Raw genomic sequence first — 57,671 nt, forward strand, 5'->3', positions numbered from 1 at the left:
CCCCGGCCGAGGCTCCGGTCCCAGACCTCCGTAGGGCTACCGCCCCAGTCCCCGCCAGGGCTCCGCGCTAGATCTCCGCGGGGCTGCGCCCCAGACCTCCGCCGAGGCTGCGCCCCAGCACCCCGCCAATGCTGCACCCAGACCCTGGTCAGGGCTCCGCCCCAGACCTTGGCGGGGCTGCGCCACCAGACCTCCGCGGGCTACCGCCCCAGTCCCCGCCAGGGCTCCGCGCTAGATCTCCGCGGGGCTACCGCCCCAGCCCCCCGGCCGAGGCTCCGGTCCCAGACCTCCGTAGGGCTACCGCCCCAGTCCCCGCCAGGGCTCCGCGCTAGATCTCCGCGGGGCTGCGCCCCAGAACTCCGCCGAGGCTGCACCCAGACCCTGGTCAGGGCTCCGCACCAGACCTTGGCGGGGCTGCGCCACCAGACCTCCGCGGGCTACCGCCCCAGTCCCCGCCATGGCTCCGCCCTAGACCCCCGCGGGGCTGCGCCCCAGACCTCCGCCGAGGCTGCACCCCCAAACCCCCGCCAAGGCTCCGCCCCAGACCCCCGCGGGGCTGCGCCCCAACACCCCGCCGGGCTGCGCCGCAGGTCCCGCTTCGGGGGGATCGGGCTCGGGTGCCGGGCGGGATGAGGGGTGGTGTGCCTGCTCATCGACCGGGCCGGGGGGCTGGGGGCGGAGCCCCCAGGGGGTGTGTCAGCGGCCGGCTTCCTTTGATACCAGGGCTACCGCCTCGTCGACCTCGTCGGTGACGTGGAAGAGGAGGAGGTCCTTCTCGGCTGCCTTGCCCTGGGCGATGAGGGTGTTTCGGAGCCAGGAGATGAGGCCGCCCCAGTACTCGCTGCCGAAGAGGACGATGGGGAAGCGGGTGACCTTCTGGGTCTGGACGAGGGTGAGGGCCTCGAAGAGTTCGTCGAGGGTGCCTAGGCCGCCCGGCAGGACCACGAAACCCTGGGCGTACTTCACGAACATCATCTTGCGGACGAAGAAGTACCGGAAGTTGAGGCCGATGTCGACATAGGGGTTGAGGCCCTGCTCGAACGGCAGCTCGATGCCGAGGCCGACCGAGATGCCGCCGGCCTCGCTGGCGCCCTTGTTGGCCGCCTCCATGGCTCCGGGGCCGCCGCCCGTGATCACCGCCCAGCCGGCCTCCACCAGCCCCCGGCCGAGGCGGACGCCGGCGTCGTACTCGGGCGAGTCCACCGGCGTACGGGCCGAGCCGAAGACGCTGATGGCGGGCGGGAGTTCGGCGAGGGTGCCGAAGCCCTCGATGAACTCCGACTGGATGCGCAGCACACGCCAGGGGTCCGTGTGGACCCAGTCGCTGGGGGCGCGCTCGTCCAGCAGGCGCTGGTCCGTCGTGCTCGAGGTCACCTGGCTTCGCCGCCGGAGGACCGGTCCCAGGCGCTGCTCCTCCGGTGGCTGCTTCTTGCCCTCGGGGTTGCCGGTAGCCATGTAGCGCTCCCTCCGCTTGCCAGGTCTTTCCACCTCAGCGTAGATCGCCGGGGGTTACGGACGGGGGACTTACGCGTGTCCGGTGAGCCAGGCGCGCAGCCGTTCCTCGCCCGCCAGGATCTTCGCCGTGTCCACCCGTTCGTCCCGCTTGTGCGCCAAGTGGGGGTTGCCGGGGCCGTAGTTGACGGCGGGGATGCCGAGCGCCGCGAAGCGGGACACGTCCGTCCAGCCGTACTTGGGCTGCGGAGTGCCGCCCACCGCCTCGATGAACTCCGCCGCCGCCGGGTGGGACAGCCCCGGAAGGGCCCCGCCGCTGTGGTCGTCCACCACGAACTCCTCGACACCGCAGCCGGCGAAGACCTCGCGGACGTGCGCGATCGCCTCCTCCTCCGTACGGTCCGGCGCGTAGCGGAAGTTGACCGTGACCACGCACTCGTCGGGAATGACGTTGCCGGCCACGCCGCCCGTGATGCCCACCGCGTTCAGTCCCTCGCGGTACTCCAGGCCGTCGATGACCGGGTAGCGCGGCTCGTACGAGGCCAGGCGGGCCAGGATCGGGGCCGCCGCGTGGATCGCGTTGGAGCCCATCCAGCCGCGCGCCGAGTGGGCCCGCTCGCCCGTGGTCTTCAGCAGGACCCGCAGGGTGCCCTGGCAGCCGCCCTCGACCTGGCCGTCAGAGGGCTCCAGCAGCACCGCGAAGTCGCCCGCCAGCCAGTCCGGGTGGGCTTCGGCGACGTGCCTGAGGCCGTTGAGGTCGGCGGCGACCTCCTCGTTGTCGTAGAAGACGAAGGTGAGGTCGCGGTTGGGGGCCGGGACCGTCGCCGCGATACGCAGCTGCACCGCCACCCCGGACTTCATGTCGCAGGTGCCGCAGCCCCAGAGCACGCCCTCCTCGTCCAGCCGCGAGGGCACGTTGTCCGCGATCGGGACCGTGTCGATGTGGCCGGCCAGGATCACCCGCTCCGCCCGGCCCAGGTTCGTACGGGCGATCACGTTGTTGCCGTACCGGTCGACCGTCAGGTGCGGCAGCGCGCGCAGCGCGGTCTCGACCGCGTCCGCGAGCGGCTTCTCGGTGCCGCTCTCCGAGGGGAAGTCGACCAGTCGCGCGGTGAGCGCGGCGGCGTCCTGCGTGAGGTCAAGGGTGGTGTCGGCCATGGAGCCGACCCTAACCTGCCACCCGTACCCGGCGCGGGGCCACAGCGGGCTCCAGTACCCTCTACGCGTGTCAGAGCCGTCCCCCACTCCCAAACGTCGCGGCCGCCTCTTCCGTTTCGGGGCGGCCTTCGTGGTCCTGTTGGCCGTCGCGGGCTACCTCGTGGTGCAGTACGTGACCGGAGGCGCCGGCGCTCCGGGCTGCAAGGTCGTCGCGACCGGCGACGACGGGGCGTCGTACGAGTTCACGCCCGAGCAGGCGGTGAACGCGGCCACGATCGCCGCCGTCGGCACCGGGCGGGACATGCCCGAGCGGGCGGTGACCATCGCGCTGGCGACCGCGCTGCAGGAGTCGGGGCTGCGCAACATCGCGCACGGCGACCGGGATTCGCTGGGCCTGTTCCAGCAGCGGCCCTCGCAGGGCTGGGGCACCGAGAAGCAGATCATGGACCCGACGTACGCGGCGGGCATCTTCTACGAGCACCTGGCCAAGGTCACCGACTACGCGAAGCTGCCGCTCACCGTGGCCGCGCAGCGCGTGCAGCGCAGCGGCTACCCGGAGGCGTACGCCAAGCACGAGCCGGACGCCACGCTGCTCGCCGCGGCCCTGACGGGGCAGGCGGCGGCCACGCTGACCTGCGACGGGCGGCCGGAGACCCAGGTCGCGGCCCTCGGTCCGGCCGCGGTGCGGGCCGCGCTGGTCCGGGACTTCGGGCGCGACGCGTTCGAGGAGGCCGGCGCCGAGGTGAGCGGCGGGAAAGCGGCGACGCCGTCCCCCGGGGTGACCGCCGAGGCGCGCGGGCGGACCGTGACCGTGCCGGTGCCCACCGACGCGGGGGCGGACGGTACGAAGCCGAAGCGGACCGCGCGGGAGCGCGGCTGGCAGCTGGCGCACTGGGCGGTGGCCAACTCCTCGGCGCTGCACATCCAGCGGGTGTCGTACGCCGGGCAGGAGTGGGCCGCCGGGAGCACGGACAGCCGGTGGCGGGCCGCCGGATCGTCGGGCGCCGGGGGTGCGCAGGCGTCCGCGGGTGCCGTGCGGATCGAGACCGGGCAGTAGTGCGGACGCTCACTCGTCGGGGTTGCGCCGGGCGGGTGGGGAGTACCGGGCGCGCAGGTATTCGCGCGGTCACCCTCGCGGTCCGTCAACCCCTTGGGGCGACCGGGCCGTAAGGATTCTGCGGAAGGCCCCGACGGGCACCCTTTGCCCGCTTTTATCCACAGTAGATAATGCGATGCGTTATCAAGTCTTTACCTTCGGCCTCCGCAACCTTCGCGGGACTCGAGCGGTAGTCACTGCGTCCGAGTCCGGACGACCAGTTCATCCGTTCCCTTCCGCGAAGGAGCATCATGTCCCTCCCCCTGACCCGCCGGATCGCCCGTGCCGCGCTGCTTGTAGCAGCGGGAGCGGCCGCCGGGGTCGGTGCGGCCGGCTCTGCCGGCGCGGCCACGAACCTGCCCGCCGCCCCGGACCTCGGCGGGGTGTCCGCCCTGGACGGGGCGGGCGCCGGCAAGGCCGTGGACGGCGCCGCGCAGCACGTCAGCGGGCTCGCCGGCGACACCGGCAGCCAGGCGGTCAAGAAGACGGTTCCGGCCGCGGGCAAGACCGGCGACCAGGCCGTGAAGAAGGCGGCGCCGGCGGTGCAGAAGACCGCCGGGACCGCCGGCGGTGCGCTGGCCGACACCGCGTCGACCGCGACCAAGGGCGGCCTGCCGACGTCCTCGCTGCCCGCGCAGGGTCTGCCGCTCGGCTGAGCGCCCGGTTCCGGCCGGTGACAGGGGGCTCAGGGTTCTTACCTGGGCCCCTTCACCGTGTGCGCGCGCTACTCGGCGAGCCTCCGCACCGCGGCCGCGACCCGCTCGTCCGTCGCCGTCAGCGCGACGCGTACGAACGTGTCCCCCGCCGGGCCGTAGAAGTCACCCGGCGCCACGAGGATGCCGCGTTCGGCCAGGTGGGCGACCGTGGCCCAGCAGGACTCGTCCCTCGTGGCCCACAGATAGAGGCTGGCCTCGCTGTGTTCGATGCGGAAGCCGTGGGAGACCAGGGCGTCGCGCAGGGCGGTGCGGCGGGCCGCGTAGCGCTCGCGCTGTTCGTGGACGTGGGTGTCGTCGCCCAGGGCCGCCACGACCGCCGCCTGGGTGGGGGCGGAGGTCATCATGCCGCCGTGCTTGCGGATCTCCAGGAGCGGGCCGAGGACGGCCGGGTCGCCGGCCAGGAAGGCCGCGCGGTAGCCCGCCAGGTTGGAGCGCTTGGAGAGGGAGTGCACGGCCACGAGGCCGTCGTACGAGCCACCGTTCACGTCCGGGTGCAGGACCGAGACCGGGTCGGCCTCCCAGCCCAGCTCGATGTAGCACTCGTCGGAGACCAGCAGCACGCCGTGCTCGCGGGCCCAGGCCACGATCCGGGTCAGCTCCTCCTCGGCGAGGACCTTGCCGGTGGGGTTCGACGGCGAGTTCAGCCAGAGCAGCTTCAGGCCCTCGGGGTCCAGCGCCGTCGGATCGTCGTAGGCCTCGTAGTCGGCGCGGGCGAGGCGGGCGCCGACCTCGTAGGTCGGGTAGGCCAGCCGCGGGTAGGCGACCCTGTCGCCGGGGCCGAGGCCCAGCTGGGTGGGGAGCCAGGCGACCAGTTCCTTGGAGCCGACGATCGGCAGGACGTGGCGGTGGGTGACCTCGCGGGCGCCGAGGCGGCGCTCGACCCAGCCGGTGATCGCGTCGCGCAGCGCCGGGGTGCCCCAGACCGTCGGGTAGCCCGGGGAGTCGGCCGCGGCGATCAGGGCCTTCTGGATCAGCTCGGGGACCGGGTCGACCGGGGTGCCGACGGACAGGTCGACGATGCCGTCGGGGTGCTCGGCGGCCGTCTTCTTGTACGGCTCCAGCTTGTCCCAGGGGAAGGTCGGGAGGCGGTCGGAGACTGCGGACACGGGATCAGGCTCACTTTCTTTCACGGCGAACGCCTGTTACGGCAAACGCCTCGGTCCCGTGCGGCGGCGATCAGGGCTGATCTGGCCGTACGGGACCGAGGCGGCGCGAATGCGGGCCGCTCTTACTGGTTCTGCGGCGGGAGCGCGGCGACGAAGGGGTGGTCGCGCTCGATCAGCCCCAGCTTGCTGGCACCGCCGGGAGAGCCGAGCTCGTCGAAGAACTCGACGTTCGCCTTGTAGTAGTCCTTCCACTCCTCCGGAGTGTCGTCCTCGTAGAAGATCGCCTCGACCGGGCAGACCGGCTCACAGGCACCACAGTCGACGCATTCGTCCGGGTGGATGTACAAGGACCGCTGGCCCTCGTAGATGCAGTCGACCGGGCACTCCTCGATGCACGCCTTGTCCTTGACGTCGACACAAGGCTGCGCGATGACGTAGGTCACGCTGTCGTTCCTCCTCGATAGGGCGCTGGCGGGCCTCCTCAGGCTCCGCCGCCTGGCGCGCGGGAGCGCGGCGTCGTCGATGCCCGCCCCTAGTATCTCCGTTCTTGGGCATGATCCGAACAGGAGGGGTGAACTGACCTGTGGAAATCTCGGCCGCTGGGCGCTTCGAGGTCCGTGTCACCGCTGCTGACGTGGGCAAACGGGTCTCGGTGCGGCGCTTGAGCGACACTGAAGCACCGGGAGAGAAGTTCACCGACACGGTGGGTGTTCTCACATCATGGGACGACGGCGTGCTGCTGATCACACAGCGGGACGGCCGGAGTGTCCGGATTCCGGAGTCCTCGCTGGTGGCGGGCAAGGTCGTACCCGCCGCGCCGGCGCGGCGGCGGGGGCCCGCCGCCTCCTACGCCGAGCTGGCGCACGTCGCCTCCCGGGCGTGGCGGCCGGTGGAGAGCGAGCGGCTGGGCGAGTGGGAGCTGCGGGCCGCAGTGCAGGAGGTGCCGCGCGAAGCGCGTCCGTGGGGGGCGGTGGCCGGGCGACGGGTGGGCTTCACCCGGCGGGCGAACAGTGTGCTTCCGGCGGGGGATCCCGGTCTGCCCCTCGACGCGGCCCTGGCGGCCGTACGACGCTGGTACGGCGAGCGCGGGCTCCCCGCGTACATCCAGACCGCCACCGGCGCCGAGGGCACCCAGGAGCTGCTCTGCGCGGAGCTGGAGCGGCGGGGCTGGGTGCGTGAGGTGACCGCCGAGCTGTGGATCGGCGCGCTGGCGCCGGTCGCCGACCGGGCGGAGGGCACCGGGGTGGTGCTGGCCCGGGAGGTGGACGAGGCGTGGCTGGCGCGGTATCAGCGCAAAGGGGTGAGTGAGGTGGCCCTGACGGTGCTGGGCAGAGGGCCGTCGGTGTGGTTCGCGACGGTACCCGGGGAGGGCGGTGGCGCGCCGCTCGCCATCGGGCGGTGTGTGGTGGACGGGCGCTGGGCCGGGTTCGCGGCCGTCGAGGTGGACCCGGACGCGCGGCGGAGCGGGCTGGCCACCACGGTGATGGCCGCGCTCGCCCGGCGGGCGCTGGACGAGGGCGCCTCGGCGGCCTGGCTCCAGGTCGAGGCGGACAACGAGGCGGCCCGGGCGCTGTACGCCGGGCTGGGCTTCACCGCGCATCACACGTACCACCACTACCGCGCGCCGGACGCCCCCGCAGTGTCGTGAGTCGTGCGTCGTGAAAGGGCATGTGCCTGCTATGCGTCCCCCGTACCCTCCCCCGCCCGAACGGTCCGCCGAGCTGCGGCAGCGGTTCGCCGAGGAGGCCCGGTCCGAACGGCCCGACCTGTCGGCGCTGTGCCTGCTGCTCGCCGCGCAGGCGGACGGCTCGCTGGACGAGGCCGGCATGGACGCGGCGCAGATGGAGCTCGACCGGCTGGCGGGGCGACTGCCGTTCAGGCCGGGCGGGCCGCGCGCGTGGGCGGTGGCGCTGTGCGAGCTGCTCGGCGACCGGTGCGGGTTCCGCGGCTCGGCCGCCGACTACCAGCGCCTGGAGTCGTCCTTGCTGCACGAGGTGCTGGTGCGGCGTCGCGGGCTGCCGATCCTGCTGTCGGTGGTGTGGCTGGAGGTCGCCCGGCGGGCGGGGGCGCCGGTGTACGGGGTCGCGCTGCCGGGGCACTTCGTCGTGGGGTTCGGGGCGGCTCACGAGCAGGTGCTCGCCGATCCCTTCGACGGGGGGCGGGTGCTGACGGGGACGGACGCGGAATTGCTCGTCGCGGGGGCGACGGGGGCTCCGCTGGATCCGGGGATGCTGGTGCCCGCTGATCCGCTGGAGGTGGTGCTGCGGATCCTGAACAACATCCGGGCGTGGGCCGCGACCCGGCCCGAGCGGTCGGACGTGGCGCTGTGGGCCGTGGAGTTGTCGCTGCTGCTGCCGTCGCATCCGGCCCGCCTGCGCTACGAGCGGGCGCAACTGCTCGTGCAGCGAGGGGACTTCGTCGGGGGCGCGGCCGAACTGGACGCGTATGCCGAGGTGGTGGACGCGGTGGACGAGACGGCGGCGGCCCGCGTGCGGGAGCAGGCCCATGCCGCGCGGGCGATGCTCAACTGACCGCGGGGCGCTACAGCCAGCCCTTCTCGCGGGCCGTCCGGACCGCCTCCGCCCTGTTGCGCACCGCCAGCTTCTGGATCGCCGTCGAGAGGTAGTTGCGTACCGTCCCCTGGGACAGGTGCAGGGCGGCTGCCAGTTCCGCGTTGGTGGAGCCGTCGGCCGCCGCGCGGAGGACCTCGCGTTCGCGGTCGGTGAGGGGGTTGGCGCCCTCGGCGAGGGCCGCCGCCGCGAGGGTGGGGTCGATGACGCGCTCGCCGGCCAGGACCTTGCGCACGGCCGCGGCGAGCTGGGCGGCGGGGGCGTCCTTGACCAGGAAGGCGTCGGCGCCCGCCTCCATGGCGCTGCGCAGATAGCCCGGGCGGCCGAAGGTGGTGAGCACGACCAGTTTGACCGCGGGCAGCTCCCGGTGGACCTGGGCGGCGGCCTCGATGCCGGTGCAGCCGGGCATCTCGATGTCGAGCAGGGCGACGTCCACGCCGTGTTCGCGGGCGGCGGCCAGCACCTCGTCCCCGCGCGACACCTGGACCACGACCTCGATGTCGTCCTCGAGGCCCAGCAGGGCGGCCAGCGCCTCCCGGACCATCGACTGGTCCTCGGCGAGGAGGACCTTGATCATGCTGCTCATGCCCCGGATCCTATGGCCACCGCGGTGGCCGTGGGGACGCGGGCGACCAGCCGGAAGCCGTGCCTGACCCGGCCCGCCTCAAGCGTGCCGCCGGCCTTCTCCAGACGTTCGGTCAGACCGGTCAGACCGTTGCCGGGGCCCTTGCCGGAGCCGCCCGACCCGTCGTCCTCCACGGCGAGTTCGAGGACGGGGCCGTCCAGGGTCTGGCGCCGCAGCACCTCCACCGTGCAGCGGCCTGCGCCGCTGTGCCGTACGACGTTGGTGACCGCCTCGCGCAGCGCCCAGGCGAGGGTGGACTCGGCCTCCTCGGGGACGCCGTCGAGGTCCGGTTCGGCGGGCACCTGGGCGACGACCCCGGCGGCGGTCAGGGCGACCTGGGCGCCGGCGAGTTCGGCGGCCAGGCGGGGGCGCCGGTAGCCGGTGACGGCCTCCCGGACGTCGACCAGCGCCTGGCGGCTGACCTGTTCGATGTCGGCGACCTGCTGGGCCGCCTTGTCGGGGTGGTCGGGCAGCATCCGGCCCGCCAGCTCGCTCTTCAGCGTGATCAGGGAGAGCGAGTGGCCGAGCAGGTCGTGCAGGTCGCGGGCGAGGCGCAGCCGCTCCTCGTTGGCGGCGAGCTGGGCGACGGTGGCGCGGGCCTTGCGCAACTCGATGGTGGTGCGGACCAGTTGGCCGACGCCGGTCATGGCGAACCCGATCAGCAGCACCAGGAGGACCAGGTTCTCGGCCTCCTCCCGGTCGACCTGGCTGCCGGCCAGCAGCATCACACCCGTGGTCGCCGGGATCGCGCCGTACGCCACCCGCAGCGGGAGGGTGGACCCGCAGGCGACGGACACGTAGCAGTACAGGCCCAGCCAGTGGCCGCCGAGCGTGAGGCACAGCAGGGTGGCGAGCGCGCCGAGGACCAGGATGAGGGCGACGACGCGTCCGGTGAAGGGCTTGCCCATGTTCCGGAAGACCAGCGACAGGTACACCCCGACGAAGGCGGTGAGGCCGATCCAGCCCGCCACGGTGCCGCTGGTGGTGTGGTGCCCGGAGAGCAGGTCCTTCACCGGCGAGCTGAGGAACACCAGCCAGACGCCGATCCACAGCACCTTGCGCCGCAGCTCGGCCCGGTTGCGGGGCGGCTGCCCCATGCGCATCAGCCGCTCCGCCCGGGGTGCGTCGGATCGCGGGTCTCGCGTCATGGCACTCACGCCTTCAGCGTGTCCTTCCGGTACAGCCAGGCCGCGCCGCCCGCGAAGAGGACGAAGTAGACGGCGAGGACGGCGATGTCCTGGGCGTGCGGGGCCTGGCTCTGTTCGATCGCCCGTCCCAGAGCAGCGTACGCGTGCGTGGGCAGCCACTCGGCGATGTCCTGCAGCCACTGCGGGAAGGTCGTGGACGGCATCCACAGGCCGCCGAGGATCGACATGCCGAAGTAGATGATCATCGTGAGGGGGCGGACCGCGTCCCCGGAGGCGACGTAGCCGAGGGCGACGCCGAGCGCGGCGAAGACCAGGCTGCCCGCCCAGATGACGCCGGTGAGGGCGACCCACTGCCAGGCGTCCAGGCGTACGTCCTTCACGGCCGCCGCGACGACGAACACGACGACGATGGACGGCAGGCTGACCACGGCCGCGCTCGCGGTCTTGGCGAGCACGTAGCCGCGGCCCGGCAGCGGGGTCAGCCGCAGCTGCCGTACCCAGCCGCTCTCCCGTTCCTTGGCGATGCGCTCGCTGTTGCCCATCAGGACGGCGGTCAGGGCACCGAAGGAGGCCATGGAGACCATCAGGTAGGTCGCCACGGTCAGTCCGGTGCCGTCGACCTTCTCGGTGGTGCCGGCGCTGCCCGCGAAGATGAGGAAGATGATCGAGGGGTAGATCACCGAGAAGAACAGGAATTTGCGGTTGCGCAGCGCGCGGGCCAGTTCCAGCTTGATCAGGCTGTTCACGACTGCGTGACCTCCTTGGCCTCCTCGGCCTCCGTGATGGCGACGAAGGCCTGCTCGAGCCCGAGCCCGGCGACTTCGAGGTTGCGGGGGTAGACACCGAGCCCGTACAGGGCGTGCACGGTGGCGTCGGCGTCGGTGGACTGGATGCGGACGGTCTGGCCGGAGCCCGCGGCCGGGCCGCTCGGGGACACGGTGATGCCGCTGAGGAACGGCAGGTCGCGCAGGGCGGCCTCGTCGATCTCGCCCTCCAGGTCGAAGGAGACCCGCCGCGCCCCCGCCTTGGCCTTGATCTCGGCGGCGGTGCCGTCGGCCAGCAGCCGGCCCCGGTGCAGGACCAGGACGCGGTCGGCGATGGCGTCGGCCTCTTCGAGGTAGTGGGTGGCGAAGAGGACCGTACGGCCCTGGTCGGCCTGCTCGCGCATGGTGGCCCAGAAGGCCTGGCGGGCGGAGACGTCCATGCCGGTGGTCGGCTCGTCCAGGACGATCAGGTCGCTGTCGCCGGCGGTGGCGAGGGCGAAGCGGACCCGCTGTGCCTGGCCGCCGGAGAGCTTGTTGACCTTGCGGTCGGCGATCTGGGAGATACCGGCGCGGGCGAGCACGTCGGTGGCCTTGTACGGCCTCGGGTGCAGCGAGCAGGCGAGCCCGACCAGTTCGGCGACGGTGACCTCGTCCATCAGCCCGCCGCTCTGCAGCATGGCCCCCACCCGCCCGGCGACGATCGCCTCGCGCGGGCTGGTGCCGAAGACGCTGACCGTGCCGCCGTCGGCGTGCTTGAGGCCGAGCAGCAGGTCGAGGGTGGTGGACTTGCCGGCGCCGTTCGGGCCCAGCAGGGCCACGGTCTCCCCCGGGTACAGCCGGAGCGAGAGCCCGTCCACCGCCCGTGTGCTCCCGTACGTCTTGCTCACCTGGTCGAACCCGACCACCGGGGTGGTGGTGGCCGCAGCTGTCGTTGTCATGCGTCCATGCTGGCCGCGGGGGCCGTGGGGCCGTCAGTGTCGGCGGTCCTGAGTGCCGGATGACAGATGTCACGTGGTGGGCGTGACATGGCGGAGGGGGCTCCCGGTGATCACCGGGAGCCCCCTCCGTCCGCCGGGCAGGCCCTAGTTCGGGTCCGTGTCGATGACGGCGATCCGGTTGGTCCTGCTCATCAGCGCCTTGCGCAGGTTGAGGTAGACGTCCTCGGGCGTGACAGCCGTCTTCTTGCCGTTGCCCCGGGTGATCAGCACGCCGTCGAAGGTCTGGCCGTAGAGCTCCTTCAGGGCCGCCTTGTCGGGGGCGTCGACCAGCTTGCCGTCGACCGCCGTCACCCGGAGGAACTTCCACAGCGAGTTCTGCGGGCTGAACTTGACCGTGTGCGCGGCGTCGGTCTGCACCGTCACGATGCCCGACATCGCGGGCTCCGCGAACTTCTTCATCATCCGGTCGACCTCGGCGTTGGAGACCGTCGGCTGCTTGGTGGTGGTCGGCACCGTGACCGGGGTCGCCGTGCCCGTCTCCACCTCGGCGCGGTACGCGTCCTCCACCGACTGCGTGGCCCGGCCGGCGTCGATGGCCTTGCCCGCCTTGCCGTACACGGCGACGGCCTTGCCGGCGTCGAACTTGATCGTGCCCTCGGTGACCGAGCCGGAGCCGCCGCCGGCGTCCTCCAGGGCCGCCTGGAGCTTCTCCTCGTCGACCGGCATGGCCGGCTCGACGACCCGGTGCTGCCCGAAGAGCGAGCCGATCACGGAGACCGGGTTGTAGTCGCTCTTCGCCGCGGCGCCGACCGTGGACTGGAAGTCGAACTGCAGGCCCGCCTGATCCGGCGTGAGGGAGACCGTCCTGCCGCCCACCGACAGCTTCAGCGGCTTGTTCACCCGGTCGCCGAAGGCGTCGTCGAGCTTCTTGACCGCCTCGTCGCGGGTGCCGCCGCCGATGTCGACGCCGAGCACCGTGGTGCCCTTGGGCACGTCGGAGTGGTTCATCAGCAGTCCGGCGCCGTAGGCGACACCGGCGAGCATGACCACGCCGCCGCCGAGCAGGACCAGCTTGCTGCGGCCCTTCTTCTTCTTGGGCTTCGACTGCGGCACGTTCTGCGCGGCCGGCTCGGGCAGCTTGGGGGGCGTGTGCGGCAGCGGCCCGTCGGTGCGCTCGCCCGGTCCGAACGGGGACTTCGCGCCGGGCGGGACGATGGGGATGCCGCTGGTGACGGTGTGCCCGGAGACGTTGTCCGCCGGGGAGCCGTAACCGGGTGTGCCGGGCTCGGGGGCCGGCTTCTGCGGGGTGAGGATCGCGGTGTCGTCGCTCATCCCGCCGCCGGGGCCACGGCCCGCGCCGGGACCCATGCCGGGGGCCGTGCCGGGCGCCGGGCGGGAGCCGCCGGGAGCGCCCGGGGCGACGGGGCCGCCCGGGCCGTTGAAGTCGTGGGCGTCGAACGCGGTGCCGGGGTCCATGCCGATGTCGCCCAGGCCGCCGGGTCCACCCGGTCCGCCCGGTCCGCCGCCGACAGGGGGCACCAGCGGGCCGTCCCCGGTGACCGGGCCGCCGGTCGGGCCCGCGGGGCCCTGCGGTCCGCCGGGGCCGCCGCGGCCGTGGGATCCGTTGCGGTTGCTGGGGCCGCCGGGTCCGGCCGGGCCGCCCTGACCGTTCGTACCGCCGAGGCCGCTTTGGCCGCCGCGGCCGTTCTCCGAGAAGTACGGCAGCTCGTCGCGGCGCGGCTCGCCGCTGCCGCCGGAGCCGGGGCGGGAGCCGTTGCCCAGCGGGCCCGCGGCCAGCGCCTCGGTCACGTCGAAGGAGCCGGTGCCGCCACCGTGCCCGGGCGCCACCGGGCCGCCGGTGGCCCCACCGGGGAGCCCCGCGCCGTTCGTCCCCCCGGGCCGCGAACCGCCCGGCACGCTCATGGAGCCGACCACGCCACCGGGACGGCCGCTGCCCGGACGCGCGCCACCAGAGGCACCAGGCCCACCCGGACGCGTGCCACCGGAGGCAGCCGCGGGACCCGGGCCCGCGCCCGTCGCACCGCCGGCGGCGGAACCGCCCGGCAGACCGGCCCCGTTCGTACCGCCGCCGCTCTGACCGCCCTTGCCCGGGCCGGACTTGCGGGGCGCGAACCAGTCGCTCGGCTTCTCGTCGGCGGGTGCCGCGGGCTCGGCGGACGGCTCGACGGTGCCGGTGGACGGCGCGGCGGCGGCCGGCTTCGGGGCCGGGTCCGCCTCACCGGCCGCGGCCTCGGGGTCCGCGACGGGCGTGCGCATCACGACCGGCGGAATCGGCCGCGATCCGGGGATGTTGATCCGGATGCGCGTCGTCAGCGTGGTCTCGGTCTTGCGTTCCTCCGGCTGCGCGGCCGAACGGGCCGCGTCCGTACCGTCGTCGGAAACCATGGGGGTCCCGTACGGCGGCGTGCCCGAGGGGTATGCGGCTCCGCCGCGCCCGTTGGGCCCGGAGGACGGAGTGTCAGTTTCACGACTCAAGGCAGGTTCTCCCGGTTGGCTCCGCCGCCCGTCTCGACCTCACGCGGGCAGCTCGGCGGCGCGCACCACCATACTGGCCACTTCTGGCGCTTATCCCACGACCGCTGGGGAAACCCACACCGGATACGCACGCGCGCCGCATGGCGAAGTGGTACGTCACTTGCCAAGTCGGGCGGCATCGGCCCGGGGTTGCCGCCCGGGGCCAAGGGTGGCGCAGATCACAGCCAGGGCCATCCCGCCCAGCAGGAACAGGTAGGAGCCGCCACCCGCCCCGAACAGGAAGTCCCCTTCGGGACGGCCAGCGGTGAGCAGGATGACGGCGATGACCCAGCCGGCCGCCGGCGCGACCGCCCCGGCGCGGCTGCCCAGGACGCGCGCCCCACCGAGGAACGATCCGGCCGCGCCCGCCAGGGCGAGCAGCAGCCCGCCCGGGAACCAGCCGGCCTGCACCAGCGTCCCGGCCAGGCCGGCCACCGCGCCGAGCAGGAACAGCCCCAGGCCGGCGGCGATCCGTCCGCCGGAAGGGCGCTGCAACGGCTGGGCGAGCATCGAGCCCCGGCCTGCCCCGCTCATGACGCCTCCTCGGTCCCGGCGAACAGATCGGTCTCCCGCGCCGCCGGGCGCTCGCCGCTCACCAACTCGTAGTACTCCGTGGTGAACAGGGGCTGCGCGAGCTCGTTGGAGAGCGCGAAGTACGGCGCGTCGGGGGCGACCTCGATCTGGGTGGCGTGCGCGCGCATGGCGGCGGCCTTGGCGGCGGCCTGGGCGGCGCCGTCGAGCGCGGTGGTGATCCGGTCGTCGTCGACCACGCCCGGTACGTCCTCCACGGCGGCGGACTTGGCGAAGGGCAGGCCGGGCAGGGCGTCCTTCAGCCGGGCGAAGGCGGCCTCGGCGACCGGGCGCGGGACCCGGTTCCAGTAGACCTTGGGGATCCGCCAGCCCGCCTCGGCGGCCAGCTCCACGGCTCTCATGGCGACGCGGTGAGCCTGGATGTGGTCCGGGTGGCCGTACCCCCCGTTCTCGTCGTAGGTGACGAGGACCTGGGGGCGGACCTCCAGGATCACCTCGACGAGGTGTCCCGCGGCCTCGTCGACGTCGGCTTGCCAGAAGCAGCCGGGGTCGTCGTTGTCCGGGAGGCCCATCATCCCGGAGTCCCCGTACCGGCCCGCACCGCCGAGCAGGCGGAAGTCCGCGACGCCCAGCTCGCCCATCGCGGCGCTGAGCTCGCGCAGGCGGTACTCACCCAGGGCGGCACCGGTCAGGTGCCGCAGCTCCGGCGGAATGACCTCGCCACGCTCCCCGAGGGTGCAGGTGACCAGGGTCACCCGGGCACCCCGGGCCGCGTACTCGGCCATGGTCGCGCCGTTGTTGATCGACTCGTCGTCCGGGTGCGCGTGCACCAGCAGCAGACGCCGGGCGGGTGGTTCCGTCATGCGTCCCACCCTACGAGGCGCCTCTGACAGCGCGGCGCAGGCCCGGGCCGCTCCCGGGTCAGAACTTGATGCTGCCGATCATGCTGGCGACGTTGGTCGTCAGCTCGTTGATCGTGGGGGCGACGGTCGAGGAGGCGAGGTAGAAGCCGAGGAGGACGCAGACGACCGCGTGGCCGCCCTTCAAGCCTGATTTCTTGACCAGCAGGAAGACGATGATCGCCAGCAGCACCACCGCCGAAATCGAGAGTGCCACGGCGGCTCACCTCCAAAGATCCCAGGGACGCGGGGGGTCGGACTATGGGGGTTGTAGATCGATCCAGCAATTCCATACAGAAGCCAGCAGGTTCATACCCACCCAGCGGTAGTGATCATAACTATCCGTACTCGCGCATCGCTCGGCGCACGGCCGCACAAGGGGGCGCATGGCCAATATGGTCAGGGCATGACGACCGAGCCTGACTCCTTCCCCCGACGACACGCCCGCACCCAGCGGTTCTCCCTCGGCGCGCCGCGCTCGTTCACCGTGGCGCCCGACGGTTCGCGGGTCGTGTTCCTGCGCTCGCCCTCCGGCACGGACCGGGCGAACTCCCTGTGGGTACTCGATGTGTCGGACGGCAAAGAGCGCGTGGCGGCCGACCCGCGCGCCCTGCTCCAAGGTGCCTCGGAACAGCTGTCGGCCGAGGAACGGGCGCGCCGTGAGCGCAGCCGCGAGGGCGGGGCCGGCATCGTCGGCTACGCCACCGACGCGGCCGTGGAGTTGGCGTCTTTCGCCTTGTCAGGGCGGCTGTTCACGGCCGAGCTGCGGGCCGGGACGGCGCGTGAACTCCCTGTCCCCGGGCCGGTGATCGACCCGCGCCCGGCGCCCGACGGACGGCACGTGGCGTACGTCGCCGGGGGCGCCCTGCGGGTGGTGGGCGCCGAGGGCGAGGGCGACCGGGCGCTGGCGGAGCCGGAGTCGGAGGGCGTCACCTATGGATTGGCCGAGTTCGTCGCGGCCGAGGAGATGGGGCGTTCGCGGGGTTTCTGGTGGGCCCCGGAGTCGGACCGGCTGCTCGTGGCGCGCGCGGACGACACGCCGGTGCAGCGGTGGTGGATCGCCGACCCGGCGCACCCGGGGCGTGAGCCAAACCACGTCGCGTACCCGGCGGCCGGGACCCCAAACGCGGAGGTCCGCCTGTTCGTGATCCGCCTGGACGGCACGCGCACGGAGGTCGTATGGGACCGGGCGCGCTACCCGTACCTGGCGCGTGTGCACTGGTCAGACGCGGGGGCTCTGCTCCTGGTACAGGCGCGGGACCAGCGCAGCCAGCTGATCCTGGCCGTGGACCCGGACGCGGGGACGACCCGGATGGTGCACGCCGATGAAGATCCAACTTGGCTGGAACTTTTCCCCGGAGTGCCCTGCTGGAGCCCCTCCGGACAGCTCGTCCGGGTCGCCGACGAGGGCGGCGCGCGGGTGCTGGCGGTGGGTGAACGCCCGCTGACCGGAGCGCAGCTGCACATCCGCGCGGTGCTGGACGTCACCGCCGACGACGTGCTGGTCACGGCGTCGGCCGGTGAGGAGGCGGAGTCCGCCGAAACCGGCGAGGTCCATGTCTACCGGGTCAACGAACTCGGTGTGGAGCGCGTGTCGCAGGAGCCCGGTGTGCACTCGGCCGTGCGCGCCGGGGGCGTAACCGTGCTGGCCTCCGCCACGCTTGACCGTCCGGGCACCCATGTACAGGTGCTGCGTGACGGAAAACGAACGGCGACTGTCACGTCGTACGCCGAAGATCCCGGTTTGTCCCCGCGCGTGACACTTACCCAGGGGGGCGCACGCCGAATTCCGTGCGCCGTGCTTATGCCACGGGACTACCACTCCGACACTCCCCTCCCGGTCCTCCTGGACCCCTACGGCGGTCCGCACGGCCAGCGCGTGGTCGCCGCGCACAACGCGCACCTGACCTCGCAGTGGTTCGCCGACCAGGGCTTCGCGGTGGTCGTCGCCGACGGCCGGGGCACCCCTGGCCGCTCCCCCGCCTGGGAGAAGGCCGTCCGGGACGACCTCGCGGAGGTCGTGCTGCAGGACCAGGTGGACGCGCTCCAGGCGCTCGCCGCCGACTTCCCGCTCGACCTGAACCGGGTCGGCATCCGCGGCTGGTCCTTCGGCGGCTATCTGGCGGCGCTCGCGGTGCTGCGCCGCCCGGACGTCTTCCACGCGGCGGTGGTGGGCGCCCCGGTCACCGACCTGCGCCTGTACGACACCCACTACCAGGAGCGGTATCTCGGGCACCCGGACGAGCGGCCGGAGGTCTACCGCCGCAACTCGCTGATCGACGACGCGGGACTGGTCGACCCGGCCGAGCCGCGCCGACCGATGATGATCATTCACGGGCTGGCGGACGACAACGTGGTGGTCGCCCACTCCCTGCGCCTGTCCTCGGCCCTGCTGGCCGCCGGACGCCCGCACGAGGTGCTGCCCCTGTCCGGCGTCACGCACATGACGCCGCAGGAGTCGGTCGCCGAGAACCTGCTGCGGCTCCAGCTGGACTTCCTCCAGCGTTCACTGGCATAGCGGGGCAAACACCCGCGAACTGCGTTAACACGCAGGCAACTTCACGGAAGCGGTACCGATATACGGACGCGCCAGGCTGAACAGCGTACGGCCGTGCGGGTGCCGTAAACGGGCCGGGGTGCGCCATGTCATCCCGGCCCGTTGCCGTGCTCCTCCACGGGCATCACACCCGGCGCGGAGCGCCTGACCGATACGGCCTCCTCCGCGAAGTGGCACGCCGAGTCGTGCGCCGCCGGACCGGCCGTGAGGCGGAACTCGTCGGGGACCGCGAGGGCCGGCACCTCCAGGGCGCAGCGCTCTTGTGCCTTCCAGCAGCGGGTGCGGAAGCGGCAGCCGGAGGGGATGTTCGTCGGGGACGGGACGTCACCCGAGAGGATGATCCGCTCGCGGTGTGCCCGGGCGTCGGGGTCGGGAACGGGCACGGCGGACAGCAGCGCCTGGGTGTAGGGGTGCGTGGCGTGCTCGTAGATCTCCTCGTCACTGCCGGTCTCCACGATCCGGCCGAGGTACATCACCGCGACCCGGTCGGAGATGTGCCGCACGATCGACAGGTCGTGGGCGATGAAGACGTAACTGAGCTCGAACTCCGCCTGGAGCCGGTCCAGCAGGTTGATGACCTGCGCCTGCACCGACACGTCCAGGGCCGACACCGGCTCGTCGGCGACGATGATCTCCGGGCGCAGCGCCAGCCCGCGGGCGATGCCGATGCGCTGGCGCTGGCCGCCGGAGAACTGGTGCGGGTAGCGGTTGATGTACTCGGGGTTGAGGCCGACCACGTCCAGCAGTTCCCGCACCCTTCTGCGCCGGTCGCCCTTCGGGGCCGCCTCGGGGTGGATCTCGTACGGCTCCCCGATGATGTCGCCCACCGTCATCCGGGGGTTGAGGGAGGTGTAGGGGTCCTGGAAGACCATCTGGATGTTGCGCCGTACGGCCTTCAGCGCCCGGCCGGACAGCCGGGTGATGTCCTCGCCCTTGAACCGGATCGAACCCGCCGTCGGCCGCTCCAGGTTGCACAGCAGCCTGGCGACCGTGGACTTGCCGCAGCCGGACTCGCCGACGATGCCCAGGGTCTCGCCCCGGTCCAGGCGGAAGTCGACGCCGTCGACGGCCTTCACCGCGCCGATCTGCTTCTTGAACAGGATCCCCCGGGTCAGCGGGTAGTGCTTGACGAGCCCGCTGACCTCCAGGATCGGCTCAGTCGTCGAGACGGCCATGCAGGCACTCCCTCCAGAAGTGGCAGGCGCTCCCCCGGTCTTCGGCGACCTCGTACAGCGGTGGCTCGTCGGTCCGGCACACGTCCCTGGCCATCGGGCAGCGCGGGTGGAAGGCGCAGCCCGGTGGGATGTGCGCGAGGTTCGGCGGCAGGCCCTTGATGGCGTAGAGCTCCTGGCCCTTCTGGTCCAACCTCGGGATGGAGTCCAGCAGGCCCCGGGTGTACGGGTGCGCGGGCGCCTTGTAGATGTCGTGGACGGGGGCCGACTCCACGATCCGCCCCGCGTACATCACGGCGATCCGGTCGGCCACGTCCGCGACCACCCCCAGGTCGTGGGTGATCAGGATCAGCCCCATGCGGTACTCGCGCTGCAACTCGGCCAGCAGGTCCATCACCTGGGCCTGGACGGTGACGTCGAGGGCGGTGGTGGGCTCGTCGGCGATGATGAGCGCCGGCTGCAGTGCCATCGCCATGGCGATCATGATGCGCTGGCGCATGCCGCCGGAGAACTGGTGCGGATAGTCCCGCACCCGCTGCGCCGCGCCCGGGATCCGTACCCGGTCCATCAGCTCGACCGCCCTGGCCCGGGCGTCCTTCTTCGACATCCCCCGGTGCACGACGAACATCTCGCCGAGTTGGTCGCCCACCGAGAGCACGGGGTTCAGCGACGACAGCGCGTCCTGGAAGATCATGGCCATCTCGGCGCCGCGGACCTTCCTGCGCTCCTCCTCCTTCAGTGTCAGCAGGTCCCGGCCCCGGAAGAGGATCTCGCCCCCGGTGATCCTCCCGGGCGGCATGTCGAGGATCCCCATGACCGCCTGCGCGGTCACCGACTTCCCCGACCCCGACTCGCCGAGCACCGCCAGTGTCTCCCCCGCGTCCACCCCGTAGTTCACCCCGTTGACGGCCCTGGCGACCCCGTCCCGCGTCCGGAACTCCACATACAGATCACGCACGTCCAGCAACACGACCGCTCACCTCAGCCTCGGATCGAGGGCGTCGCACACCGCGTCGCCGAGCATGACGAGGACCGGCACGGCGATCGCCGCCGCCCTTGAAGGCCACGGCAGGGCGGACACCAGCACAAGCCCTCCCCCGGCCCGGCCCGCAAAGCGCCGCCGCCGGCTCCGCGCCCGCCCCGAGCCCGACGCCGTCGACCACCCCGGCGCCATCGCCCGGAACCCCCCGCACAGCCCACGCACTCCCACCAGCACGCCCCCTCACCTCAGCCTCGGGTCGAGGGCGTCGCGTACCGCGTCGCCGAGCATGATGAAGGCGAGGACGGTGATCGCGAGGGCGCCGGAGGGCCAGAGGAGGGCGTGGGGGGCGTTGCGGATGTAGGGGGAGGCGGCGGAGATGTCGATGCCCCAGGAGACGCTGGGGGGTTTCAGGCCGACGCCCAGGTACGACAGGGTCGCCTCCAGGGCGATGTAGGTGCCGAGCGCGATGGTGGCGACGACGATCACCGGCGCTACGGCGTTGGGCGCGATGTGCCGCAGGAGGATGCGCGGGCTGGAGGCGCCGAGGGCGCGGGCGGCCTGGACGTAGTCGTTGTGCTGGGCGGTGATGACCGAGCCGCGGGCGATGCGGGAGATCTGCGGCCAGCCGAGCAGCACCATGAACCCGATGACCGGCCAGACCGTATTGCTGGTCACCACGGAGAGGAGGACGAGGCCGCCGAGCACGACCGGGATCGCGAAGAAGATGTCGGTGACGCGGGACAGGACCGAGTCCCACGCCCCGCCGAAGAACCCCGCGAGCCCGCCCAGCACGGACCCGAGCAGCGCGACCCCGAGCGTGGCGCAGACGCCGACCGTGACGGACGTACGGGCACCGTAGACGGTCCGTGTGTAGACGTTGCACCCCTGTCCGTCGTACCCGAACGGGGCGCCCGGCTGGGAGCCTTCCTGGGCCTTGGCGAGGTCGCACTGGAGGGGGCTGCCGGAGGCGATGAGCGAGGGCCACAGGGAGATGACGACGAGGAAGAGGATGACGAGCCCGGAGACGAGGAAGACGGGGTTGCGGCGCAGGTCCCGCCAGGCGTCGGACCAGAGGCTGCGCGGCTTGGCCTGCGGGCCCGTCCCTTCGGGCCCCCCGGGCTCCCCGGCCGATGGACGCTGTTCCAGCGTCACCGCCTCGCTCGCCGCCAGGTCCATCGCCCCGCCCATGCCGGTGCCCGCGACGGCGCGCTCGGGCTCGTACGGCTGCTCAGGCATAGCGGATCCTCGGGTCGAGTACGGCGTAGAGGAGGTCGACGAGCAGGTTGGCGGCCAGGAACACCAGCACGAGCACGGTCACGAAGCCGACGACCGTCTGGGTGTTCTGGCGCAGGATGCCCTGGTAGAGCTGGTAGCCGACGCCGTGGATGTTGAAGATCCGCTCGGTGACGATCGCGCCGCCCATCAGGGCGCCGATGTCGGTGCCGATGAAGGTGACCACGGGGATGAGCGAGTTGCGCAGCAGGTGCCGGGTGGTCACGCGATGCCTGGGCAGGCCCTTGGCGACGGCCGTGCGGACGTAGTCGGACCGCTTGTTCTCGGCGATGGAGGTCCGGGTCAGCCGGGTGACGTAGGCGAGCGAGACGGAGGCCAGGACCAGACCGGGCACGATCAGCTCGCCGAAGCCGGCCTCCGGGGAGACCGAGGGCTTGATCCAGCCCCACTCGACGCCGAGCAGCAGCTGGAGCAGCAGGCCGGTGACGAAGGTCGGCACGGAGATGACGACGAGCGTGGTCAGCAGCACACCGGTGTCGACGGGCCGCCCGCGCCGCAGCCCGGTGACCACGCCCAGGGTGATGCCGATGACGATCTCGAAGAGGATCGCCACGATCGTCAGCCGGATGGTCACGGGGAACGCGGTCGCCATCAGCTCGGTGACCGGCTGGCCGTTGAACGCGGTGCCGAAGTCGCCGGTGAAGATGTGCCCCATGTAGGTCAGGTATTGCTGCCACACCGGCTTGTCGAGCCCGTACTCCTTCTTCAGCTGGGCGGCCGTCGCCGGGTCGCACTGCCGCTCCCCGCACAGGCCCGCGACGGGGTCGCCCATCACGTTCACCATCAGGAAGATCAGCAGTGTGGCCCCGACGAACACCGGGATCATCTGGAGCAGACGCCTGACGACGTAGCGCCCCATGGCGGCTCAGCCGACCTTGATCTCGTTGTAGACGGGGACGCTGAACGGGTTGAGGGCCACGTTCGAGAGCCGTTCGGAGTAGCCCGCGCTGCCGTTCTGGTACCAGAGCGGGATGGCGGCCATGTTGTCCCGGACGACCTCCTCGGCCCGCTGGAAGGTCCGCACCGACGTGTCCGTGTCGGTCTCGGCGTTGGCCTGGTCGACGAGCCGGTCGAACTCCTTGTTGGACCATTTGCCGTCGTTGGAGGAGGCGCCCGTGTAGTAGAGCGGCTGCAGGAAGTTCTGGATGAGCGGGTAGTCCATCTGCCAGCCGGCGCGGAACGGCCCCGGCATCCTGTGCCGGCTGATCTGGTTGCGGAAGTCGGCGAAGGTGCCGACCGGGTTGCCGACGCAGGCCTTGTCGTCGCCGAGCGCGTTGTTGATGGAGTTGCACACGGCGTCCACCCATTGCCGGTGCGAGCCGGTGTCCGCGTTGTAGGTGATCCTGACCTGCCCGCCGGGCAGACCGCCGCCTTCCTTGACGAGCTTCTTGGCCTCGGCGGGGTCGTAGTCGCAGGCGTGTCCGCACAGGCCTTCCTTGTAGCCGCCGTCCACGCCGAGGACGGGCGAGGTCCAGTCGGTGGCCGGGGTGCGGGTCCGCTGGAAGATCGTGTCGGTGATCTGCTTGCGGTTGATCGCCATGGACAGGCCCGTGCGGACCTTCTCCGAACCGCTCTTGTCCCACTCCTTGTCGTAGTAGGGGAAGGCGAGGGTCTGGAGGATGCCGGCCGGGGTGTTGATGTAGCGGTCGCCGAGGTCGCTCTTGACGTTCTTCAGCTGTGCGGCGGGCACGTCGTCGACGAGGTCGAGGTTGCCGGCCATCAGGTCGGTGTAGGCGGTGTTGCTGTCGGTGTAGACCTTGAGGGTCACGCCGCCGTTCTGCGCCTTGTCCGCGCCCGGGTAGCCGTCCCACTTCGTCAGGGACATCTGCGAGCCCCTGATGTACGACTCGACGGCGTACGGCCCGTTGCCCACCGGCTTGCTCACCCAGGCCGCGTGGTCGGTGAAGAACGCCCGGGGCAGCGGTGCGAAGGCCGCGTAGCCCAGGGTGTCGGGGAAGCCCGAGAACTTCTGGTTGAGCTTGACGGTGAAGGTCCGCTCGTCGACGACCTTCAGACCGGACAGGGTGTCGGCGCTCTGTGAGCCGCTGTCCGGGTGGACCTTGTCGTAGCCCTCGATGTAGCCGAAGAAGTAGGCGTTCTTCTGGTTGTTCCTCAGACCGGCGCCGTAGTTCCAGGCGTCGACGAAGGACTTGGCGGTGACCTTCTCGCCGTTGGAGAAGGTCCAGCCGCCCTTGACGGTGATGGTGAAGTTCCGCGAGTCCGTGGTGTCGATCTTCTCGGCGAGCATGTTCTGGGCCGCGCCGGTCTTCGGGTCGTACTTCTTCAGACCCCGGAAGATCATGTCGAGGACCTTGCCGCCCTGCACCTCGTTGGTGTTCGCCGGCTCCAGCGGGTTCTGCGGATCGCCCCAGGAGGAGCTGAGCACCGCGCCGCCGCTCCCGCTGGCGCTGCCCCCGCAGGCCGTCGCGGCGAGCCCCACCGCCACCGCGCAGACGGCCCGTCGGGCGTGCGTGGCTCCGCGCATGGCGTGCCTCCTCCGTACCTGTCGATCACCAACCGATCACCTATCGGTCAATATCGACCGAAAAGACACATAGCGCATACGCGGCCCTCCGTTATGGAGCCTTTAGAGGGACAGATCATCCGGATGCGCGCAGCCCCGCCGGGGGCCGGTCGGCGATCACGCGTGAAGGGCGCAATGGATCTCCGCGTAACGATGCCGAAACGTTGGATTGCGACCGGTCGATGTACGCATGTCGACACACAGGCGTCCGCATATCGAACTTATTGACCGATTAGTCCTGTTGGTCCGACGTAAAGCACGGATTGATCACAGGGCGCTACCCGCGTAGCTACGGAACAGTCAAGCACGAGTAAAGAAGGTAAATAGACAACCAAGGCGACCGAGAATTTATTGACCTTGAATGAATTGCGTTGAAAAAGTCCGGCGTAGCCCGTAGGGGAGTGCCCTGCGGAGTCATCAGACCCTCCCTGGGCCAGGAGCACCATGACCCCCCCCAACTCCATCTGCGGCTGCCCCGCTCGAGGTGACCGACGAGAGCGTCGAGAAGTCGACCACTTCTCCCTCCTCGAAGGGCAACGAGAGCCGTTCTCCGGGACGGCTGGCCTGGAAGCGCTTCAAGCGCGACCGTACGGGCGTCATATCGGCCTATGTCGTGATCTTCTTCTTCGTGATCGCGATAGCGGCGCCACTCATAGCGAAGCTGTACGGCAAGGACCCGTACACCACCTACGCGAGCGATCGCCCCGAACTGCTCGACGCCTTCTCCTACCCTGCCGGTCCCAACGGCGGCATGAGTTCGGAGTTCTGGTTCGGCATCGAACCGCAGCTCGGCCGGGACGTCTTCACGTTCCTGCTGTACGGCATCCGGACCTCGCTGGGCATCGCCACGGCGGCCACGCTCCTCACGACGGTCTTCGGTGTCGTGGTCGGTGTCACGGCGGGCTACCTGGGCGGCAAGACCGACTACTTCGTCGGCCGGGTCATCGACATCCTGCTGTCGTTCCCGTCCACGCTGTTCTTCATCGCGTTCATGCCGGTCGTCTACGGCCTCTTCGTCGCGAGCACCGACAACATCCCGACCTCGCTGATCGCCTTCTCCTTGATCATCGTGCTGTCCGCCTTCGGCTGGGCGTCCATCGCGCGACTGCTGCGAGGTCAGGTACTCGGCCTGCGTGAGCGGGAGTTCGTCGAGGCGGCCAAGGTCACGGGCGCGTCTCCGATGCGCATCGTGTTCAAGGAGCTGCTGCCGAACCTGTGGACTCCGATCATCATCCAGTCCACGCTGATGCTGCCCGCCTACGTGACCGCCGAAGCGGGCCTGGCCTTCCTCGGTGTCGGTATCACCGACCCGACCCCGGACTGGGGTGTCATGATCGGCCGAGGAGCCCAGTTCTACTCCCAGGACATCACCTTCATGCTCTTCCCGGGCGTCTCCATGGTGATCTTCGTCCTCGCCTTCAACCTGCTCGGCGACTCCGTGCGCGACGCGCTCGACCCGAAGTCCAAGCGGTAGCAAGCCCCGCTCCATCCGGCCCGGTGCAAAGACGTCCGGCTGGTTCCGACCGTCCGAATTGACCTCAATAGGCAGGCTCAGCATGTCTTTTTCTCGCAGAAACTTCCTGATCGCCACCGGTGTGGCTGCGGCCTCCTCCTCCGTGCTGAGCGCCTGCAGCAGCGGTGACAGCGGCTCCAAGAACAACAAGGTGCCGTCGGTCAGCAAGGCCAAGACCATGAACATCCCGGTCGGCACCAAGGCCGACTCGACCGGTCCGGCCCCCGAGGTCAAGGGCGCGGTCAAGGGCGGGACGATCTACTCGCTCGACCAGTTCGACATGGACCACCTGGACCCGGCCCAGATCTACGTCTCGACCGAGGGCGCCATCACCGTCCCGATCATGCGTGGCCTCACCGGCTACAAGATCGACGAGAAGGGCGGCTGCACGCTGGTCGGCGACGTCGCCACCGACGCCGGCACCATGAAGGACGGCGGCAAGACCTGGACGTTCACCATCAAGGACGGCATCAAGTGGGAGGACGGCTCCGACGTCTCCATGGATGACGTCCGCCACACCTTCGAGCGCCTCTTCGCCTCCTTCATCACCGAGGGCCCGCGCTACGTCCAGCAGTGGCTGGTCGGCGGCGACAAGTACAAGGGCCCCTACGACGGCAAGAAGCTCGCCTCGATCGAGGTCTCCGGCAAGAGCATCACCTTCCACCTCACCGAGCCCCGCACCGACTTCAACTACACGCTCGCCATGCGTGGTTACTCCCTGGTGTCCAAGAAGAAGGACACCAAGGAGAAGTACGACAAGCACCCGTTCTCCTGCGGCCCGTACAAGATCGAGAGCCGCAGCATCGGCAAGTCGATGACGTACTCGCGCAACGAGCACTGGGACCCGAAGACGGACGCGATCCGCAACAACTACCCGGACAAGTACGTCTTCCAGTTCGGCTTCCAGCTCGTCGCCTCCACCGACCGCTACATCGCGGACCGGGGCAACGACCAGTACGCGATGTCGATCTTCAACGAGGTCGCCCCCGAGCGCATCGCCCAGGTCCTCACCAACGCCAAGCTCAAGCAGCGCGTCCTCACCCAGGTCGACACGGTCACCTACTACTGGCCGATCAACACCACCCGGATCAAGGACGTCAAGGTCCGCCAGGCCATCAACTGGGCGTGGCCGCACCAGCAGCTGCAGACCATCCGCGGCGGCAAGGCCACCAGCGAGCTGGCCACCACCATCCTCAGCCCGGTCACCCCCGGCTACGAGAAGTTCGACCTCTACGGCACGGACAAGAAGCCCGGTGGCGACCCGGCGAAGGCCAAGGCCCTGCTGAAGGAGGCCGGCAAGCTCGGCCAGAAGCTGGTCATCGCCTACCAGCAGTCGGACAACGCCGTGAAGCAGGCCGTCGCGCTCAAGAACGCCCTGGAGGCGGCGGGCTTCAAGGTCGTCAACAAGCAGGTCGACAAGACGACCTTCTACACCCAGATCGGCAAGGTCGACAACGAGTACGACCTGTTCGCCGCCGGCTGGAGCCCGGACTGGCCGAACGGCTACTCCGTCTTCTACCCCTGCTGGAGCGGCAAGAACATCGGCGACGGCCGCAGCAACTACGCCCAGCTGAACGACGCGAGCGTGAACAAGGCGATCGACGCGGCCGCCAAGATCACCGACGTCGAAGCCGCCAACAAGGCCTGGGGCGCCGTCGACCGTCAGATCATGGAGCTGGCGCCGGTCGTCCCGGACTACCACTCCATCCGTAACTGGATGTACGGGTCCAAGGTCGGCAACGTCATCTACGACGCCGGCAACACCTGCGTCGCGCTGTGCAAGCTGTACGCCAAGAAGTAAGCGCGCACGACCCCTCGGGGGCGGCCATGACCTGGCCGCCCCCTCCGGCCCACCCCCCGTACCCGCGGCGACGGCGCCCCGTCCGGAAAGTCACGCCCCATGTTCCGCTTCCTTGTCCGCCGAGTCTTCGGCGCGCTGGTCATCCTGTTGATCATCAGCGCCGTCACCTTCTGGCTCTTCTACGCCATCCCGCGTGACCCCGCCACGATGTCCTGCGGCAAGAACTGCACGCCCGACATGCTCAAGCAGGTCCGGCACAACCTGGGCATCGACCACCCGGTGCCGGTCCAGTACTGGTACTGGCTCAAGGGCGTCTTCGTCGGGCGCAGCTACGGTGACTTCGGCGACTGCAGCGCGCCCTGCCTCGGGTACTCCTTCGCCAACCGCGAGCCCGTCCTCGGTACGATCCTGGACCGGCTCCCGCTGACCCTCTCCCTCGCCTTCGGCTCCGCCGTCGTCTTCCTCGTCTTCGGCGTCGGCGCCGGCATGATCGCCGCCGTCAAGCAGGGCAAGTGGCAGGACAAGCTGGCCAGCTCGGCCTCGCTGGTCGCCTCCTCGCTGCAGATCTACTTCGTCGGCTACATCGCGATGTACTTCCTCGTCTCGAAGTTCGACATCCTCAGCAACCCGTCCTACACGCCGATCACCGAGAACCCGGCCGAATGGGCCTCGGGCCTGCTGCTGCCCTGGCTGGTACTGGCCCTGATCTGGACGGCCAACTACACGCGTATGACGCGCTCCCAGCTGGCCGAGACGCTCACCGAGGACTACGTCCGCACGGCCCGGGCCAAGGGACTGTCCCGCCGCAACGTCTTCTTCCGGTTCGCCTGGCGCGGCGCGATGGGTCCGATCGTCACCATCTTCGGCATCGACCTGGGCATGCTCATCGGCGGCGCGATGATCACCGAGACCGTCTTCAGCCTCCAGGGCGTCGGCCGGCTCGCGGTGGACGCGGTGGACAAGAGCGACCTGCCGATGGTGCTGGGTGTCACCCTGCTGTCCGCCGGTGCGATCGTGATCTTCAACATCGTCGTCGACGCCGTCTACGCCCTCATCGACCCGCGGATCCGGCTCGCCTGACCTCCGCCCATCCCCGACCCCCCGCATCACCCCCAGGAGCGTCACCGTGACGAGCACCGATCAGCAGCCGTTCCTCTCCATCAAGGACCTGAAGGTCCACTTCTCCACCGAGGACGGCGTCGTCAAGGCCGTCGACGGACTCAGCTTCGACCTGGCCAAGGGCCAGACGCTCGGCATCGTGGGCGAGTCGGGCTCCGGCAAGTCGGTGACCAACCTGACGATCCTGGGCCTGCACGACCGTGCCCGGACCTCGATCGAGGGCGAGATCCTGCTCGACGGCAAGGACCTGCTCACCTCGACCGAGAGGGAGCTCGAGCGGCTCCGCGGCAACAAGATGGCGATGATCTTCCAGGACGCCCTGGCCTCGCTGTCGCCGTACCACACGATCGGCACGCAGATCGGTGAGACCTACCGCAAGCACACGGGAGCCTCCAAGGCCGAGTCCCGCAAGCGCGCGATCGAGATGCTGCGGCGCGTCGGCATCCCCCAGCCGGACATGCGGGTCGACGACTACCCGCACCAGTTCTCCGGCGGTATGCGCCAGCGCGCCATGATCGCCATGGCGCTGGTCTGCGACCCCGAGCTGCTGATCGCCGACGAGCCGACCACGGCCCTCGACGTGACGGTCCAGGCCCAGATCATGGACCTGCTCAAGGACCTCCAGCAGGAGTTCGGCACCGCCATCATCTTCATCACCCACGACCTCGGCGTCATCGCCGACATCGCGGACGACGTGCTGGTGATGTACGGCGGCCGGTGCGTGGAGCGCGGTACCAAGGAGGAGGTGCTGCGCAGCCCGCAGCACCCCTACACCCTGGGCCTGCTCAACTCGATGCCGAGCCTGAACGGCCCGGTGGACGTGCCGCTGTCGCCGATCCCCGGTTCGCCGCCCTCGCTGCTGAACCCGCCCACCGGCTGCCGTTTCCACCCGCGCTGCGCCTTCGCCGAGAAGGTCCCGGGCGGGCGGTGCTCCAGCGAGCGCCCGCTGCTCGAGGTGGTCGAGGGACGCGGCTCCGCCTGCCACCTCACTGGGGAGCAGAAGAAGGAACTCTTCGCCGACTTCGCCGGAACCCGGCACAACTGACGGACACGAGACGGGACTTCACGACCATGAGCAACACCAGCCCCCTCCTGGACGTCTCCGGGCTGACCAAGCACTTCCCGATCAAGGGCGGTTTCCCGATCCGGCGCACCGTCGGCGCGGTGCAGGCCGTGGACGGCCTGGACTTCCAGGTGGCCGAGGGCGAGAGCCTGGGCCTCGTCGGTGAGTCGGGATGCGGCAAGTCGACGACGGGCCGGCTGATCACCCGGCTCCTGGAGCCGACCGGCGGCAAGGTCGTCTACCGCGGCCAGGACATCACCCACGCCAACCGCAAGCAGCTGGCACCGATCCGGTCCGAGATCCAGATGATCTTCCAGGACCCCTACGCGTCGCTGAACCCGCGCCAGACGGTCGGCAAGATCATCTCCGGCCCGATGGAGATCAACGACGTCAACCCGGCCGGCGGCCGTGAGAAGCGCGTCCGCGAACTGCTGGAGATCGTGGGCCTCAACCCCGAGCACTACAACCGCTTCCCGCACGAGTTCTCCGGCGGCCAGCGCCAGCGCATCGGCGTCGCCCGCGCGCTGGCCCTGGAGCCGAAGCTGATCGTGGCGGACGAGCCGGTCTCCGCCCTGGACGTCTCCATCCAGGCCCAGGTCGTGAACCTGCTCCAGAAGGTACAGCGGGAACTCGGCATCGCGTTCGTCTTCATCGCCCACGACCTGGCGGTCGTGCGGCACTTCTCCCAGCGCGTCGCGGTCATGTACCTCGGTAAGATCGTGGAGATCGCCGACCGCGAGGACCTGTACGACAACCCGCGCCACCCGTACACGCGGGCCCTGCTGTCCGCCGTGCCCGAGGCCACGGTCGACGAGGAGCCGCGTGAGCGCATCCGGCTCACCGGCGACGTACCGTCCCCGATCAACCCGCCCTCCGGCTGCCGCTTCCGCACCCGTTGCTGGAAGGCGACGGAGAAGTGCGCTACGGAGGCCCCGCCGCTGGTCCAGGTCGAGGGCAACAAGCCCGGTCACCTGACCGCCTGCCACTACCCGGAGACGCAGGAGACGGTTCCCGCTCCGCGCCTCACCAAAGACCCCGAGGCGGCGGCCTGACAACACCCCTTTTCCGTCAGCCGCCCCTTTCGGAACGGACATTCACGGCCCATTGACCCGAGCCCAGAACGTCCGGTCCCGGGGAACGAGGGCCCGCGCATCCACGGATGTGCGGGCCCTCTTCTGCGCCTACTCCTTCCCCGTCTCCCCCGTCTCCTCCAGCGCCGCCAACGCCGGGTCGAGCACGATGTCCTCGGCCCGCCCCTCGACCGTCGGCTCCTCCGGGAAGTGGCAGGCCGTGAGGTGGCCGGGCCCGTTTCCCGAGATCCGGACCAGCGGCGGTTCCTCGGACGCGCACATGTCCTGGGCCTTCCAGCAACGGGTCCGGAAGCGGCAGCCGGAGGGTGGCGAGATCGGGGAGGGGACGTCACCGGCGAGCCGGATGCGCTCACGGCGGCCCGACCGCGCGGAGTCCGCCGAGTCCGTCAGGTTCACCTCGGGAACGGCGGACAGCAGCGCGTGGGTGTAGGGGTGCCGGGGCCGGGTGTAGATGGAGTCCCGGTCGCCCACCTCGATGATCTTGCCGAGGTACATCACCGCCACGCGCTGCGAGAAGTGCCGCACGACCGCCAGGTCGTGGGCGATGAAGAGGAACGCGATGCCCAGTTCCCGCTGTACCTTCTGGAGCAGGTTCACGACCTGGGCCTGGATGGAGACGTCCAGGGCGGAGACCGGCTCGTCGGCGACGATCAGCTTCGGTTCCAGCGCCAGCGCCCTGGCCACACCGATGCGCTGGCGCTGGCCGCCGGAGAACTCGTGCGGGAAGCGGTTGTAGTGCTCGGGGTTCAGCCCCACGATCTCCAGCAGTTGGCGGACGCGCTTCTCCCTGCCGCCCTCCGGTTCGATCCCGTTGATCTCCATCGGGTTGGAGATGATCTTGCCCACGGTCTGCCGGGGGTTCAGTGACGAATAGGGGTCCTGGAAGATCATCTGGATCTCGGAGCGGATGGGCGCCAGCTGCTTCCGCGAGGCGTGGCTGATGTCCTGACCCCGGTAGGAGATCTTCCCGCGCGTCGGCTCCATCAGCCGTGTGATCAGGCGGCCCGTCGTGGACTTGCCGCAGCCCGACTCACCGACCAGGCCGAAGCTCTCGCCCACGTGGACGGTCAGGTCGATGCCGTCCACGGCCTGGACGTGGCCGACCGTACGGCGGATCGGGAAGCCGCCCTTGACCGGGAAGTACTTGGTCAGGCCGGAGACTTCCAGCAGCGGTTCGCCCTCCGCCCCGGTGGCCTGCTCGCGCGGGGCGGGGAGGACCAGGTCCTCTTTCATGTGTGTCTCCTAGCCCTACCCCAGTCGGGGCTTGATCTCGTCGATGAAGATGGTCCGCTTCTGCTCCGCCGTGAGATGGCACGCGGAGGCCCGGTCGGGGGCGAGAAGCGGGCGTTCCGTCACGCACCGGCCCGTACCCGCGACACGGTCCTGGAATGTGCAGCGGGGGTGGAAACGGCAGCCGGAGGGCGGGGTCAGCAGGGAGGGCGGCGAGCCGGGGATGGGGGCCAGCGGGGCCTCGATGTCCGAGTCCAGACGCGGCATCGAGTTCAGCAGACCCCAGGTGTACGGGTGTTGCGGCGAGCGCAGCACCTCGTTCACCGTGCCCCGCTCCACCGCGCCGCCCGCGTACATCACCATGATGTCGTCGGCCATGTCGGCGATCACACCGAGGTCGTGGGTGATGAAGATGATGCCCGAGCCGAACTCCTGCTGGAGGTCCTTGAGCAGGTCCAGGATCTGCGCCTGGACCGTCACGTCCAGCGCCGTCGTCGGCTCGTCCGCGATCAGCAGGTCCGGGTCGCAGACCAGCGCCATGGCGATCATCGCGCGCTGGCGCATACCGCCGGAGAACTGGTGCGGGTAGTCCTTCGCCCGCTCCTTCGGGTGGGGGATGCCGACCTTGCCGAGCATCTCCACCGCACGGTCCCACCCGGCCCGCTTGGAGGCGCCGGTGTGCTTCATGAAGGGCTCGGCGATCTGGCGGCCCACCGTGTAGTACGGGGACAGCGCGGTCAGCGGGTCCTGGAAGATCATGGCGACCTTGTTGCCGCGCAGCTTCTCCAGCTCCGATTCGCGGGCCGTGGTCAACTCCTGCCCGTCCAGCAGGATCTCGCCCTCGACCGTGGTGAACATCGGGTTGTGCAGGCCCAGGACGGTCAGGTTCGTCACCGACTTCCCCGAGCCCGACTCCCCCACGATCCCCAGCGTCCGCCCTCGTTCGAGGTCGAAGGAGAGCCCGTCCACGGCCCGTACGATGCCGTCCTCGGTCTTGAAACTGACGTGCAGGTCCCGCACCGAGAGCAGGGTTCCCGCACCCGCCGGGGAGGGGGCGCCGGCTTCCTTGGTCAGAGTGGTCACGACAGTGCTCCTCACACCCGGCCTAGGCCAGCCGCACGCGCGGGTCGATGAAGGCGTAGGCGGCGTCGACGATGATGTTGAACAGCAGGATCATGGTGGCGGAGAACAGCATCACGCCGAGCAGCAGCGGCAGGTCGCTGAAGAACACCGACTGCACGGCCAGGTTGCCGAGACCCGGCAGGCTGAAGGTGTACTCGGTGATGATCGCGCCGCCGAGCAGCGAGCCGAGGTCGATGCCGAAGATGGTGACGATCGGGATCAGCGAGCCGCGCCAGGCGTAGCGGAAGAAGACGTACCGGCGGGACATGCCCTTGGCCCGGGCGGTCCGTACGTGTTCCTCCTGCAGCTGTTCGATCATCGAGGAGCGGGACATACGGGTGTACTGCGCGGCGAAGATCGTGGAGAGGACCACCCAGGGGATGATCAGGCCCGTGAACCAGGTGACCGGGTTCCCGGTGAAGTCGTTGTAGGCGGGTTTGTCGAACCAGTGGGTCTGGTAGACGAAGATCGCCAGGGCGAGCGGGCCGAGGAAGTAGATCTGCATCGAACTGAGCACCATCGCGCCCGCGGTGGCCGTCTTGTCGATCAGCGTGCCGCGCCGCCAGGCGGCCAGCAGGCCGGTGCCGAGGCCGACGATGAGGAAGCAGACCGCACCGCCGAGGGTCAGCGAGATGGTGGTGGGAAGCCGGTCCAGCAGCGTCGCCCAGACCTGCTCGTTGGTGTGGTACGAGTACCCGAAGCAGGGGGCGGGGCACGGTCCTTGGGCGAATTCGTCGCTGCCCATGACCAGGTTGTGCAGGAAGATCCAGTACTGCTCGGGCACGGACTTGTCGAGGCCGAGCACATGGTGGATGTTGGCCAGGCTGTCCGGGTTGCAGGTCTTGCCGCACATCAGCAGCGCCGGGTCGCGCGGCATCCCGAAGAACAGCAGGAACGTGACGATGCTCAGCAGGAAGAGAATGACGACGGCACCGAGGAACCGGCGGACGAGGAAGCGCAGCATGACAAGGGCAGCTCTCTGACGTCGGCGGGCCGGACGGTACCCGGTGCGCGCCCATCGGGGCTGCGCACCGGGTACCGGGCGGGGACGGTTACTTGATGAAGAGGCGACGCGGGTCGATGCCGCCGATCACGTCGTCGTAGACGAGGCCGCCGACCTTGGAGCCGGCGATCTGGGTCTGCTTGTAGTACGCGGTCGGGACGACGTTGACGACGTCCTTCACGATGTACTGGTCGAGCTTCTCCCACGCGGCCGCGGACTTGACCGGGTCGGTGACCTTGTTGATCCGGTCGATCTCGCTGTTGATCTTCGGGTCGTTGACCTGCGAGTAGTTCTGCGCGCCGTCGGCGATCACGCGGCCGTCGTACAGCGGCGGGATCACGGTCGAGGCGGACGGCCAGTCGGCACCCCACGCGGTGTGGAAGATGTCGTAGTTGTTGTCCAGCTTGGAGACCTGGTCGTAGTAGGTCTCGGCCGGGATCTCCTGGCGCTGGACGTTGAAGCCGGCCTTCTTCAGGCCCGCCGCCATGGCGGTGGAGTACTGCTGGCCCTCGGGGGTGTTGATGTAGCCGAAGGTCAGCTTCATGTTGAGCTTGCCGGCCTTCTTCAGCAGTTCCCTGGCCTTGGCCGGGTCACCGGCGGGCTTCTTCTTTTTGCCCCACGGGTCGAAGGCGGGGTCGTAGCCGGAGACGGTCGGGGAGATCAGGCCGCCGGCGACCTCCATCGCGTCGGTGCCGCCGAAGGCGCGGACGAACGGCGTGATGGGCAGGGCGTAGGCGATGGCCTCGCGGACCGTCTTGTCCTTCAGCGCCGGGTGGCTCATGTTGATGTTCATCTGGCCCACGTACGGCTGGTAGCCGGAGACCGTGCGGGACTTGAGCTTCGGGTCACGCAGGACCTTGGACAGGTTGCCCGCGTCGACCTGGTTGTTGAAGCTGAGGCCGGCCTGGTCGGCGCCGCTGTCCGCGAGCAGGGCCTTGGTGGAGTTCTCGAACTGCTGGTTGAAGGTGAAGTTGAACTGGTTGACGTACTGGTGGCGGATCGGGTCCGTCTTCGCGTCCCAGTTGGTGTTCTTCACCAGCACCATCGACTTGCCGGACTTGAAGGACTGGACCTTGTACGGTCCGGTCGCCAGCGGCGCCTTGTCGTACTTCTCCTTGGTGTCGCCCTTCTCGGAGACCACCGCGTAGCCCGCCATGGCCAGCGCGTACGGCAGGTCGGGGTGCGGGGTCTTGAAGTGGAAGACGATCGTCTTCTCGTCGGGCGTCTCCAGGACGCTGCCCGGCAGGTGCTTGCCCTTGTACGGGCCGTCCTTGAGGAGCTTGCGGTAGGCGGTGCCCGGGGAGTCGGCCAGCCACTGCTGGACGTAGGTCGGGCCCTGGTTGATGAAGGGCGCGAAGAGCCGCTCGAAGGTGTGCCGGACGTCCTTGGCGGTGATCGCGGTGCCGTCCTGGAACTTGATGCCGTCCTTGAGCGTGTACTTCCAGGTCTTGCCGCCGTCCGTGGTGGTGCCGGAGTCGGTGGCGAGGTCGCCGACCACCTCGTGGCCGCTGCCGTCGTTGTTGGTGGCCTTGTAGCCGGTCAGCCCTCTGTGGAGCAGTTGCGCGAGCGAGCCCTCGTCGGAGACGTAGATCTGGGCCGGGTCGAGGTGGGCGTAGCTGTCGCGCTGCAGCACTTCCATCGTGCCGCCGCTCTTGGCGCCGGGGACCTCGGCCGCGGGACCGTTGGAATCCGCCGCGCTGCCGAACTTGATGGACGCCTGCTGGCGTTTGGCGTTCTGCTGGTCCTTCTTGTCGTCGCCGCCGCTGTCGCTGCCGCCCTTGCTGCAACCGCTGAGCACAAGAGCTCCGGCCGCGAGCACGGAGAGCGCGCCGTAGAGATGGCGTCCGCCCCTACTCATCACTGAAGTTTCCCACCCATCTGTATGTCACCAGTGCGGAAGAAGTACTTGCGAAGAGAACTGCGAGTGCCTGGTCAGCGCGCGGTCTTGGGGTCGAAGGCGTCTCTGACCGAGTCCCCGAGCAGGTTGAACGCGACGATGAAGACGATCATCGAGACGCCGGGGAAGAACATGTAGGTGATGTCGTTCTGCATCACGAGTTCGGTGGACGCCTTGGAGAACATCTGTCCCCAGTCCGGCGTCGGTTCGACGATGCCCACGCCCAGGTAGGACAGACCGGCCTCGGCGGTCACGAAGGAGGGCAACAGGTATGTCGACTGCACCAGGAGCGGTGTGACGACGTTGGGCAGGATCTCCTTGCGGATGATCCGCCACGGGGAGGCGCCGCTGACCTTGGCCGCCTCGATGAACTCCCGTTCGCGCAGGGCCAGCGAGGTACCGCGCAGGATACGGGCGAGGCTCATCCAGCCCAGGAACCACTGGACGAGGATCAGGGCGACCACCCGGACGTAAGTCGGCGTCTCGTCCCGGGGACTGACGAACAGTGAGACGACGACCGGCATGCTGGCGATGAAGAACAGCTGGGCCGGGAAGGCGAGCAGGAAGTCGATGACCCGCCCGATGGCGAAGTCGGTCCGGCCGCCGAGATAGCCGGCCGCGACACCGAGCAGGATCCCGGTCACGACGACCGCCAGGGTGACCGCGACCGAGATCATCAGCGAGGTGCGGATGCCGTAGAGGAGCTTGGTGAAGACGTCGTAGCCGTTGCCCGGTTCGAGACCGAACCAGAACTCGCCGCTGATGCCGCCGTTGGGCTGCACCGGTACACCCGCGCTGTCGAAGAGTTCGGGGCGTTCGTCCGCGTACACCGTGTACGGATCCTTGCCGTACAGCTTGGAGATGAGCGGGGCGAGCAGCCCGATCAGGAAGAAGAAGCCCACGACGTAGGCCGAGATCACGCCCGTCCGGTCGCGCTTGAAGCGGATCCACATCAGTTGGCCGGGGGACCGGCCCTCGAGGGTGACGGCCTCGGATTTCGTCGCCGGCCCTGGTTCACCGTCGACGACGACCGATGTCCCGCCGCCCTCGGTGTCGATAGGACTTGTCACGGTTCGTCCGTTTCACAGGTATGGGTGTGTGAGGTTCCGGGTACTCCGAACACGCGCGAAACCGCAGTCGGACGCGCGTAGTTGTACGGCCGCATCAATCGGCCGGCCGGATCCTCAGAGCTGCGTGACCCACCTGGCGTTGGCGACACGGCACATAGGGGTTCCTCCTCATGACTTCACGCGTTCACCGACAAGAGGGGGGTTTCCGTCTTCCCTCCGACACCCCTGACGGAGGGTCAGACACCCCCTGGTGCTCGTGAGTCGGCGCTGTCCCCACAGCGCGAGACCCATTGACCCGAGCGCTACGCGGCTAACTATCTGGCATGAGCCAGGTGCCGACCACCGTCTTTAAATCTCAATTCAGTCACAGCTGACGCGTAGATCTTCCAAAAACTGGACAAACCGTTCGGTGGGAGAAGGCCGCGAAACGGACGTGTTACATGGGTATCGGGCGAAGGTCTCCGCATTGCGGACACCGGTCACCCGAAAACAAGTTGCAAAAAACCCGGGCGCCCCCATGATGGGGGCGCCCGGGCTCTGGCTGGGTGCGCGCTGTGCGTCAGCCGTGCTTGGCGCGGCTGGCGGCGCGGGCGCGCTCGCGGGCGTCCAGGTTCACCTTGCGGATGCGGACCGCCTCCGGGGTCACCTCGACGCACTCGTCGTCGCGGCAGAACTCCAGGGACTGCTCCAGGGAGAGCTTGCGCGGCGGCACGATCGACTCGGCCACATCGGCGGTCGAGGACCGCATGTTGGTGAGCTTCTTCTCCTTGGTGATGTTGACGTCCATGTCGTCGGCGCGGGAGTTCTCACCGACGATCATGCCCTCGTACACCTCGGTGCCCGGCTCCACGAACAGCACGCCGCGCTCCTGGAGGTTCGTCATCGCGAACGCGGTGACGGCACCGGAGCGGTCGGCGACCAGCGAGCCGTTGTTACGGGTCTGCAGCGTGCCGAACCAGGGCTCGAAGCCCTCGTGGATGGAGTGGCCGATGCCCGTGCCGCGGGTCTGGGTCAGGAACTCGGTCCGGAAACCGATCAGACCGCGGGAGGGGACGACGAACTCCATGCGGACCCAGCCGGAGCCGTGGTTCGACATGTTGTCCATCCGGCCCTTGCGCACGCCCATGAGCTGCGTGACCGCGCCCATGTGCTCCTCGGGCACGTCGATCGTCATGCGCTCGACCGGCTCGTAGACCTTGCCGTCGACGTCCTTGGTGACGACCTGCGGCTTGCCGACCGTGAGCTCGTAGCCCTCCCGGCGCATGGTCTCGACCAGGATGGCGAGCGCCAGCTCACCACGGCCCTGGACCTCCCAGGCGTCCGGACGCTCGGTCTCCAGCACCCGGAGCGAGACGTTACCGATCAGCTCGCGGTCGAGGCGGTCCTTGACCTGGCGGGCGGTGACCTTGCGGTCCTTCACGGCCGCCTTCGCGTCGGCGCCCTTGCCGGTGCCGCCGCGGCCGACCAGCGGCGAGGTGTTGGTGCCGATGGTCATGGAGATCGCGGGCTCGTCGACCGTGATCAGCGGAAGCGGAATCGGGTTCTCGGTGTCCGCGAGGGTCTCGCCGATCATGATGTCCGGGATACCGGCGACGGCGCAGATGTCACCGGGGCCGGCCTTCTCGGCGGGCTTGCGGGTGAGCGCCTCGGTCATCATCAGTTCGCTGATGCGGACGTTGCTGATGGAGCCGTCACGCTTGATCCACGCGACCGTCTGGCCCTTGCGCAGCTCGCCCTGCTCGACGCGGAGCAGCGCGATACGGCCGAGGAAGTTGTCGGCGTCCAGGTTGGTGACGTGCGCCTGGAGCGGGGCCTCCGCGTCGTAGGTCGGGGCCGGGATGTGCTCCAGGATCGTGGAGAAGAACGGCTCCAGGCTGGTGGAGTCGGCCGGGACCGTGCCGTTGTCCGGCTTGGTCAGCGAGGCGATGCCGTCGCGTCCGCAGGCGTAGACGATCGGGAACTCGATCTGCTCCTCGTCCGCGTCCAGGTCGAGGAAGAGGTCGTACGTCTCGTTGACGACCTCGTCGATCCGGGCGTCCGGACGGTCCGTCTTGTTGATGCACAGGATGACGGGGAGACGGGCCTGGAGGGCCTTGCGCAGCACGAAGCGGGTCTGCGGGAGGGGGCCCTCGGAGGCGTCGACGAGCAGGACGACACCGTCGACCATCGACAGACCGCGCTCGACCTCGCCACCGAAGTCGGCGTGGCCGGGGGTGTCGATGATGTTGATCGTGATCGGGTCCCCACCGTCCTTGGGGTGGTACTTCACCGCCGTGTTCTTGGCGAGGATCGTGATGCCCTTCTCACGCTCCAGGTCGTTCGAGTCCATCATGCGGTCGTCGACGGAGTCGAGCTGGTGGGCGGCGAAGGCACCGGCCTGCTTCAGCATGCCGTCGACGATGGTGGTCTTGCCGTGGTCGACGTGGGCGACGATGGCGACGTTGCGGATGTCGTGACGCGTAGAGGTCACAGCCATAGTGCGGCGTACTCCCGGAGTGTGAGGAATGCCCTGCGCGGACATCTGTGTTTGCGCGGGCCCTGCCGGGCTGGACACGCCACGGCCTCACCCCATGGTACGGGGCCCTCCGGGGGTTCGGCGTCTCGGGGTACGTCGGTGCAGCTCAGGGCTGCTTTTTTGCTCTCCGGCGCTGGTGCTGGGGGCGGCTAAGACGACGGGCTCGCCGAGGTCTTCGCGCCCTTCTTCAGGAAGCCCATGTCCTCGTAGACCGGCGTCTGGAAGCCGAAGGCGCCCGCGTTCGCCAGGTTCTTGCGGGCGCCGGTGAGCTGGGGGCGCTGGTAGAGGGGGATGGAGGCGGCGGCGGCCCAGATACGGGAGTCGGCCTCGCGGATCAGGGAGCGGGACTCGTCCTCGTCGAGCGTGGCGGCGGCCTCGTCGAAGAGCTGGTCGACCTGGTCGGTGCCGACGCGGGTGTAGTTCTGCTCGACGTTCAGGGAGCCGTCGGCGGCCGGGACCGGCTTGGCGTAGATCGGGCGCGCGTCGGTGGCGGGGAAGGCGGAGGACGGCCAGGAGTACAGGGCGAGGTCGTACTGGCCGGAGGCGATGTGGTCCTTGAAGTAGCTCTCGTCCGAGACCTTGGTGACGTCGGTGCGGATACCGACCTTCTCCAGCATCTTCGAGATCCGGTCGGCGACGGCGCGCAGCGGCTCGGAGCCGGGGCCCGAGGGGAGCACGAAGCGCAGGACGAGCGCCTTGCCGTCCTTGGCGAGGGCCCCGGCCGCGACGCCCGCCGGGGCGGCGGTGCCCTGGGGGGCGTACGCGCCCGGCGCACCGCCCTTCTCGTTCTTCGTGTGGTCCTGGTGGTCCCTGGGGTCCTTGTCGTCGCCCTTGTCGTCGTTCTCCTCCCCGACGATGTACGTCCCGTCGTCGCCGCCCGGAGACTCGTCGGCCTTCTCCCCCTTGGCGCCGGCCGCCTTCTCGGTCTTCTTCTGCTCCTTGACCGGGCCCCCGGGCACCCACCCGGCGTCGGCGAGCAGCGCCTGCGCCTCCGCGGTGTCCTGGCCGCCGAGGGCGCCGCTGCCGTCGGCGTAGGCGGCCTGCCCGGACAGGGCGAGATGGCTGCCGACCGGGACGGCGGGCAGGCCGAGGGGGGTGAGGACGACCTTGGCGAGTTCCGTGCGGTCGATGGCGCGGGCGACCGCGCGGCGGACCCGCTCGTCGGCGAGGGGGCCCGTGGAGCCGTTGAGGGCGAGCTGGGTGTAGGCGGGTTCGAGGGACTTGCGGACCTCGTATCCGCGCAGGTCCTGCTGCTGGCGGAGGTAGGTGGTGATGGTCTTGCGCAGCTTGTCCTTGCCGACGTGGACGTCGTCGGAGTCGAAGCCGTGCGCGAGGGCCCAGGCGCGCAGCTTCTTGGCGGAGGTGCGCCCGGATCCCTGGAGGGGGGCGCCGGTGCCCTTCTCGCGGGTGGCGAGGTTGATGCGCTCGGCCTGGGCGGTGTCGATGTCGGCGAGGTCCACCGTGCCGTCGGCGAGCGCGGCGGCCCGCTGGTCGGCGGGTACGGCGTGCAGCACGATCTCGGACAGCTTGGCGGGGTGGCCCCACCAGCGCGGGTTGCGGGCGAGGACGACGTCCTTGGCGGCGGTGTCGACCTTCTTGACCTTGAAGGGGCCGGCGGTGACCTTCAGCTTCCGGCGGGCGCCGTCGTTGAAGGCGTCGGGGGTGCCCATGACGTCCTTCGGGTACAGCGGGGAGAACAGCGACTTCCAGTCGGTGTAGGGGCGGCTGAAGGTGACCCGGACCTCCAGGTCGTTGGCGCCGCGCTCGATCTTGGCGATGCGGTCGTAGCCGGCGTTGCGGGCGGTCCAGTAGGCGGAGTCCTTGCCGGACAGGGCGCGCCACTGGGCGGCGAAGTCGGCGGCGCCGATCTCCCGGCCGTCGCTCCAGACGGCCCGCTGGTCGAGCTTGTACAGGACGACCTGGCGGGGCTCGGTCTCGACGACCTTGGCGGACTCCAGGAAGTCGGGGTTGCGCACCGGGTGGCCGGCCGCGTCGAGGCGGAACATCGACGGCAGGACGGCCTGGGCGACCCGGCTGGTGCCGGTGTCGGCGTCGGCCTGGAAGGTGTTGAGGGTCTCCGGGACCTCGTCCACGGCCCAGCGCAGGGTGCCGCCGTCGGCGACCAGGTCGCGGGCGGCGGGGGCGATGTCCTGACCGGCCAGCGGCTTGCTCGCCTCGTCGTCGGAGCCGCAGCCGGCGAGGGCGGGCACCGTGAGGGCGCCCGCGGTGAGGAAGGCGACCGAGCGCATGACCGCGCGCAGTCCGACGCCGTCGTGGGACATCTCTGCTACCTCCGGGGAGCCCGGTGACTTGGGTGGGGTCTGTTCACATTTGGCGGTATTTTGGAGTTGATCAGATGTACGGACCCACTGTTGAGGAAAGGGTTCGCCTGCCGGGGGCGACACGGCGGCGCGGGCTCCCAAGCCCACCCGTGCGGCGCAACACGCGCCCCGGCGCACACAGAGCGCGCGTGCGGGCGTGCGGTGGAGGCGCACAATCCGCCAATCGCTGCACATGGCTTCACATCTCAAGGTGTGACGCGCAACACTCGCAGGCGCATGAACGTTGCCGCCTTGGACCACGAGGTCCGTGGAAGTGAGGTCACGTCATGTCCGTGCACGACGACCTGACGACAGTCCAGCGTTGCCTCGACGACCTGTTCCGGTCCGTCGGCCGCCTGGAGCAGCAGCTCGGGAGCGGCGGACTGGAGATGCGCCGCGTCCGCGCGGACGCCGATCACCTGCGCGAGAGCGTGGCACTGCTGCGCGAGGCCGCCCCCGGCCTCGGTCAGCCGCGGCGCCCCGATCTCGTCACCATCTCCGACGCGCCGTACGACATCAGCCTGTGGACGGACTCCGACGACGAGGGTCTCGGCGCCCGTGACCGGCGCGCCCCCTGAGGGCTGTCCGCAGACGCCCCTCCCCCGAACCCGACCGGAGTCCTGAGTTGGCCACTGGTACGGAACCACATCCGAACAGCGGCGGCGTACGAACCGGTACACGCGCCGCGATCACCGCCCCGCACCTGCGGACCGACCGCTGGTGGCTGGCCCCGGCCGTCACCGCGGCCGGTCTGCTGGCGTTCGTCGTCTACTCCACCTGGCGGGCCTTCGCCAACGCGGACTACTACACGGCGCCGTACGTCTCACCCTTCTACTCGCCCTGTCTGGCGGAGAACTGCCGGACCATGCGCGCGGGCCCGAACGCCGATCTCTTCGGGAGCTGGTGGGGCATCTCCCCCGCGATCATCATCCTGATCTTCCCGCTCGGCTTCCGGCTGACCTGCTACTACTACCGCAAGGCGTACTACCGCGGCTTCTGGGCGTCTCCGCCGGCCTGCGCGGTGGCCGAGCCGCACCGGACGTACACCGGCGAGACCCGCTTCCCGCTGGTCCTGCAGAACATCCACCGGTACTTCTTCTACGCCGCCGTGCCGGTCGCCGGGGTGCTCACCTACGACACCGTGCTGGCCTTCCGCGACGAGCACTACCGCTGGGGCCACATGGGCCTGGGCACCCTGGTGTTCCTGATCAACATCGTGCTGATCTGGGCGTACACGATCTCCTGCCACTCCTGCCGGCACATCGTCGGCGGCAAGCTCAAACACTTCTCCAGGCACCCCCTGCGCTACCGGATGTGGCAGTTCACGGGGCGGCTGAACGCCCACCACATGCTGCTGGCCTGGGCGTCCCTGGTGAGCGTGGCGCTCGCCGACTTCTACGTGTACCTGGTCGCGTCCGGTGTCTTCGACGATCCGCGGTTCTTCTAGATGAGTGGGGCTTTGTGATGTCCGTGGTCGAGCGTCAGGAGTGGGACGTCGTCGTGGTGGGCGCCGGCGGCGCCGGGCTGCGGGCCGCGATCGAGGCGCGGGAGCGGGGCGCCCGTACGGCGGTGATCTGCAAGTCGCTGTTCGGCAAGGCGCACACGGTGATGGCCGAGGGCGGCATCGCGGCGGCGATGGCCAACGTCAACGAGCACGACAACTGGCAGGTCCACTTCCGCGACACCATGCGCGGCGGGAAGTTCCTCAACCAGTGGCGGATGGCCGAGCTGCACGCCCAGGAGGCCCCGGAGCGGGTGTGGGAGCTGGAGACCTGGGGCGCCCTGTTCGACCGTACGAAGGACGGCCGGATCTCCCAGCGCAACTTCGGCGGCCACGAGTACCCGCGTCTCGCGCACGTCGGCGACCGTACGGGCCTGGAGCTGATCCGCACCCTCCAGCAGAAGATCGTCGCGCTCCAGCAGGAGGACGAGAAGGAGACCGGGGACTACGAGTCCCGGCTCAAGGTCTTCCAGGAGTGCACGGTGACGCGGGTCCTCAAGGACGGGGAACGCGTCTCCGGGGTCTTCGGCTACGAGCGCGAGTCCGGCCGCTTCTTCGTGCTGGAGGCGCCCGCCGTCGTGATCGCGACGGGCGGGATCGGCAAGTCCTTCAAGGTCACGTCGAACTCGTGGGAGTACACGGGCGACGGACACGCGCTGGCGCTGCTCGCCGGGGCACCGCTGCTGAACATGGAGTTCGTGCAGTTCCACCCGACGGGTATGGTCTGGCCGCCTTCGGTGAAGGGCATCCTGGTCACCGAGTCGGTGCGCGGCGACGGCGGGGTGCTCAGGAACTCCGAGGGCAAGCGGTTCATGTTCGACTACGTCCCGGACGTCTTCAAGGACAAGTACGCCGAGTCGGAGGACGAGGCGGACCGCTGGTACGAGGCCCCGGACGACAACCGGCGCCCCCCGGAGCTGCTCCCCCGCGACGAGGTCGCCCGCGCGATCAACTCCGAGGTCAAGGCGGGCCGCGGCTCGCCGCACGGCGGGGTCTTCCTGGACGTGTCGACGCGGATGCCCGCCGAGGTGATCCGCCGCCGGCTGCCCTCCATGTACCACCAGTTCAAGGAGCTGGCGGACGTCGACATCACGGCGGAGGCGATGGAGGTCGGGCCGACCTGCCACTACGTGATGGGCGGCATCGCGGTCGACTCCGACACGGCCGCCGCGCGCGGGGTGCCCGGCCTGTACGCGGCCGGGGAGGTCGCGGGCGGCATGCACGGCTCCAACCGGCTCGGCGGCAACTCGCTCTCCGACCTGCTGGTGTTCGGGCGCCGGGCGGGCCGGCACGCCGCTCAGTACGCGGCCGGGTCGGCGGCGGCCCGCCCGCCCGTGGACGACGTCCAGGTCGACATCGCGGCGGCGGAGGCGCTGCGGCCCTTCTCGGCCGAGGCCGAGATCGAGGAGCCGGCCGGCGGATCGCCGGAGAACCCGTACACCCTCCACCAGGAACTGCAGCAGACCATGAACGACCTGGTCGGCATCATCCGCCGCGCGGGCGAGATGGACCAGGCGCTGAAGAAGCTCGCGGAGCTGCGCCTGCGCGCGCGGCGGGCCGGGGTCGAAGGGCACCGGCAGTTCAACCCCGGCTGGCACCTCGCCCTGGACCTCAGGAACATGCTGCTGGTCAGCGAGTGCGTGGCCCGGGCGGCGCTGGAGCGCACGGAGTCGCGCGGCGGGCACACCCGCGAGGACTTCCCGTCGATGGACCGCGCCTGGCGGCGGGTCAACCTGCTGTGCCGGCTCACCGACCCCACGGGCGGACCGGCGGCGACCGACCCGGTCCGCGGCCAGATCCAGCTCGTACGGGAGACCACCGAACCCATCCGCCCCGACCTGCTCGCCCTCTTCGCGAAGGAGGAGCTGGTCAAGTACCTCGCCGAAGAGGAGCTGTACGAGTGAGCAGCTACGAGGCCCGCTTCAAGGTGTGGCGGGGTGATGTGGGGGGCGGCGGCCTGGAGGACTTCAAGGTCGAGGTCAACGACGGCGAGGTGGTGCTCGACATCATCCACCGCCTCCAGGCCACCCAGGCGCCGGACCTGGCGGTGCGCTGGAACTGCAAGGCGGGCAAGTGCGGTTCGTGCTCCGCGGAGATCAACGGGCGTCCCCGGCTGCTGTGCATGACGCGCATGTCGGTGTTCGACCGCGAGGAGACGATCACCGTGACCCCGCTGCGCGCCTTCCCAGTGATCCGCGACCTGGTGACGGACGTCGGCTTCAACTACCAGAAGGCCAGGGAGGTCCCCGCCTTCGTCCCGCCGGCCTCTCTCGCGCCCGGCGAGTACCGCATGATGCAGGAGGACGTGGAGCGGTCGCAGGAGTTCCGCAAGTGCATCGAGTGCTTCCTGTGCCAGGACACCTGCCATGTGGTGCGCGACCACGAGGAGAACAAGACCGCGTTCGCCGGCCCGCGCTTCCTGATGCGGGTGGCGGAGCTGGACATGCATCCCCTGGACGCGGCCGAGGAGACGGGCCTGGACCGAGGGCGCACGGCCCAGGACGAGCACGGCCTCGGCTACTGCAACATCACCAAGTGCTGCACGGAGGTCTGCCCCGAGGGCATCAAGATCACGGACAACGCGCTCATCCCCCTGAAGGAACGCGCCGTCGACCGCAAGTACGACCCGCTGGTCTGGCTGGGGTCGAAGATCAGGAGGCGGAGTTCGTAGGGGGCAGTACGTGGGTACGGCCGGGGCGCTGGGCCAGCTTCGCAACGACCAGGCTCCCCATGAACACGAACCAGCCGATGAGCGGGAGCACGTCGAACCTGGCGGGGAACACGCCGAGGAACATCCACAGGGACGCCCCGGCCGCGCCCATCAGCTGGCCGTACCCCCACAGCTTCGGCCGCAGGATCCGGTGCCTGCCCAGCGGCACCACCCAGCCGGTGGTGACGCCCGCGATGCCGAACACCGCCATCAGCGTCACGAGCAGCGCGCCGATGACCACCAAGTAGATGTGCATGGCGATCACCGTCGCACGGCGGTCATGACCCGCACCAGGTACGGGAGCGGGTCATGACCGGGAGTTTGCCCAGTCCTTCCGGTACGCCGCCCAGTCGTCCTCCGTCGCCGCGAAGTCCACGTACAGGGCGACACCGAAGCGGGCGCGGTCGGCGTCGGTGCGGGAGAGACCCAGGCGGACACCCCGGACGGCGGCCGGCACGGTCTCGGCGTGATTCCAGTGGCCGAAACGGTTCTCGTGGTAGAAGGGCAGGCCCATCAGGAGGTCGGTGGACGCCGGGGTGACCTCCAGGGCCAGCGAGGTCTGCTGGGCGACATAGCCGCCGTACAGGCTCTGCAGCGGCTGCATGGTGTCGTACGACATGACGGCGATCTGGTCGACGCGGCGTGCCACCTCGCCGAAGTACGCCTGCGACCACCACTTGGGGTGGCCGGTGGTGGTGCCCCAGAAGGAGTGGAAGGCGGGCACCGGGTCGATCTGGTGGGCGGCGACGGAGAGCAGGGCGTGCCGGGCGCGGGTGACACGGCGCAGGTCGTCGAGGAGGCCAAGGTAGTCGCGGTTGCCGGAGTGGAGGGGCTCCAGGTCGAAGTGGGCGCCCTCGAAACCCGCGGCGAGGATCTCGCGGGTGGAGCGGACGACGGCGGCGCGGGTGGCCGCGCGCTCCAGGCGCAGGCCGTGGGGTGACTCGCTGGCCAGCACGTCGCCCAGCCAGGCCTGGACCCGGACGCCGGGGAGTTCCCGGTGGACGGCGGCTATCAGCCAACGCGCCTTGGGGTAGGCCGATTCCGGGAGGGTGCCGTCGTGCTCCAGGGGGCCGGAATGGACGTACAGGTCGCGGATGCCGGTGCCTCGCAGGCGGCGGGCGAGGACTTTGACGTCCTGGTCCTTCTTTCTGCCGTCCACCCAGGCGTGGCCGAGCCAGATGGCGTCCTTGTCCCGGGTGTACGTGCCGTCCGCCGGGTCACCGGTGTAGTTGATGCGGAGGGCCGTTTCGGCGGTGAGGAGGGGGAGGACGAACAGGAGGGTCAGGGCGAGGGCGATTCTCCTGACCCAGCGGCGGTAGGGCCTCGGCCTGGTCTTCGCCTCGGGTTCGGCCCGCGTGTCGGCGGGCCGCTCCTCGGCCTGGACCGGCGGTGTCCGGTCCTCCGTCGGTTCCGTGTCCATCCCCGTACCCCCTGTCCTGGTCGTCCCCGTCCCCCGACCGCCCGCCCCGGTCGCGGAGCCCGTTACCTGCCCATACGCTCCGAAATGTGACGTCAACCTTGATCCGGGGCCGGCCGCGGCACGCCACGTCGCACATAGCCGTGCGGGTGGCGCACGCCGTGCTGGGCGGTGCGGCCGGGGCCGTGTGGCTGGTGTTGCCGGGGATGACGATCAGCGCCGAAGATCCGGTTCCCGCCGCCCGCACCGGGCCGGTCGCGAGTGCCGCCGCGCCGGAGCGGGACGAGACCTCCCCCACCGATCTCCTGCTGCCGCTCGTGGCGGTGGGCGCGGCGGGGGTGCTGGCCGGATACGGGTACCTGCGGCGCACCCGGCGGGCCCGGACCCGTACGACGCCCGGGATGGTGTCGGTGCGGCCGCCCGTGGCGTCGGCGGCCGAGTTCGAGCGGCAGGCGCGCGCCGCGCTGGTCGTCGCGGACGACAGTGTGCGCACCAGCCGGGAGGAACTCGGCTTCGCCGAGGCGCTGTCCGGGGCGGAGGCGGTGGAGCCGTTCGTACGGGCGCTGCGGGCCGCGGAGACGGAACTGGCGGCCGCGTTCGCGATACGGCGGCGGTACGAGCAGGGCGTGCCGGAGGACGAAGCCGCCCGGCGGCAGGCGCTGGTGGGGGTCGTCGGGCGGTGCGCGGAGACCGGGCGGCGACTGGACACCGAGGCGCCCGGGTTCGACCGGCTGCGGGCACTGGAGCAGGGGGTGGATGAGGCGCTGGAGGTCGCGGAGGGGCGGTTCCGGGAACTGGCCGGGCGGACGGGCGGGGCGGCGGTGACCCTGGGCGGGCTGGGCGAGCGGTTCACCGCGTCGGCCGTGGAGCCGGTCACGGGGTATCTCGAACAGGCCAAGGACCGGCTGCTGTTCGCCACCGGTCACCTCAACGCCTGCCGCCAGGAGGCCGATTCGGGTGCCTACGAGTCGGCGGCCCGCCATCTGCGCGCCGCCGAGGGTGCCGTCGCCCAGGCCGACACCCTGGTCACCGGCGTGGAACGGCTCGCGGCCGAGGTGCGGGAGGCGGCGGCGCTGGTGCCGGCGGCGCTGACCGGCGCGGAGGCGGAGATCGCGGCGGCCCGTCAGGCGGGGCCGGCCGAGGTGCCCGTCGGCGAACTGCGGGCGCGGCTCGCCCGGGCCGACGGTGTGCTGAGCGCCGTACGGCAGGAGCTGACCGGGGGGACGTACGACCCGCAGGCCGCCCTGCGGCACATCGTTCGGGCCGTCGAGCCCTTGGGGGGCGGGCGTGCCGGGGTGGTGGCGGCGGCCGGGCGGCTGGCCGCCCGCAGTGCGGTCGGCGCCGCGGAGGACTTCATCGGCACGCACCGGGGGGCCGTCGGCGCCGAGGCCCGTACGTGGCTGGCCGAGGCCGTCCGGCTCCTGGGCGCGGGCACCCCGGGATCCGTCCTGGCCGCCGACCGGTTGGCCCGGGAGGCCCGGGACCTCGCCGAGCGCGACGTCCGCACCCACGGAACCTTCTACCCCGACGACCCCACGACCGGCCTCAGCGGCGCCGTCCTCGGCGGCGTCCTCCTCGCCGAGGAACCCGACGGCGGCCCTCCGGCGTGCTTCGGGGGCCCGGAGACACGGGGGCGCCGGAGTCTTACGAAGCCTTAGGGGGCGTCAGAACAGGCTCAGCAACGCCTCCGCCGGGTCCGTCAGGCCGTTCTCACCGCCGGGGAGGGGGAGTTCGAACCAGACCGTCTTGCCCCGGGGGGTGCGGCGGGAGCCCCAGGCCGCGCTGAGGAGACCGACCAGTTGCAGGCCCCGGCCGCCCTCGTCGGTGTCGCGCGCGCGGCGGCGGCGGGGCTGGACCAGGCCGGAGTCCCAGACCTCGCAGACCAGGGTGCGGTCCAGCAGCAGGCGCAGCCTTATCTCGCCCTCGCCGTACCGCAGGGCGTTGGTGACCAGCTCGCTGACCAGCAACTCCGTGGTGTCGACCAGGGGTTCCAGATCCCAGCTGAGCAGCTGGCCGCGCGCGTACTCGCGGGCGCGGCCCACGCTGCGCGGCTCCCGCGGCAGGGTCCAGTCGCCGACGGACTCGGCCGGCAGGCCCTGGACACGGGCCATCAGCAGCGCGATGTCGTCCTCGCCGTGGTGGGTGTCGAGGGTGTTGAGGACGTGGTCGCAGACGTCCTCCAGCGGCTGGGAGGGGTCGGTCAGCGCTCCCACGAAGGCCTGGAGGCCCTCGTCCAGGGGGTGGTCTCGGGACTCGACCAGTCCATCCGTGTAGAGCGCCAGCAGGGCGCCCTCGGGGAGATCGACCTCCACCTCCTCGAAGGGCTCGCCGCCCACGCCCAGCGGCATCCCGGGCGGCACGTCCAGCATCAGCGCCGGCTCGCCGGGTTCCACCAGCACCGGCGGCAGATGGCCGGCGTTGGCGAAGGTGCACCGCCTGGTCACCGAGTCGTAGACCGCGTAGACGCAGGTGGCGAGGTAGACCTCGGACAGGTCGGCGTCCCGGGGCTGGCGGGCCGTGCGGGTCGCCTGCTGGACACCGCCGGGGGTGCCGAGGCCGCGGGCGATCTCGTCCAGCGCGGCGAGGACCTCGGCCGGTTCGAGGTCGAGGAGGGCGAGGGTACGGACCGCGGTGCGGAGTTCGCCCATCGCGACCGCCGCGCGCAGGCCCCGGCCCATCACGTCCCCGACCACCAATGCGGTGCGGTGACCGGGCAGTTCTATGACGTCGAACCAGTCGCCGCCCACCTCCGTCGCCGCGTTGCCGGGCAGGTAGCGGCAGGCGATGTCCAGGCCGGAGGCCTCCGGGTCGCCGGGCGGGAGCAGGGAGCGTTGCAGTATCAGCGCGCGTTCGTGCTCGCGGCGGTAGAGGCGGGCGTTGTCGATGCACACCGCGGCCCGTGCCGCCAACTCGACCGCCAGATCCCGGTCACGTTCGCCGAACGGCTCGCTGCCCTTCGTACGGGCGAACTGCGCGAGCCCCACGACCGTGTCGTGGGCGACCATCGGGACGGCCAGCGTGGACTGGACGATGCCGCCCTCCTCGGCGGGGACGGTCTGCGGGCGGGCGGTGCGCAGGGCGTCCGCGCAGGGCGAGTTGAAGGGGTAGTGGTGGACCGCGCCGACCGCGACGGGGGTGCCGCCGCCGATGAAGGGCGCGTCGGAGACGGCGCTGGCGAAGGCGACGCGGCGCAGTTCCGCGCTGCCGTCGGCGAGTCCGGGCGGGCGTTCGTCGCCGGCCAGCAGGCCCTGGTAGAGGTCGACGGTGGCGAGGTCGCAGAAGCCGGGGACGACCACGTCGAGGAGTTCGCGGGCGGTGGTCTCGAGGTCGAGGGAGTTCCCTATGCGGGCGCCCGCCTCGTTGAGGAGGGCGAGATTGCGCCGTGCGGCGGCGGCTTCGCGGGCGGCGGCGCGGCGGGCGGTGATGTCGGTGCCGAGCCAGGCGACGCCGATCGGCCGGCCGCTGCCGCTGTGCACCCGGTAGAGGTTGACGGACCAGTGCCGGCGCTCCTCCGAGCCCGGCACGAAGCCCGTGACGTGCATGTCCGTGATGGAGTTGCCGTTCTCCAGGACCCGGCGCAGGGTGGCCGCGACCCGCTCGGCCTCGCCGCGCGGCAGATAGTCGTGGACCCCGAGGCCCCGGTGGTCGTCGGGGGTGCCGCCGAAGATGGAGGCGAACCGATGGTTGGCGCGGCGGACCCGCAGGTCGGTGTCGATCAGCAGGAAGCCGAACGGAGATTGACCGAATATCGCCTGCGAGGCGGCGAGATCGGTCTCGATGCTGCGCAGAGTACGGACGTCGACGACGATACAGACGGCGGCCTTGTCACCCTCCGCGGTGCGGGTCGGCATCACATAGACCTCGGCGAGGCCCTCCTGCCCGCGCTCCCCGTCCGCCGTGTCCGGCATCCGGAAGGGGACCACCCCGGTCCACTCCCGTCCGTCGAGGATCTCGGCCATCTTCCGCTGGCCGCGCTCGTGCAGATCGCGGTCGATGAAGGCCTCTATGGGGTCCATGCCGACGGCGCGCTCGGCGGGGATGCCGAAGAGCTGCTCGGCGCGCAGACTCCACTGGTCGACGAGTCCTCCGGCACTGATGGAGAAGGAAGCGACCTTGATGTAGTCGTAGATGGAGCCGGGCGGACTGCTCTGCCACATGGCGTCCCCGGGCGGCAGCTCGCCTGCGGCCTCCGCCCTCGCGCCGTCCGACGGGTCCTCGGACTCCGTGGCCTTCGCTGGTATCTCGCTCACGCGAACCGTCCCCTCCAGCTCACCGCGTCCGGCACCGGTCACCGGGGGCGGCTGCCCGCAGTATCCAGCACTACGGCGCCGCACAACACGGTGTTCACGATCACAGCACGTTCCCGGTGCTTTTCGGTCCCGGCCGCGACAACACTTCCAGTCTTCTAACCAGGGAACACGGCATCGAATCCCGCGCGACGACAACGGTCCCCGACCGGAACCGGTCCCTGGACAGCGCTGTCGGACATGTACAACGCGCGCCGGCGCTCAACCGGGCAAGGCGAGTTCGAACCAGACCGTCTTGCCGGCGGCCCCCGGCCGGGTGCCCCAGCGGCGCGAGGAACCGGCGACCAGTTGGAGACCGCGCCCGCTCTCCTCGTCGGGGCGGGGGGCGCGCTCGCGCGGCGGGTCCGGGAGCGGGTCGGAGACCTCCACCAGCAGGGTGTCGCCGAGTCCGGCGGGGCGCACCAGGCGTACGCCGATGGGGCCGGTGGCGTGCCGCAGGGAGTTCGTCACCAGCTCGCTGACCAGGAGGGCCGCGAGGTCGGCGAGGCTGTCGAGGCGCCAGTCGCGCAGTTGGTCGCGAACCGCTCCGCGGGCGGAGCGCACGGCGCCCGGCTCCGCGGGAAAGGTCCACTCGGCGCAGTCGCCTTCGGTGTCGAACACGCCGATCACTTCCCAGGCCAGCGAGCCCACCCATGTCCAGTTTCATGGGGTTAATGGGCACATACCCGATATCCGGGGGCGAGTACCGCCCTGGAGGGCGCGCAGTGACACGATCGGCGTACGCCCTGGATTCCGTGCGGTCCGGCCCTCAGCGGAGGTACGCGGTCACCTCTCGCACCGCCGGAACGTCCTGGTCGAGCCAGTCCACGTCCCAGACCTGGTCCGGCGTGAGCCAGCGCAGTCGGTCGTGGTCCTGGAGGGGCTCGGGGCCGGGGGAACCGGGGCGCGGGCGGGCGGTCCACACGCGCAGCACGTACGGCGGCCTCAGCGGCCACTCCCCCGGTACCCGCTCGACGACCTCGGCGTCGACGCCGAGTTCCTCGCGCAGCTCGCGCGCCAGGGCGTCCTCGGGCGACTCGCCGGGTTCCACCTTGCCGCCGGGCAGCTCCCAGCGGCCGGCCAGCTCGGGAGGCGCACTACGGCGCGCGGCGAGCAGGCGGCCGTCGTCGAGCAGGGCGGCTCCGACCACCACGATCCGTTCCGTCATGCGCCGGAGCCTACTGTCGGTGCCGGGCCGGGGTTCAGGCGCGCGAGCCGCTTCCGTTCTGGCCGATGCGCTCCACCCAGTAGATCTGCTTGTGTCCGCGGTCGTCGAGGCTGTCGGCGATCTTCTGCGCCTCGGCGCGGGTCGCGTACCGGCCCACGCGGTAGCGATTGCCGTTGTCGTCCTGCCGGATGACGAGCCAGGGCATCAGGACCGTGCCGTTGGCGTCGCTCATCGCTCCCCACCTCTTCTTCTTCCGGTCCTCGCCCGCCCGTCTCCCGTTCCCGGCCCCCGCCGTGCCCCGCCCGCTGAGGAAACCGCAGTCCGCATATGCCCGAGCGTACGCCTAACCTTCACGCAGCGAATACGGCTTTTCACCAAGAGGTACGCAACCGGCCAGAACGCAGGGGGCGCACGATGACGAGTGCGCCGTCCGTGCGCTTCGATGCATCGGATTGACGGCATGCCGGGCACACCGGGAGCCACCTGCGAAAACGGCCGGATTCCAACGGCTGGCGCGTGGGCGGGAATCGGGTGGATGAAAGAAGCAACTACCCCGGGGGTGTGCGCTACTTCACTGGGAGGTGGTACGCGACCCGGTAACGGTCGGCGGGGATCACCACGTCCGCGGTCTCGACCGGGCGGCCGGAGGCGTAGTACGTGCGCTGGACGACCACGACGACATGGCCCGGGACCCCGCCCAGGGTGAGCAACTCCTCGGCGAGGCCGGGGCGGGCGCCGACCTCCTCGGTGACGTTGTCGACGATGACGTCGATGGCGCGCATGCGCTCGACGACGCCCATGCCGCCGAGCGGGCCCTCCTCGGGCAGCATCACGGGCGTGCGGCCGGTGACCGCGAGAGGCTCCCAGGAGGTGGAGAGCGCCATCGGCTCGCCGGCGTCCCGGAAGACGTACTTGGTGCACATCACGCGGTCGCCCACCTGGACGCCGAGCCGCTCGGCGATGGCGCCGCTCGCCTCGGCCTGCTCGCTGCGGGACTCCCAGGTGCCGCGCGCGGCGGCGTCGGCCTGCTCCTGCCGGAACGGGGTGGCACCGGCGGGCGGCCGGAAGCCGGAGCGCGCGATGCGCCGGGGCACGGGCCGCTCGCGCACATACGTCCCGGAGCCGGAGCGGCCCTCGACCAGCCCCTCGGCCATGAGCACCTTGCGCGCCTCGAGGGCGACCGTGTCCGAGACGCCGTACTCCTCGCGGATCCTGGCCTGGGACGGGAGGCGGGTGTGGGGCGGCAGCCGACCGTCGACGATCTTTTTGCGGAGGTCACCCGCGACCCGCAGATACGCCGGCTGCTCACCGAAAGTCACAAGCGGCTCCCATCAGGTTGTACAGACAGCAACAGCGTGGCAACCCTGGGTTGTGCCGTGCAAGCAAAGGCCAGAGAATCACTCGATGTGATGACATCTGCATGGGGAGGGCTTTACGCAGGCAGTTTCTCCCCCTTATGGCCGCCCTCACACCTCCAGGCCGGTGTCGTCGGGGGACGGCGGGGTGGTGGTCAGCCCCAGAGCCTTGCGCGCGGTGACCGTCCGGTCCGGGTCGATGAGCTCGAAGCCCTTGTCGTAGTGCGTGTAGAAGCCGTCGGCGTCGGCTGACTTCGCGGCCTTCGCCCACTCCGCCCGGGCCTTGTCGAGGTCGTCGGCCAGCGCGGCGACCGGCTTCTTCGCGCCCGCCGGCCACGTGTGCCCGCGCAGCATCCCGGCCTGCTTGCCGAGGGCCGCCGTGACGCGCCCCGCCCAGGCCTTGTGGCCGGGCAGGTCGTCCTCGACGTACTCCGCGTCGGGCGCGGTGTCCATGGCCGCGTTGAGGACGTGCGCGGCTTTCAGATAGGCGACCTGGTCGGCGTCGAGGACGGTCTCGTCGTTGCGCAGCGAGCCGGTCAGCGCGGCACCCTCGTCGGTGCTGCCGAACACGCAGGTGACCTCGCGGTCGCCGACCGCCCAGCTGTCCCGGGTGGGGGTGAGGTAGTAGACGTCGACGTCGGCCGGAACGGCCCAGCCGTCCATCGCGTAGCCGTCCCGCAGGCCGTAACAGCGCTCGCCCGCCCGGTCCGTGATGGAGGCGTCGCCCGGATACGAGCCGCCGCCGCGCAGTCGGAAGGAGGCGAACACCTCGCCGTCGTGCTCCCCGGCGCAGGGCACCTTGTCGACGTCGTACGTCTCGCCCTCCAGTGAGCCGCCGGGCGCGTTGAAGCACTCGCCCTTGGCGAGGGTGATGCCCGCGCCGCCGCGCGCGCCCTCCCTGACGCCCTGCCAGAAGTCGGCCGCCCCGCCCGTGGCCAGTGCCACCCCCCACAGCGCGAGCCCGATCCCGGACAGCACACAGCCGGCGATCGCCATGCCCTTCCCGCGCTCGCCCCGCTTCCTGATCCGCGCCAGCGCGACCAGCCCCAGCACCAGCCCCACCCCCGGCAGGAAGCAGAGGATGCCCAGCACCAGGGCGGCGATGCCGAGCCCGTTCACCGGCGCCGGGCGGTTGTACGGGCTGTAGCCCTGCGTCCAGGGCTGGTACGGCGGCTGCCCGTAGGGGCCCTGGGGCTGCTGTCCGTAAGGTCCCTGAGGGTACGGCGAGTACGGCGAAGGCGGCGGGAAGGAGCCGTCGGGCCGCTGGGGGCCGGGGGGCGGAGGTATGGACACGGGTACCGTGCTCCTGGGGTTGGGGCGGCGGCAGTGCCGAACTGACGGCGAAACCGACGGTTGAACTGACGTACGACTGCGCGCATGGTAAGCGCGCTGCCGGTGGGGGTGGAATGCGGGTCGCGAAGGCGACGGTCCGGGCGGTGAACCGACTCACCGCCCGGTGGGCGGGGGCCGCGGACGGGGGCACGGTGTTCTCCGCGGCCGGGGTCTGGCCGCTGCTGGCCTTCCTGGCCGACGGGGCGGCGGGGGCGGCACGGGCCGAACTGGCGGAGGCCCTCGGGCTGCCCGCCGGACAGGCGGCGGCAGCGGCCCGGGAGTTGCTCGCCGCGATGGACGACATGCGCGGCCTGGACACGGCCGTGGGGCTGTGGACCCGGCGCACGCTGGAACTCCGCGAGGAATGGGCGGCCGGGCTGCCCACGGGCACGCACGGGGTGCTCACGGACGACCTCGGCGCCACGCGCAAGGCGCTGGACGCATGGGCGGCGCGGCGCACGGGGGGTCTCGTCGACCGTATGCCGGTCGGGCTGACGAAGGACACCGAGCTGGTGCTGGCGAGTGCGCTGGCGATGCGGACCGAGTGGCTGCGGCCCTTTCACGAAATACCGTTGGAGACCGCCCGCACGTCCTGGGGCGAGCCCCCGCGACTGGGCCTCTTCCGCTCGACCGCCGTGCTGGACCGGATCGGCGTCGCGGACACACCCGACGGCTTCGTCACCGAGCTGAAGGTCCTCGGCGACAACGCCCTCGACGTCCATCTGCTGCTGGGCGAGGAGCGGATGACGCCCGGACAGGTGCTGGGCGCGGGCGTGGACCTGCTGGCAGACCGGTCGGCGGTGGTGCCCGGGCCCCGGCTCCCGTACGGGGACGCGGGACCGGGCCTGAGCGTGGTCAGGGAACGCCGCGGGCGCCCGCAGCCGCCGTCGCTCGACGTGACGACGGTCGCCTTCGACCTGCGGGCCGACCACGACCTGCTGGCGCTGCACCGCCTGTTCGGGCTCACCACGGCACAGGACGCCCGGCAGGGCCACTTCCCGGGCGTCAGCGGCCACCCGCTGGCCATCGGCTCGGCCGAGCAGGCCACGACGGCCCGGTTCGGCGCGCTGGGCTTCCGGGCCGCCGCCGTGACGGCGTTCGGCGCGGTCGCGGGCGGCGTCCCGGATCTGCGCTTCGTGACGACGACGATCCGCGCACGCTTCGACCGTCCCTTCGGCTTCCTCGCCCTGCACCGGCACTCGCGGCTGGTGCTCGCGGCGGGCTGGGTGACGGATCCGCTGCCGTTTCCGGAGTGGAGTGACGACGAGTGGGGTGACCACGACTCGGGGGACCGCGAGTCGGGGGACGACGAATTGGGGGACGACAAGTTGGGGGACGACAAGTGACTGGGACGACGGCGGTACGCGCGGTCAACGCGCTGACCGCGCGCTGGGCGTGGGCCGCGGAGGGCGGCACGGGCGGCACGGTGTTCTCGGCGGCCGGGGTCTGGCCGCTGCTGGCCTTCCTGGCCGACGGGGCGGCCGGCCCGGCCCGGGCGGAGCTGGCGGACGCCCTGGGGCTGCCCGCCGAGCAGGCGGCGGGAGCGGCCCGGGAGTTACTGGCCGGAATGAGTGCGATACCCGGGCTGGATGCCGCCCTCGGCCTGTGGACGGACCGGGCGCTCCCCCTGCGGGAGGAGTGGCGGGCGGGGCTGCCGGCCGAGACGCACGGGGTGCTGAGCGGCGATCTCATCACCGACCAGGAGGCGTTGAACGCCTGGGCGGCGAAGCACACCGGCGGCCTCGTCGAGCGCATGCCGGTCACACTGAACCGGGACGCCCGGATGGTCCTCGCCACTGCCCTGGCGCTGCGCACCGACTGGCCGCGCCCCTTCAGCGAGCGGATGCTGAGCCCGGATGCCGGACCGTGGCGGGGCCGTACGCTGCTGGGGCTGCACCGCAGGGGTGTCCGGCCGGACCGGGTCGGGGTGGCGAACACCCCCGACGGATTCGTCACGGCCCTGAAGGTGCCCGGCGACAACGGCCTCGACGTCCACCTCGTCCTCGGCGAGGAGCGGATGACGCCCGGGCAGGTGCTGGGCGCGGGCGTGGCCGTCGTGGAGCGCGGGCTGGCGCCGACCGGGGGCGGGCA

General features: G+C 70.7%; 49 protein-coding genes and 1 pseudogene (1 of these 50 cut by a window edge). 17 read left to right on the forward strand and 33 right to left on the reverse strand.

The features are described 5' to 3' along the window. Positions 1-696 precede the first annotated feature (696 nt). The gene (locus ACZ7L0_RS05800; protein ID WP_471241163.1) at positions 697-1,455 is read right to left on the reverse strand and encodes an LOG family protein; all 759 of its coding nucleotides are present in this window, start codon (positions 1,453-1,455) and stop codon (positions 697-699) included. 69 nt (positions 1,456-1,524) lie between these two features. Then, positions 1,525-2,610 carry a succinyl-diaminopimelate desuccinylase gene (dapE, locus tag ACZ7L0_RS05805; protein WP_471241164.1) on the reverse strand — a complete coding sequence of 362 codons (1,086 nt, stop codon included), beginning with the start codon at positions 2,608-2,610 and terminating at the stop codon, positions 1,525-1,527. Between the two features lie 67 nt (positions 2,611-2,677). On the opposite strand from dapE, the gene ACZ7L0_RS05810 reads away from it, so the two are divergent. Continuing rightward, positions 2,678-3,667: a heavy metal transporter gene (locus ACZ7L0_RS05810; protein WP_471241165.1), complete on the forward strand. Its 990-nt coding sequence runs from the start codon at positions 2,678-2,680 to the stop codon at positions 3,665-3,667. A 290-nt stretch (positions 3,668-3,957) separates the two neighbouring features. Further along, positions 3,958-4,362: an ATP-binding protein gene (locus ACZ7L0_RS05815; RefSeq protein ID WP_471241166.1), complete on the forward strand. Its 405-nt coding sequence runs from the start codon at positions 3,958-3,960 to the stop codon at positions 4,360-4,362. A gap of 68 nt (positions 4,363-4,430) precedes the next feature. Here the strand turns inward: ACZ7L0_RS05815 and ACZ7L0_RS05820 are convergent, their stop codons facing one another. Continuing rightward, entirely contained in the window at positions 4,431-5,528 is a 1,098-nt protein-coding gene (locus tag ACZ7L0_RS05820; protein WP_471241167.1) for a bifunctional succinyldiaminopimelate transaminase/glutamate-prephenate aminotransferase, read from the reverse strand. Between the two features lie 122 nt (positions 5,529-5,650). Next, positions 5,651-5,971 (reverse strand): ferredoxin, encoded by a 321-nt coding sequence (gene fdxA, locus ACZ7L0_RS05825; RefSeq protein ID WP_003973842.1) that lies wholly within the window; start codon positions 5,969-5,971, stop codon positions 5,651-5,653. Between the two features lie 140 nt (positions 5,972-6,111). On the opposite strand from fdxA, the gene ACZ7L0_RS05830 reads away from it, so the two are divergent. Then, a complete protein-coding gene (locus ACZ7L0_RS05830; protein WP_471241168.1) occupies positions 6,112-7,176 on the forward strand; it encodes a GNAT family N-acetyltransferase in 1,065 nt (354 codons plus the stop codon). A 31-nt stretch (positions 7,177-7,207) separates the two neighbouring features. Further along, positions 7,208-8,059 carry a transglutaminase family protein gene (locus ACZ7L0_RS05835; RefSeq protein ID WP_471241169.1) on the forward strand — a complete coding sequence of 284 codons (852 nt, stop codon included), beginning with the start codon at positions 7,208-7,210 and terminating at the stop codon, positions 8,057-8,059. Between the two features lie 10 nt (positions 8,060-8,069). Here the strand turns inward: ACZ7L0_RS05835 and ACZ7L0_RS05840 are convergent, their stop codons facing one another. From ACZ7L0_RS05840 to ACZ7L0_RS05875, 8 genes are all read right to left on the reverse strand, one after another. Beyond that, positions 8,070-8,684: a response regulator gene (locus ACZ7L0_RS05840; RefSeq protein ID WP_471241170.1), complete on the reverse strand. Its 615-nt coding sequence runs from the start codon at positions 8,682-8,684 to the stop codon at positions 8,070-8,072. After that, positions 8,681-9,871, reverse strand: a complete 1,191-nt coding sequence (locus ACZ7L0_RS05845) for a sensor histidine kinase (protein ID WP_471241595.1) — start codon at positions 9,869-9,871, stop codon at positions 8,681-8,683. The genes ACZ7L0_RS05840 and ACZ7L0_RS05845 overlap by 4 nt, the downstream gene beginning before the upstream one ends. 5 nt (positions 9,872-9,876) lie before the next feature. Then, a complete protein-coding gene (locus tag ACZ7L0_RS05850) occupies positions 9,877-10,617 on the reverse strand; it encodes an ABC transporter permease (protein ID WP_471241171.1) in 741 nt (246 codons plus the stop codon). Continuing rightward, a complete protein-coding gene (locus ACZ7L0_RS05855; protein ID WP_471241172.1) occupies positions 10,614-11,573 on the reverse strand; it encodes an ABC transporter ATP-binding protein in 960 nt (319 codons plus the stop codon). Before ACZ7L0_RS05855 ends, ACZ7L0_RS05850 begins: the two co-directional genes overlap by 4 nt. A gap of 144 nt (positions 11,574-11,717) precedes the next feature. Next, entirely contained in the window at positions 11,718-14,069 is a 2,352-nt protein-coding gene (locus ACZ7L0_RS05860) for a hypothetical protein (protein WP_471241173.1), read from the reverse strand. Positions 14,070-14,225: 156 nt separating this feature from the next. Beyond that, entirely contained in the window at positions 14,226-14,642 is a 417-nt protein-coding gene (locus ACZ7L0_RS05865) for a DUF6113 family protein (RefSeq protein WP_471241174.1), read from the reverse strand. Further along, the gene (gene mshB, locus ACZ7L0_RS05870) at positions 14,639-15,502 is read right to left on the reverse strand and encodes an N-acetyl-1-D-myo-inositol-2-amino-2-deoxy-alpha-D-glucopyranoside deacetylase (RefSeq protein WP_471241175.1); all 864 of its coding nucleotides are present in this window, start codon (positions 15,500-15,502) and stop codon (positions 14,639-14,641) included. Before mshB ends, ACZ7L0_RS05865 begins: the two co-directional genes overlap by 4 nt. 58 nt (positions 15,503-15,560) lie before the next feature. Beyond that, positions 15,561-15,755, reverse strand: a complete 195-nt coding sequence (locus tag ACZ7L0_RS05875; RefSeq protein WP_391840431.1) for a hypothetical protein — start codon at positions 15,753-15,755, stop codon at positions 15,561-15,563. A gap of 189 nt (positions 15,756-15,944) precedes the next feature. Between ACZ7L0_RS05875 and ACZ7L0_RS05880 the strand changes: the two genes are divergently transcribed. Then, entirely contained in the window at positions 15,945-18,056 is a 2,112-nt protein-coding gene (locus tag ACZ7L0_RS05880) for a S9 family peptidase (protein WP_471241176.1), read from the forward strand. A gap of 128 nt (positions 18,057-18,184) precedes the next feature. Here ACZ7L0_RS05880 and ACZ7L0_RS05885 read toward each other — a convergent pair whose 3' ends face one another. The 6 genes and pseudogenes from ACZ7L0_RS05885 to ACZ7L0_RS05910 form a co-directional block, all read right to left on the reverse strand. Then, positions 18,185-19,270, reverse strand: coding sequence for an ABC transporter ATP-binding protein (locus ACZ7L0_RS05885; protein ID WP_471241177.1), 1,086 nt, complete (start codon positions 19,268-19,270; stop codon positions 18,185-18,187). Then, entirely contained in the window at positions 19,251-20,237 is a 987-nt protein-coding gene (locus ACZ7L0_RS05890) for an ABC transporter ATP-binding protein (protein WP_471241178.1), read from the reverse strand. The genes ACZ7L0_RS05885 and ACZ7L0_RS05890 overlap by 20 nt, the downstream gene beginning before the upstream one ends. Positions 20,238-20,243: 6 nt before the next feature. After that, a pseudogene (locus tag ACZ7L0_RS05895) lies at positions 20,244-20,342 on the reverse strand (ABC transporter permease); the annotation flags it as partial. A gap of 147 nt (positions 20,343-20,489) precedes the next feature. After that, positions 20,490-21,485 carry an ABC transporter permease gene (locus ACZ7L0_RS05900; RefSeq protein ID WP_471241179.1) on the reverse strand — a complete coding sequence of 332 codons (996 nt, stop codon included), beginning with the start codon at positions 21,483-21,485 and terminating at the stop codon, positions 20,490-20,492. Next, entirely contained in the window at positions 21,478-22,401 is a 924-nt protein-coding gene (locus ACZ7L0_RS05905; RefSeq protein WP_471241180.1) for an ABC transporter permease, read from the reverse strand. The genes ACZ7L0_RS05900 and ACZ7L0_RS05905 overlap by 8 nt, the downstream gene beginning before the upstream one ends. A 6-nt stretch (positions 22,402-22,407) precedes the next feature. After that, positions 22,408-24,027, reverse strand: coding sequence for a peptide ABC transporter substrate-binding protein (locus ACZ7L0_RS05910; protein ID WP_471241181.1), 1,620 nt, complete (start codon positions 24,025-24,027; stop codon positions 22,408-22,410). A gap of 523 nt (positions 24,028-24,550) precedes the next feature. Between ACZ7L0_RS05910 and ACZ7L0_RS05915 the strand changes: the two genes are divergently transcribed. The 5 genes from ACZ7L0_RS05915 to ACZ7L0_RS05935 all read left to right on the forward strand — a co-directional run bounded on the left by ACZ7L0_RS05915 (position 24,551) and on the right by ACZ7L0_RS05935 (position 30,614). After that, entirely contained in the window at positions 24,551-25,540 is a 990-nt protein-coding gene (locus tag ACZ7L0_RS05915) for an ABC transporter permease (RefSeq protein ID WP_471241182.1), read from the forward strand. Between the two features lie 82 nt (positions 25,541-25,622). Beyond that, complete coding sequence (locus ACZ7L0_RS05920) at positions 25,623-27,380, forward strand: ABC transporter substrate-binding protein (RefSeq protein WP_471241183.1); 1,758 nt, start codon at positions 25,623-25,625, stop codon at positions 27,378-27,380. 99 nt (positions 27,381-27,479) lie between these two features. Further along, positions 27,480-28,460: an ABC transporter permease gene (locus ACZ7L0_RS05925; RefSeq protein WP_471241184.1), complete on the forward strand. Its 981-nt coding sequence runs from the start codon at positions 27,480-27,482 to the stop codon at positions 28,458-28,460. A gap of 46 nt (positions 28,461-28,506) precedes the next feature. Beyond that, complete coding sequence (locus tag ACZ7L0_RS05930) at positions 28,507-29,544, forward strand: ABC transporter ATP-binding protein (protein ID WP_471241185.1); 1,038 nt, start codon at positions 28,507-28,509, stop codon at positions 29,542-29,544. A 26-nt stretch (positions 29,545-29,570) separates the two neighbouring features. Then, positions 29,571-30,614, forward strand: coding sequence for an ABC transporter ATP-binding protein (locus ACZ7L0_RS05935; RefSeq protein WP_471241186.1), 1,044 nt, complete (start codon positions 29,571-29,573; stop codon positions 30,612-30,614). Between the two features lie 129 nt (positions 30,615-30,743). On the opposite strand, the gene ACZ7L0_RS05940 is transcribed toward ACZ7L0_RS05935, so the two are convergent. The 7 genes from ACZ7L0_RS05940 to ACZ7L0_RS05970 form a co-directional block, all read right to left on the reverse strand. Next, positions 30,744-31,886 carry an ABC transporter ATP-binding protein gene (locus ACZ7L0_RS05940; RefSeq protein ID WP_471241187.1) on the reverse strand — a complete coding sequence of 381 codons (1,143 nt, stop codon included), beginning with the start codon at positions 31,884-31,886 and terminating at the stop codon, positions 30,744-30,746. Between the two features lie 15 nt (positions 31,887-31,901). Next, positions 31,902-32,966: an ABC transporter ATP-binding protein gene (locus ACZ7L0_RS05945; protein WP_471241188.1), complete on the reverse strand. Its 1,065-nt coding sequence runs from the start codon at positions 32,964-32,966 to the stop codon at positions 31,902-31,904. Between the two features lie 22 nt (positions 32,967-32,988). After that, entirely contained in the window at positions 32,989-33,969 is a 981-nt protein-coding gene (locus ACZ7L0_RS05950) for an ABC transporter permease (RefSeq protein WP_471241189.1), read from the reverse strand. A gap of 88 nt (positions 33,970-34,057) precedes the next feature. Continuing rightward, the gene (locus ACZ7L0_RS05955; protein ID WP_471241190.1) at positions 34,058-35,866 is read right to left on the reverse strand and encodes an ABC transporter substrate-binding protein; all 1,809 of its coding nucleotides are present in this window, start codon (positions 35,864-35,866) and stop codon (positions 34,058-34,060) included. A gap of 74 nt (positions 35,867-35,940) precedes the next feature. After that, positions 35,941-36,975 (reverse strand): ABC transporter permease, encoded by a 1,035-nt coding sequence (locus ACZ7L0_RS05960; RefSeq protein WP_471241191.1) that lies wholly within the window; start codon positions 36,973-36,975, stop codon positions 35,941-35,943. A gap of 559 nt (positions 36,976-37,534) precedes the next feature. Beyond that, positions 37,535-39,451 (reverse strand): translational GTPase TypA, encoded by a 1,917-nt coding sequence (gene typA, locus ACZ7L0_RS05965; protein ID WP_471241192.1) that lies wholly within the window; start codon positions 39,449-39,451, stop codon positions 37,535-37,537. Positions 39,452-39,639: 188 nt separating this feature from the next. Continuing rightward, entirely contained in the window at positions 39,640-41,772 is a 2,133-nt protein-coding gene (locus tag ACZ7L0_RS05970; RefSeq protein ID WP_471241193.1) for an ABC transporter family substrate-binding protein, read from the reverse strand. Between the two features lie 326 nt (positions 41,773-42,098). Here ACZ7L0_RS05970 and ACZ7L0_RS05975 point away from each other — a divergent pair, with 326 nt between their 5' ends. From ACZ7L0_RS05975 to ACZ7L0_RS05990, 4 genes are read left to right on the forward strand one after another with little or no spacing between them, the layout of a single operon-like run. Next, complete coding sequence (locus ACZ7L0_RS05975) at positions 42,099-42,389, forward strand: hypothetical protein (protein WP_471241194.1); 291 nt, start codon at positions 42,099-42,101, stop codon at positions 42,387-42,389. A gap of 47 nt (positions 42,390-42,436) precedes the next feature. Then, the gene (locus tag ACZ7L0_RS05980) at positions 42,437-43,258 is read left to right on the forward strand and encodes a hypothetical protein (protein WP_471241195.1); all 822 of its coding nucleotides are present in this window, start codon (positions 42,437-42,439) and stop codon (positions 43,256-43,258) included. A 17-nt stretch (positions 43,259-43,275) separates the two neighbouring features. After that, complete coding sequence (locus ACZ7L0_RS05985; protein ID WP_471241196.1) at positions 43,276-45,216, forward strand: fumarate reductase/succinate dehydrogenase flavoprotein subunit; 1,941 nt, start codon at positions 43,276-43,278, stop codon at positions 45,214-45,216. Continuing rightward, the gene (locus ACZ7L0_RS05990) at positions 45,213-45,983 is read left to right on the forward strand and encodes a succinate dehydrogenase/fumarate reductase iron-sulfur subunit (protein WP_471241197.1); all 771 of its coding nucleotides are present in this window, start codon (positions 45,213-45,215) and stop codon (positions 45,981-45,983) included. Before ACZ7L0_RS05985 ends, ACZ7L0_RS05990 begins: the two co-directional genes overlap by 4 nt. Here ACZ7L0_RS05990 and ACZ7L0_RS05995 read toward each other — a convergent pair. After that, a complete protein-coding gene (locus tag ACZ7L0_RS05995; RefSeq protein ID WP_471241198.1) occupies positions 45,964-46,278 on the reverse strand; it encodes a hypothetical protein in 315 nt (104 codons plus the stop codon). The two genes, ACZ7L0_RS05990 and ACZ7L0_RS05995, sit on opposite strands and share 20 nt — an antisense overlap. Before the next feature lie 51 nt (positions 46,279-46,329). Then, entirely contained in the window at positions 46,330-47,442 is a 1,113-nt protein-coding gene (locus tag ACZ7L0_RS06000) for a glycoside hydrolase family 18 protein (protein WP_471241199.1), read from the reverse strand. Between the two features lie 203 nt (positions 47,443-47,645). Here ACZ7L0_RS06000 and ACZ7L0_RS06005 point away from each other — a divergent pair, with 203 nt between their 5' ends. Further along, positions 47,646-49,097 carry a hypothetical protein gene (locus ACZ7L0_RS06005; protein WP_471241596.1) on the forward strand — a complete coding sequence of 484 codons (1,452 nt, stop codon included), beginning with the start codon at positions 47,646-47,648 and terminating at the stop codon, positions 49,095-49,097. A gap of 6 nt (positions 49,098-49,103) precedes the next feature. Here the strand turns inward: ACZ7L0_RS06005 and ACZ7L0_RS06010 are convergent, their stop codons facing one another. The 6 genes from ACZ7L0_RS06010 to ACZ7L0_RS06035 all read right to left on the reverse strand — a co-directional run bounded on the left by ACZ7L0_RS06010 (position 49,104) and on the right by ACZ7L0_RS06035 (position 55,541). Continuing rightward, on the reverse strand, positions 49,104-51,689 hold the full coding sequence (locus tag ACZ7L0_RS06010) for a SpoIIE family protein phosphatase (protein WP_471241200.1): 2,586 nt from the start codon (positions 51,687-51,689) through the stop codon (positions 49,104-49,106). A gap of 258 nt (positions 51,690-51,947) precedes the next feature. Then, positions 51,948-52,376, reverse strand: coding sequence for an ATP-binding protein (locus ACZ7L0_RS06015; protein WP_471241201.1), 429 nt, complete (start codon positions 52,374-52,376; stop codon positions 51,948-51,950). Between the two features lie 118 nt (positions 52,377-52,494). Continuing rightward, positions 52,495-52,893, reverse strand: a complete 399-nt coding sequence (locus ACZ7L0_RS06020) for a (deoxy)nucleoside triphosphate pyrophosphohydrolase (RefSeq protein ID WP_471241202.1) — start codon at positions 52,891-52,893, stop codon at positions 52,495-52,497. A gap of 34 nt (positions 52,894-52,927) precedes the next feature. Beyond that, the gene (locus tag ACZ7L0_RS06025; protein ID WP_471241203.1) at positions 52,928-53,125 is read right to left on the reverse strand and encodes an SPOR domain-containing protein; all 198 of its coding nucleotides are present in this window, start codon (positions 53,123-53,125) and stop codon (positions 52,928-52,930) included. Positions 53,126-53,459: 334 nt separating this feature from the next. After that, positions 53,460-54,212 (reverse strand): GntR family transcriptional regulator, encoded by a 753-nt coding sequence (locus ACZ7L0_RS06030; RefSeq protein ID WP_471241204.1) that lies wholly within the window; start codon positions 54,210-54,212, stop codon positions 53,460-53,462. Positions 54,213-54,359: 147 nt separating this feature from the next. Then, on the reverse strand, positions 54,360-55,541 hold the full coding sequence (locus ACZ7L0_RS06035; protein WP_471241205.1) for a DUF4190 domain-containing protein: 1,182 nt from the start codon (positions 55,539-55,541) through the stop codon (positions 54,360-54,362). A 113-nt stretch (positions 55,542-55,654) separates the two neighbouring features. On the opposite strand from ACZ7L0_RS06035, the gene ACZ7L0_RS06040 reads away from it, so the two are divergent. After that, positions 55,655-56,926 (forward strand): serpin family protein, encoded by a 1,272-nt coding sequence (locus ACZ7L0_RS06040; RefSeq protein WP_471241206.1) that lies wholly within the window; start codon positions 55,655-55,657, stop codon positions 56,924-56,926. Continuing rightward, a protein-coding gene (locus tag ACZ7L0_RS06045) for a serpin family protein (RefSeq protein ID WP_471241207.1) crosses the window boundary here: on the forward strand, positions 56,923-57,671 show its 5' portion. 457 nt of this gene lie beyond the right edge of the window; 749 of the gene's 1,206 nt are visible here — the first part of the coding sequence; it begins with the start codon at positions 56,923-56,925; the stop codon falls past the right edge of the window. Before ACZ7L0_RS06040 ends, ACZ7L0_RS06045 begins: the two co-directional genes overlap by 4 nt.

Source organism: Streptomyces sp. NPDC039424 (genome assembly GCF_055639495.1).

Bases quoted from the DNA above. Each gene is read 5' to 3' on its own strand.
- ACZ7L0_RS05905 (WP_471241180.1), bottom strand. From the start codon at position 22,401: ATGGGGCGCTACGTCGTCAGGCGTCTGCTCCAGATGATCCCGGTGTTC.
- ACZ7L0_RS05880 (WP_471241176.1), top strand. From the start codon at position 15,945: ATGACGACCGAGCCTGACTCCTTCCCCCGACGACACGCCCGCACCCAG.
- ACZ7L0_RS05835 (WP_471241169.1), top strand. From the start codon at position 7,208: ATGCGTCCCCCGTACCCTCCCCCGCCCGAACGGTCCGCCGAGCTGCGG.
- mshB (WP_471241175.1), bottom strand. From the start codon at position 15,502: ATGACGGAACCACCCGCCCGGCGTCTGCTGCTGGTGCACGCGCACCCG.
- ACZ7L0_RS05865 (WP_471241174.1), bottom strand. From the start codon at position 14,642: ATGAGCGGGGCAGGCCGGGGCTCGATGCTCGCCCAGCCGTTGCAGCGC.
- ACZ7L0_RS05800 (WP_471241163.1), bottom strand. From the start codon at position 1,455: ATGGCTACCGGCAACCCCGAGGGCAAGAAGCAGCCACCGGAGGAGCAG.
- ACZ7L0_RS06000 (WP_471241199.1), bottom strand. From the start codon at position 47,442: ATGGACACGGAACCGACGGAGGACCGGACACCGCCGGTCCAGGCCGAG.
- ACZ7L0_RS05885 (WP_471241177.1), bottom strand. From the start codon at position 19,270: ATGGCCGTCTCGACGACTGAGCCGATCCTGGAGGTCAGCGGGCTCGTC.
- ACZ7L0_RS05950 (WP_471241189.1), bottom strand. From the start codon at position 33,969: ATGCTGCGCTTCCTCGTCCGCCGGTTCCTCGGTGCCGTCGTCATTCTC.
- ACZ7L0_RS05925 (WP_471241184.1), top strand. From the start codon at position 27,480: ATGTTCCGCTTCCTTGTCCGCCGAGTCTTCGGCGCGCTGGTCATCCTG.
- ACZ7L0_RS05815 (WP_471241166.1), top strand. From the start codon at position 3,958: ATGTCCCTCCCCCTGACCCGCCGGATCGCCCGTGCCGCGCTGCTTGTA.
- ACZ7L0_RS05910 (WP_471241181.1), bottom strand. From the start codon at position 24,027: ATGCGCGGAGCCACGCACGCCCGACGGGCCGTCTGCGCGGTGGCGGTG.
- ACZ7L0_RS05920 (WP_471241183.1), top strand. From the start codon at position 25,623: ATGTCTTTTTCTCGCAGAAACTTCCTGATCGCCACCGGTGTGGCTGCG.
- ACZ7L0_RS06040 (WP_471241206.1), top strand. From the start codon at position 55,655: ATGCGGGTCGCGAAGGCGACGGTCCGGGCGGTGAACCGACTCACCGCC.
- typA (WP_471241192.1), bottom strand. From the start codon at position 39,451: ATGGCTGTGACCTCTACGCGTCACGACATCCGCAACGTCGCCATCGTC.
- ACZ7L0_RS05845 (WP_471241595.1), bottom strand. From the start codon at position 9,871: ATGACGCGAGACCCGCGATCCGACGCACCCCGGGCGGAGCGGCTGATG.
- ACZ7L0_RS05975 (WP_471241194.1), top strand. From the start codon at position 42,099: ATGTCCGTGCACGACGACCTGACGACAGTCCAGCGTTGCCTCGACGAC.
- dapE (WP_471241164.1), bottom strand. From the start codon at position 2,610: ATGGCCGACACCACCCTTGACCTCACGCAGGACGCCGCCGCGCTCACC.
- ACZ7L0_RS05935 (WP_471241186.1), top strand. From the start codon at position 29,571: ATGAGCAACACCAGCCCCCTCCTGGACGTCTCCGGGCTGACCAAGCAC.
- ACZ7L0_RS05970 (WP_471241193.1), bottom strand. From the start codon at position 41,772: ATGTCCCACGACGGCGTCGGACTGCGCGCGGTCATGCGCTCGGTCGCC.
- ACZ7L0_RS05855 (WP_471241172.1), bottom strand. From the start codon at position 11,573: ATGACAACGACAGCTGCGGCCACCACCACCCCGGTGGTCGGGTTCGAC.
- ACZ7L0_RS05940 (WP_471241187.1), bottom strand. From the start codon at position 31,886: ATGAAAGAGGACCTGGTCCTCCCCGCCCCGCGCGAGCAGGCCACCGGG.
- ACZ7L0_RS06005 (WP_471241596.1), top strand. From the start codon at position 47,646: ATGACGATCAGCGCCGAAGATCCGGTTCCCGCCGCCCGCACCGGGCCG.
- ACZ7L0_RS06020 (WP_471241202.1), bottom strand. From the start codon at position 52,893: ATGACGGAACGGATCGTGGTGGTCGGAGCCGCCCTGCTCGACGACGGC.
- ACZ7L0_RS05840 (WP_471241170.1), bottom strand. From the start codon at position 8,684: ATGAGCAGCATGATCAAGGTCCTCCTCGCCGAGGACCAGTCGATGGTC.
- ACZ7L0_RS05955 (WP_471241190.1), bottom strand. From the start codon at position 35,866: ATGAGTAGGGGCGGACGCCATCTCTACGGCGCGCTCTCCGTGCTCGCG.
- ACZ7L0_RS05995 (WP_471241198.1), bottom strand. From the start codon at position 46,278: ATGCACATCTACTTGGTGGTCATCGGCGCGCTGCTCGTGACGCTGATG.
- ACZ7L0_RS05900 (WP_471241179.1), bottom strand. From the start codon at position 21,485: ATGCCTGAGCAGCCGTACGAGCCCGAGCGCGCCGTCGCGGGCACCGGC.
- ACZ7L0_RS06025 (WP_471241203.1), bottom strand. From the start codon at position 53,125: ATGAGCGACGCCAACGGCACGGTCCTGATGCCCTGGCTCGTCATCCGG.
- ACZ7L0_RS05985 (WP_471241196.1), top strand. From the start codon at position 43,276: ATGTCCGTGGTCGAGCGTCAGGAGTGGGACGTCGTCGTGGTGGGCGCC.